Consider the following 53,279-nt stretch of genomic DNA (forward strand, 5'->3'; position numbering starts at 1 on the left):
TATCCGATCAATCGTGTAGCTGATTTGTTGCCTTGGAATGTCGCTGATCGTTTGGCATAAAAAGCAGCCTGAGTCAGACTTCGCGTTAAACAACAAAAGTCAATGACGGTGCTGGTGAGGTGCTTACACCTTCAGGAAGCCGTACACCATTGACGACGAGGGCAGTTCCATCGACGACTAAAGGATAAAACTCTGCTTCGCCATGACCATACAGAGCCTCTTCCATGAGGCTGCGCCCAAACTCGTACAGAGCCTCGCGTGACTTTGCTTTGATAAGTGCATAGTTGCGTTCTGAGTCAATTGTGACTGCCACAGCATGTATAGGGTTTGACTCTACTTCTGGATTTGAATGCTCGCATTCAGGCAAGAAAATTACGGAGGTTTTCATTGGTGGTGGCTAAGCCCTAGTTAACCGGCGCCGGAGCGCGAAGAGGCCATGAGAATGCCGAAGGCATGGCCTGTAGTGGCGTCCGCGTTGAACGTACAGTTAGACTGGGGCGCGTAGGCACGGTGTTGACCGTGCAACTGAAACAGGACTTTGGCAAATCAATCATCTTTATCTGCATGGTACCTGCCGGAGCAGTAGTAACAGCGCATTTCGTACCTACCCTCGTCGTCATCTATGCACCAAGCATCCAATTCGCCCTGCGTCGTTGAAACCCCGCAGATATCGCAGTTTGCAGGCAGGTTGTCGCCATCTTCGTTGTCGCAAAACAGGCACTTGTACCCTGACGAAGATGATTCATCCTGAATCATCGTCTCGTTACCACAGTTGTCGCATGTCAACCTTGACGGGCGAGCATCTGGATCTTTGTGGTCAAAGGGATTGGCTCGTTCATATTCATCTGCTTCGCGAAGTGCGTCGTTGAGCTGGAAGGCGTATTCGTCTGACAACACCTTGAAGGTAGCCAATGCAGGCGCGGGGACGAGAGCCTCAATGTCGAGCTCTGTGTGCTCTTCAAGGAACTCCAAAACTGACCGAAACAGCCGGCCGATGGTGGTGCGAACATCCGGAACTTGCATCGTGAACTTGTGATGTTCAATCTCATTACGTAGTCGCTTGAGCCAGTCAAGATCGGTTCGTAGGCCCGTAGAAATCGTGCCGCTCGATTCGTTGTTAATAAAGTTGATTGCATCCCAGAGCGTGATGGTTTTGTTCTTGTCTACCTTGGGTGAGAAAGGATCTTTGTAGATCAATAGCGGGTGTTTGTCTGCGATATGGTGCTTAAAGATCAATTCAATGAAGTGAGCCATATGCAAAACGGCGAATTTGTACGCCTTTGCATCGCCGTCCTCGCCAGCCTCGTACTTCAGCAGTGCTTCCGCTAGGCTATCAATGGCGTTTTCAAGTAGATCTAGTTGATGCGTGGTCATGAGTTCGATGGAGCCTAGTGAATAGCTGGATGGCGACCGGTTGCCTTTGCGAAAGGCCTAACGCTCTAGTTAACCGGCGCCGGAGCGCGACAGGGCGGAGGGTACCAACACTGGCCAATAAAATGGCGAAGCCATGGCCAGTGTTGGCGTCCGCGTTGAACGACCTGTTAGGCCATGCCGCCAGACGCGGAAACCGATGAGTAGGCCAGGCATTTGCTAATTTGAGCCGAAGTGATTTGCCAGTGCCATGACGCTCTCTAGTGAGTGCCCCAGTTCTTCTATTGGAACGGATAGGTCTCCATCTATGGTTGCTTGATTTGTTGAAAGATTGATCTCAACTACGACTCCGTTCGGTCTGACGCTACCTGGATATTTCCGTAAACCAAGACGAACTACGGTGTCGCTGAGCCACTTGGAATACTCCAGAGACCAGTTGATGTCTTCAGTCTTGAAAAGAACCTTCTTGCTGTGAGAGTCAATTACCTGGGGAGGATAGACCCAGAGAGACATGCGTGGTTCCCATGGTTCCGAAACGACTTGGTACCTACCCGACGGAGACGTTGATTGAATTTCTGTTCCCATGAGCTCAGTTCTTTGTGTGTGGGCCTAACTTGTTTTAAAGTGCAAAATGATACTTTAACAAACCAATATAAACTAAGCAATACGTTTTTATTCTTCGCAAACCCTTGGCAGATAAGGTTCTTCGTCATTATACTGATAATAAATACAGTATAACAGAAGGAACCGTTATGCCTTCCCATCCCCCCAAACTCCTGGATCAAGTTCGAGAAAGTTTACGCTATAAGCATTACAGTCTCGCCACGGAAAAGCTGTATGTGTATTGGGTACGGTTTTTCATTCGTTGGTCGGGATTGCGTCATCCCAGAGACATGGCTGCGCCGGAAGTAGAAGCATTTTTGAGCATGTTGACAACTGAACGCCAAGTGTCTTCCTCTACCCACAGACAGGCACTCAGTGCCATTTTGTATTTGTACAAAGAAGTGCTAAAAATAGAGTTACCTTGGCTCCAGGAAATCGGCAGGCCAAAGGAGCAGCAACGCTTACCAACTGTGCTCACCAAGTCTGAAGTACAGCAAACCTTGAACTTGCTGGATGCGGTGAATCCGGTTTTTGGTCTGTTTGCTAAACTGCTGTATGGCACAGGTATGCGCATCATGGAGGCAGCGCGCTTACGCATCAAAGATCTGGACTTTGAACATAGTGCCATTTTAATCAGGGATGGCAAGGGTGGAAAAGACAGAGTGATGCTGCTGCCACATAGTCTATGCAATGATTTACAGGCGCAGCTCGCGCGCAGCAAAGTCCTGTGGCAAAACGATCGCGATCAAAATCTTCCAGGGGTAGATTTGCCTTGCGCTCTGGCAAAAAAATATCCACGTGCCGATCAGAGTTTAGCTTGGTTTTGGGTATTTCCTCAACAAACACTTGCGCATGATCCGCGTACGAAACTCATGCGTAGGCATCATCTGTATCCACAAACTTTTCGCCGCGCATTTGCGCTAGCCTTGCAACGCGCTGCAATACACAAGCCTGCCAGTCCACACACGCTTCGGCATAGCTTCGCGACACATTTACTGCATAGTGGCTGTGACATCCGTACCGTTCAAGACTTGTTGGGTCATGCTGATGTCAGTACAACAATGGTTTATACACATGTTTTGAAAATCACGGGTGGAGTCAAAAGTCTCTTGGATAGTTTGTTGAAATAAAAATCCCGAACAAAAGTCCGGGATTTTGCATGGTGCGCGTGGCGCACCCTACCAAGTTACAAACTGAAACAAGCACTTGAGTTGCGATTGCTTTTTTTCCTCGGTTGAACGGGCGAGTTCTATCCTCAAGGGGAAACATACGCGCAATCAGAGATGAACTGCACTTTAAACTTGGGCCTGATTTCAACGAGCCAGACTACCTACCCTGTGGTTCATGTTGGCGGCAAAATACTCCTGACTCCAACGGCAGATGAAATTCAAGATGCGCTTAGAATGGAATCGAACAAAACGACCCGTGATTACTCAACATTTTTCCACGGAGCCAATCCGGTTCCTCACTACTGATGTGTAAACGTAGGGGTGAGATAAGAGATAAAAGGTACGAAAATACTTTTATCCGATAAGCTGCACCCGCCTGCCAACCCGGATGCAGCTTGAAATCAACTAATTAGCCACGCTCATTAACCGCGATAACCCAGTGCGCGTGAGATTTCAGTGGCGGTGTCGGTCAGGTTGCTGAGCCAGTCTTCTTGCAAGCGGTCGGCGGGAGCGGAGATGGACAGGCCGGCGATCATTTTGCCGCTGTCGTCGTGGATGCCGGCGGCCATGCAGCGTACGCCGAGTTCCAGTTCTTCATTGTCGCGTGCGAAGCCATGGCTGCGCACTTCGGCCAGTTCGCGTTCCAGCTTGGCGAGATCGGTAATCGAATTTTTATTATGTCCGGCCAGACCGGTGCGCGTCGCATAGGCGCGTATGGCTTTGGGTTCGTCCAGTGACAGGAATAATTTTCCGGTGGAGGTCAGATGCAGCGGTGCGCGGCCACCAATGGCGCGTACCACCTGCATGCCTGAACGTTCTGAGTAAGCACGGTCAATGTAGACGATTTCATCGCCCTGACGCACCGACAGGTTAATGGTCTGATTGGTCTGGCGGTGCAGGGTACGCATGAATTCCAGTGCGGCTTCACGCACATTGAGGCGGCTTTTGACGATATTCCCCAGTTCCAGCAGACGCATACCGAGTTGGTAGTAGCCGGTTTCGGCACGGTCGACAAAGCGGGTGGTGACCAGGTCATTTAAAATCCGGTGCGCGGTGGACGGGTGCAGGCCGGTGACGATGGCGAGTTCTTTGAGGCTGACCGGGTCCTGATAGCGCGAGAGCGCATCAAGCAGAGCAACCATACGTTCTATCACTTGGATAGAAGTCTTTTCTGAAGCAGGAGCGTCGTTTTTCATAGTATTTGTGGTGCAGTGCAATATGCATTGTTATACCACAATGTGAAAAGACCGTCATGCTTCCGTGGTCAAAATGCAGCAGTCTGAGTGTGGATTAAAGTGAATGCTCCAAATACGCTATGGCGGCGCTTGCACGCAAAAAACATGCTGTCTGACATGCAAAAGCCTGAAGGGATGGCAGTTTTGTCAGGTAAAATTCGGCGGGGTTTGAAATGCGTATGGCCAGCCGGCTTAGAATCAAGCCGGTGACCGGGTCTGCAGCAGACTCTTCAGGCCCTGGTGCCTGACCAGTAAACCTTTATGGCACATACAAGGAAGCCTTATGTCAGAGCAGGAACCGGCAGTCAGTGAGTTTAAAAGTAAAAGCGGCTTGCGCCGGATTTTTTCCGCGTTTTTTTATTCGGTCGATGGCTTCCGTGCCGCCTGGCGTAATGAGCATGCGTTTCGTCAGGAGCTGGTGCTGGTCATTATTGGCATCATTGTCGCTTTGATGCTGCCGGTGTCGGCCTTTGAAAAGCTGATGATGATCGCTGTGCTATTGCAGATACTGGTGGTCGAGCTGATTAATTCTGCGATAGAGGCGGTGGTGGACCGGGTTTCGCTGGAACGTCACCGCTTATCCAAAAATGCCAAAGACTTTGGCAGTGCTGCCGTCTTGCTGACACTGATAATGGCCATCGCTACCTGGGCGGTGGTCTTGATTAACCGTTTTTACTACTGAACATGCAAACTTTACCTAGCACGCAGAATGCAGCCCTGGCCGCGCAATTGGAATTCGCCATCAATGATAAAACCAAGCCACCCGGCAGCCTGGGAAGGCTGGAACAACTGGCTTTACAAATCGGTCTGATCCAGCAAACCACCACGCCTGAACTGGTGGCGCCAGCTATGATCATTTTTGCCGGTGACCACGGCGTGGTAGCCGAAGGCGTATCTGCATTTCCGCAGGATGTGACCTGGCAAATGGTAGAGAATTTCCTGGCAGGTGGTGCGGCGATCAATGTGTTTGCGCGTCAGAATGGCATCGCATTGCATATCGCGGATACCGGCGTGAACCACGATTTTGGTGTGCGTCCTGCTTTGTGGAATACCAAGGTCGCCCCCGGCACCCGTAATTTTGCCAAGGTCGCTGCGATGAGTGCGCAACAATGCGAAACCGCGATCCAGAATGGCCGTGCCTTAATCGCTGATATCAGCGGTAATGTGATTGGCTTTGGTGAAATGGGGATAGGCAATACCACCTCAGCCGCCGCCATTATGCATAAGCTGACTGGCATTCCGGTTGCAGATTGCGTCGGTGCCGGTACCGGTTTGTCGGCGCAAGGCATTTCGCATAAACAAAGCGTGATCGAAGCCGCCGTCGCACTGCATGCGCATGTGCAGGACCCGCTGGATGTGCTGGCACATTTTGGTGGCTTTGAGATTGCGACCATGGTCGGTGCGATGCTGGAAGCGGCGCAGCGGCGCATGGTTTTGCTGATCGATGGCTTCATCGTGAGCAGCGCCTTGCTGGTCGCGGCCAGACTGCAACCGACGATACTGGATTACTGCGTGTTCTCTCATCAGTCCGACGAGAGTGGACATGCGCGTATGCTGGCGGCCTTGCAGGTACAGCCGGTATTGAAGCTGGATCTGCGTCTGGGCGAGGGTACCGGTGCCGCACTGGTTTATCCTATGGTGCAGGCGGCGGTGAATTTCCTGAATCAGATGGCGACATTCAGCTCGGCACAGGTCAGTGAAAAGAGTCAGTAAGCCATGACGACTCTGCGCATACAGTTGCTGCATCAGTTGCGTCTGTTTTTTATCGCTCTGCAATTCTTTACCCGCATCCCGATTCCGGCCTGGGTGGGGTTTGACGCAGCATGGCTGCATCAGGCCTCGCGTTATTTTCCGGCGGTGGGGTGGGTAGTCGGTGCGGTGAGCGCGAGCGTGTATATCGCAGCGGCGCAGTGGTGGCCGAATGCGATTGCGATTCTGCTGTCCATGATTGCCGGCATCCTGTTGACCGGTGCCTTTCATGAAGATGGTTTTGCTGATGTCTGCGATGGTTTTGGCGGTGGCATGACGGCGCAGCGTACGCTGGACATCATGAAGGATTCTAGGGTAGGCGCTTATGGTGCGATCGGTATCTTCCTGATGTTGCTGAGTAAATTTGCCCTGCTGTTCAGCCTGCCGCTGGTACTGGTGGTGCCGGCTTTGCTGATCGCCCATCCTTTATCGCGTTTGCTGTCCTGCAGCCTGATCTGGTTGCTTAGTTATGCACGTGATGAAGGTAAAGCCAAGCCGCTGGCGCAGCATATGAGTTCCAATGAATTTGGGCTGGCTTGTCTGACGGTGATCATTCCGGCCGGTGCTATCCTGTTGTGGCAACCGGTCGTGGTGGAGCGCCTGCTGCCCGCTCTGGTCCTGATGCTGATGGCCGCATTCTGGATGGCGCGCCTGTTTGTGCGCAAAGTCGGTGGCTATACCGGTGATTGTCTGGGGGCAGTACAGCAGGTGACTGAAGTGGCATTTTACCTGGGCTTACTCGCGCATCCGGTCGCTTCTGCAGTGGTATGAAGCTGATCGTAATCCGGCATCTGGCACCTTTGCAAGGCGAGGGCCTGTGCTACGGACATACCGATCTGGCAGTGGATGCGCAGGCCAATGCGCAGGCGGCGGCCAGTCTGCGTGCCAGCTTGCCATCTTTTCCTGTTTTTAGCAGTCCTTTGCAACGCTGCCTGTCGCTGGCCAGCTTGCTGGGCCGGACTGTGCAGACCGATGACCGTTTGCGTGAATTGAATTTCGGCGACTGGGAAATGCAGCCCTGGGATCGCATAGACCGCGCCGATATCGATGCCTGGGCTGCTGACACCGTGTATTACCGGCCCGGCGGGGCCGAATCTCTCCTACAAATGACCACCCGCGTCAGCGCGTTTCTGCGTACTTTGCAGGCGCAAAACCTGGAAGGCGTGATACTGATCACTCACGCCGGCGTCTTGAAAATTCTGAGCCAATGGGAAGCAGCCGCCAGCGATGTCGATATTGCACAACGGGTTGCTTCCCGAGACATGCGCTTTTCGTATGGTTCTTGTACGCAACTTGATATCTTGATGTAGTATTAAAAAAACACCGGCAACAGGCATGCACTGTCGATATGTGCGTGTCAGGTACTCACGGAAAGCTTGCTCACCATGGTGGAATTAAGACGTGCTCCGCGTATCAATGTGACCTGGCGCTGCGGCATCAAGCTCAGCGACGGGCGCCTGCTGATGTGCCGCGCCATTAATATCTCGGCTGAGGGTATCTTGCTGATCAGTGAAGAAAACCTGATTCCTTCCCGCAGTTACCCAATGATGGTGGAAATTCCCAGTATCAAAGATCCCAAAGAGATTTTTCGGGTGAGTTGTAAAGGCAATGTAAGGCATGTCGTATTGTCTGAAGGTAATTATCGTGCCGGTATCCATCTGAGTGATATGAGTGATGTGCATAAGGAACTGGTCAATGCCTGGGTCTCTATGGCCGACAAGAAGTTCTCCTGAGGATAAGTTTTGATTTTGGCTTTTCTTCATCAGTAATCTGTGTAATCTGATTCGCCTGAGCGATCTGCGCAATTCGCCTTGCCTCCCCGACACTGGCTTCTTTCCTTGCTGTCGTGACCTGCAACCGATAGAATGGCGGGGTTTTGGTGCTTGCGGACATATTCATGTCTGCAGTTAAACGGGAAACATGATGCGTTTCGTTTGAAACGTGAAAGTGTGCTGCCCCCGCAACGGTGTACAAATTGCAATGTATGTTGATGCATTGCCAGCCATTGTTCTATACCACTGTGCAAAATTTGCATGGGAAGGTCAGATGGTGATATTTGTCAGCCCGGATACCGGCCAGACATTCGTGAAGTGATACGGACGGGGGATTTCGTCAACAATTTGCTGTGCCAGCGCCTGATCGCATGTGCTGCCTTCGTTGTTTCTTGCAGAACTGATCTGCATGCCTCTCATCCTGTCATTTTGTTCTGCGCGGCCCACGGGGACTTAGGTCGCAAAACATTTTTTCCCGGTTCATCATGAAATCTGTACGTCAACCTCTCGCTATGGCATTAGCTATAGCTGCTGCATTCCCTGCAGCGCAAACTTTCGCCCAATCTCAATCCATGACGACCGCTGCCAGCGTGATCGTCACCGCTGGCCGCCTGGAGCAGGCTGCTAAAGACGTGTTGGCTGACAACGTCGTCATTAGCGCGGAAGACATCGCTAAATCCGGCGCAGCGACCATCGTCGACTTATTGCAGCAACAGCGCGGCATAGAAATTTCGCGCAATGGCGGCGCGGGTTCTAACGCTTCTGTATTTATCCGTGGCGGCAATAACAGCCAAAACGTGGTGCTGGTCGATGGCGTGCGTGTTGGTTCTGCGACCACTGGTGGCGCAACCTGGGCCACGATTCCGTTGCAACTGATTGATCACATTGAAATCGTTTACGGTCCACTGTCCAGCTTGTATGGTGCGGATGCGATGGGTGGCGTGATTCAGATTTTCACTAAAAAAACCGCAGGTGCATTGGCACCGACCGCATCGCTGGGTGTAGGCAGCTATGGTGCGCGCCAGCTGCAAACCGGTATTTCCGGCTCTATCAGCGACAAACTGAGCTTCTCGCTGAACGCAGCGCACACCGAGACTGAAGGCTTTTCGGTTACCAAACCGGCAGCAGGTATCTATTCCTACAATGCAGATAAAGACGGTCACAAAATGGACAGTCTGCACGCCAAGGTCAATCTGGAAGTGGCAAAAGGCTATGATGTCGGCGCCAGCGTGATGCAAAGCCGTTTGAACGCGATGTTCGATGCAGGCCCGTCGTATGATGACCGCAATGTGCAAAATCTGGAAACCCTGGCGCTGTATGGTAAAGGCAAAATTTCCGATACCTGGACTTCGTCTCTGCAGATTTCTCAATCCGGCGATCAGGGTTATACCGATGCGTCCTACGGCAAAAGCCAGATCGATACCCGTCAGGAACTGATCAGCTTTCAGAATAATGTGGCGATTGGCAAAGATGTACTGCAAGTGATCGCAGAGCGCCGCGAAGAAAAAGTCTATGCCACGACGAAAGTCCTGAACGGCAAGCGTAAGACTGACTCGCTGGCTGGCTCTTACATTTTTAAACAGGATGCCCATCTGGCCAGTGCCAGCCTGCGTTACGACCATAGCTCCATCTATGGTAATAACACCACTGGCAGCATCGCTTACGGTTACAAAATGAGCGACGCTTTGCGCGTGAATGCCAGCTACGGCACCAGCTTCCGTGCACCAACTTTCAATGAGTTGTATTACCCAGGTTACGGCATCGCCAGCAACAAGCCAGAAAAAGCCAAGAATGCTGAAATCGGTCTGTATTATGAGCAAGGCGATGCCCAGCTGAGCGCTGTGTACTACCGCAATAAGGCAACTGATCTGCTGGTCAGCACCAATGTTTGCCCGGTTGAGCAAAGCACCCATCCTTACGGCTGTGCCTATAACGTGAATCAGGCAACCATGTCTGGACTGACTATTGGTGGCAGCGCCGTCGTGGCAGGCGTGACGCTGCGTGGCTCGGTTGATATTCAAAATCCGAAAGATGACACGACCGGTTTGCAACTGGCACGTCGCGCTAAAAAGCATGGCAGTCTGGCCGCTGAATACAGCATAGAAAAAGCAAAGTTTGGTGTCGAAACGGTGTTGTCCGGTCAGCGTTTTGATGATGTCGCCAACAAAAAAGTCTTGCCAGGTTATGGCTTGCTGAACCTGTATGGCAGCTATCAATTGAGTAAAGACGTGCAAGTGCTGGCACGTTGGAACAATGCCTTAAACAAGGATTACGAACTGGCTAAGAACTATGCGACGGCTGGTTCCAATCTGTTTTTAGGTCTGAATTACGGTTTTAAATAATAAGATCGCCGTTCACAGGACAAGGCAGGCAGCAGACCGATTGCCGCTACAAATGAAGTGGGTATCGTCTGGGGCTGCCAAGTCTTGTAAGCGGCATTCTTAACAAGTTTGAACTAGCCGCATGTGCTGCATGTGCTACCTGAGGGCGGCACACCAGGCACAGGCCTGGGTCGGGCTAAGCTGCCTGACTCCGGTTTGCGTCACCTTATTTCGGGTCGTTTCATGACTACAAGCCTTACTGCCAGCTCTGCCACTTCAACGCGCATCCATCGCTGGTCGCGCCGTCCGGCCTTGCTGCTTCCTGTTTTAATGACGATCGCTGTCTGCAGCATCGTATTCGCTTGTGTGATCGGTTCCGTGTCTTTGAGTTTGTCTGAACTGGGGCAGGCTGTGATAGCGATGGTACAGGGGCAGGACAATACAACGCTGGCCTCCAGCCTGCTGGATCTGCGCCTGAATCGCGCGATGACAGGCTTTGTGACCGGCGCCACGCTGGCCTTATCCGGTGTGATGATGCAGGCCTTATTGCGTAATCCGCTGGCTGACCCCTATGTGCTTGGGATTTCCGGCGGTGCCTCGGTGGCAGCGCTGGCCATGATTTTATTTTACGGCAGCCTGTGGATGATCGATCTGGCTGCCTTTAGCGGCGCACTGGCGGTCGCCTTACTGCTATTCGCGCTGGCTTACCGCGACTTTAAAGGCAATGGCAGCAGTGATGGCAGTGCGCCCTTGTTATTGCTGACCGGCGTGATCGTCGCAGCTGGCTGCGGTGCGCTGATCACACTGATGTTGTCGGTAGCACCGGACAGCCGTCTGCGCGGCATGGTGTTTTGGATGATAGGCGATTTGTCTGCATCGCAATCGCGCTGGATGCCCTGGCTGGTATGGGGCACGGTACTGACATTGGCGATGCGTTACGCACGTTCCATCAATATCGCTGCCATGCATGCGGATACGGCCCATACGCTGGGTGTGAATGTGGGACGTTTGCGTCAGTTCTTATTTCTAGGTGCGGCCTTGCTGACCGCCAGTGCCGTCTCTACCGCAGGCAGTATCGGTTTTGTCGGCCTGATCATGCCGCATGCCTGCCGCTTTGCGCTGGGTCCGGATCACCGTTTGCTGATCCCGGCTGCAACGCTGTCGGGTGGCAGTTTTTTAGTGTTTGCCGATACCATTGCACGTACCGTGGTGGCGCCTCAGCAATTGCCGGTAGGGGTGATTACCGCACTGATCGGTGTACCGGTATTTTTATTGCAGTTGCATCAGTTGCGGAGGCATTGATGGAAGTCCGCTATCTGAACTTACATATAGGGCAGCGTCATCTGGTCGATAAGCTGCACTGGCAGGTACAGCCCGGTGAATGCTGGTGCATCATCGGCCGCAATGGTGCTGGCAAGAGCACGCTGTTACGTACCCTGAGCGGTATGCGTGAGATTGAAGCCGATGGAGAAGTCTTATTTGAAGGCCGTGATATCCGCGACTGGCGGCTGGCCGATCTGGCCAAAATCCGTGCCTATCTGACACAAAGCCGGCATGATGCATTTGGCTATAGCGCATTAGATACCGTACTGAGTGCCAGATACCCGTTCCAGGATGCGCACTACTGGGATGCAGGAGATGATGTCGCGCTCGCCTTGCATGCCTTGCAGGCGCTGGATGTCGCCGATCTGGCTGAACGCGATGTGCGCAGCCTGTCCGGCGGTGAACGCCAACGTGTGGCAATCGCTGCCTTGCTGGCGCAGGATGCGCAATGCATGTTACTGGATGAACCCGCCAATGCACTCGATCTGGCGCATCAGGTCAGCGTCATGCAATTGTTTTCTGAGCTCTGTCAGCAACAACAAAAATCGGTGGTGATGGTCAGCCATGATCTCAATCTGGCGCACCGCGTTGCGACCCATGCGCTGTTACTGATGGGTGACGGGCGCTGGCTCAGTGGCAGCCGCGATCAGATGTTCACCGTTGATCAGCTCAGCGAATGTCTGGGTCATCCTATTCAGCGCTTTCAGCACAATGGACAAACCCTGTTCTTACCTCAAACCTGACATCATGACTAACACTGCAAATGGCGATAGCAGCGCCGACAATATCAATACCCGTCACCAGCGCCGCATGGAGCGCAAAAAAGCCCTGATGGATGAACGCATACAACAGGCCCAGCGTGAGACTGGTGTCTTGCTGGTTCATACCGGTAATGGCAAGGGTAAGAGCTCCAGTGCCTTCGGCATGGTGATGCGTGCGCTGGGGCATGGCATGCGGGTCGGTGTGGTGCAGTTCATCAAGGGTGCGATGTCGACCGGCGAAGAAATTTTCCTGCGCCGTTTCCCGGATGAGGTGCAGTTCCATGCCATGGGCGAGGGCTATACCTGGGAAACCCAGAACCGTGAACGCGATATAGAAAAAGCCCTGCTCGCCTGGGAACAGGCTAAGCGATTTATGCAGGATCCGGCGATAGGCCTGGTGGTGCTGGACGAACTGAATATCGCACTCAAATATCATTATCTGGATGTACAACAGGTGATCGCTGATATCGATGCCCGCCCTGAAATGCAGCACGTAGTGGTGACTGGGCGCGGTGCTTTGCCGGAATTGATCGAAGTGGCTGATACCGTAACTGAAATGCAGATCGTCAAGCACGCATTTAAAGATGGCATCGTGGCGCAGGCAGGTGTGGAATGGTGAGCCATCAGGCCAAGGTGGTGCTGGTGTCGGCCATCGCTTCGGGACAAGGCAAGACCACCACCACCGCGGCGCTGGCACGCAAACTGGTGCGCTCCGGTCAACGCGTCAGGGTGTTTAAAACGGGGCCGGATTTCATCGATCCTATGCTGCTGGAACGCGCCTGCGGTCATGCTGTACTGTCGCTGGATTTGTGGATGGTCGGTCATGCCGCGTCACAGGCTTTGCTGGCGCAGGCGGCGATGGAAGCCGATGTGATCCTGATCGAAGGCGTGATGGGACTGTATGATGGTCAGCCTTCATCAGCGGATTTAGCCCGTGCATTTGGTGTGCCAGTGTTAGCGGTGCTGGATGCATCGGCCATGGCGCAGACCGTGGGGGCGCTGGCATTGGGCTTACGCGATTATGGGCCGGTGCACCTGGCCGGCGTGATTGCGAATCGCATCGCGTCGGCTGGACACGCACAAATGGTGGCAGAAGCGATGCGTGATATTCCCTTGATCGGCACCCTGAGTCGTCAGGAGCAGACTTTGCCGGAGCGCCACCTGGGACTGGTGTTACCGGATGAAGTCAGCCAGCTCGATACGATACTGGATCAACTGGCGGAGCAGTTACAGCTCGATATGCAGGCGTTTGAGGCCTTGCCGCTCACGACTTTTTCCGTACCAGAGACTGCGATTGAAAACACAACGCCACTGGCTGGTAAAACCATCGCGATAGCACGCGATGCCGCCTTTGCGTTTATTTACCCAGCCAATTTACTGTGCCTGCAGCAGGCTGGTGCCAGCCTGGTATTTTTCTCACCACTTGCAGATCAGGCCGTGCCTGATATCGCTGACGCGGTGTATCTGCCTGGCGGTTATCCTGAATTACATGCTGAACGCTTGTCGCAGGCATCGACCTGGAAAACATCGATACTCGCGCATCATGCAGCAGGCAAGCCGGTCTATGCAGAATGCGGTGGCATGATGGCGCTCACAGAAACGGTATGCGATCAGCAGGGGCAGAGCTGGCCCATGGCGGGTCTGTTACCCGGCACCGTTACGATGCAAAAGCGGCTGACTGCGCTGGGGCCGCAATATCTGTCCACCAGTGATGGTGAGTTGCGCGGCCATACGTTTCACTTTTCCAATTTCAGCACCAGTCTGACGGCTGCCACCCATGCAGTAAAGCAGCGTGATACGCAGCAAGGCGAAGCGGTGTACCAGGTTGGTAATTTACGTGCCTCGTATTTTCATGCGTATTTCCCCTCGCATCCGGCAGCGATGGCACGCTTACTGCTGGGCGAGGCGCTATGAGCTGCACGCTGGTTTTCGGTGCTGCGCGTTCCGGTAAAAGCCGCTATGCCGAGCAGCTGGCCGCACGCGCTGAGCAGGCCGGTCAACGCGTCGTGTATGTCGCCACAGCGGGAAGTCAGGATGGCGAAATGCAGCAGCGTATCGCCATGCACCGTGCACAACGCCCAGCACACTGGCTCACGGTGGAACAGCCGCTCGCACTGGCGGAAGTACTTGCTCACTATGCCGCACCGGATTGCGTGATTCTGGTCGATTGCCTCACGGTGTGGCTGTCGAATTGTCTGTTCGCCCAGCAGCAGGCATTCCCTGAAGTCGGGCAAATTACTTTACCAGCGACCTGGCTCACAGAACGCGCTGCACTGCTGGCGCAATTAGAAAGGCAGCCGGGGCAGGTGATCCTGGTATCGAATGAAGTTGGCATGGGCATCGTGCCTATGGGGGCGATTTCGCGTTGCTTCGTCGATGAGTCTGGCCGCTTGAATCAGGCGGTGGCAGCAATCGCAGAACAGGTGGTGTGGGTCGCAGCGGGATTACCTTTGTACCTGAAAGGGAGTCGCCCATGCTGATGCTGACCGGACTCACACTGAGCTGCGCATTGCTGCTGGGCGTGCTGCTCGATGGTCTGCTGGGTGAGACCAGACGCTGGCATCCTTTGATCGGTTTCGGCAAGCTGGCTAACCTGATCGAACGATGGCTCAATCATGCTAAGGCCAGCCGCTACCAAGGTGGCTTGGCCTGGGCTGTCTGTGTATTGCCCATCGTCTTGCTGGTACAGGCAGCCTTGTATGCGGCCGCTTACACCAGTCTCTGGTTGGCACCCTTGCTGCATGCGGCCTTGCTGTATGTGTGTCTGGGTTTGCGCAGTCTGCGTGAGCACAATCTGCCGATACAGCAGGCGCTGGAGGCTGGCGACCTGGATCAGGCCAGACAACTGACCGCACGCATCGTCAGCCGCGATACGGCTGAGGCGGACGCCGCTTATTTATCCAAAGCCAGCGTCGAGTCAGTGCTGGAAAATGGCTGCGATGCGGTGTTTGGCACCTTGTTCTGGTTCCTGTTACTCGGCGGTGCAGGTGCAGTGTTGTACCGCTTGTCGAATACCCTCGATGCGATGTGGGGTTACCGCAGTCCGCGTTTTTTACGTTTTGGTTGTGTGGCGGCACGGGTGGACGATGTGCTCAATCTGATCCCGGCACGTTTGACTGCACTCAGTTACGCTTTACTCGGCAATACCCGGCTGGCCTTGCATTGCTGGCGTACCCAGACTGCGGCCTGGCCCAGTCCGAATGCGGGGCCGGTGATGGCTGCCGGTGCCGGTGCGCTGGGCGTACAACTGGGTGGCAGCGCCCGCTATGACGGTCAGGATGAACAGCGTCCGCCTTTAGGCGCAGGACGCAGTGCCGCGCCATCGGATATTCTGGCCGCATGGCACCTGGTCTGGCACAGCACCTTGCTGTGGCTGGGTATCGCCGTGTTGCTCACGCTAGGCTTGGGACAGGGCGGAATATTCTATGCTTGAACATGGTGGCAATTTGCGCGATGCCGTTGCGCGTTATGGGCGGCCATTGGCGGACTGGATCGATTTATCGACCGGCATTAATCCGGACTTTTATCCTGTCCCTGCGCTCAGCAGTAATGCCTGGCACCGCTTACCGGAAATATCGGATGCGCTGAATGCCGCAGCGGCAGCGTATTATCAGGCTCCGGTTTTACTGGCGGTAGCGGGCAGTCAGGCTGCGATTCAGGCCTTGCCGCGTTTGCGTGCAGCCAGTCGCGTGGTGGTGTCCGCTCCCTCGTATGCAGAGCACGCGCATCAATGGCGGCAAGCTGGCCATCAGGTCAGCGAATGCCCTTTTTCTGAATTGGTACAGCATCTCGATGAGTGTGATGTGATGGTGATCTGCCAGCCTAATAATCCCACCGGCGCCTGGATCGCACCCGCAGAGTTGCTGCAATGGGCGCAGCGCCTGCATCAACGCGGCGGCTGGCTGATTGTGGATGAAGCCTTCGGCGATACCTTACCTGAGATCAGCCTGGCTGCGCATACTGCACATGCGCAGCATGCCGGTCTGATCGTATTGCGCTCGGTCGGAAAATTTTTTGGACTGGCCGGACTGCGCCTGGGTTTTGTGGCAGCGGCACCGGATTTGCTGACACGACTGGCCGACTGGCTGGGCCCCTGGGCTGTCAGTGGTCCGGCGCAGGAGGTGGCGCTGCGTGCACTGAGTGATCTGGACTGGCAACAGCAGACCCGTGCGCGTTTGCAATTGCACGGTCAGCGTTTGCGCGAACTGCTGCAGGCGCAACACTTGCCTAGCAGCGGCACCGACTTATTTCAATGGGTTGCTGCACAGGACTTGCAGGGCAGAACGGAAGCCTTCTGGGAATGGCTGGCGCAGCGCGGTATCTGGACCCGCTATTTTGCGCCGGGGCCGCAACGACCACATGGCATACGCTTTGGCCTGCCGGCCTCCGAGGCGGCCTGGCAGCGCTTAGAACTGGCTTTACAAGAATGGACGATACAAGGATGAATACCTCTTTATGGCGGCAACTCGCGTGGGTTGCGGTATTGGGCAGCGGTTTGCATTTGCCGGTTTATGCGGCGACTGCATCAGCTTCTGCTTCGGCAGCACCAGTGACAGCAGCCGCACAATTGACTGTCACTGATGATCTGGGACGTCAGGTCACGCTGAGCAAACCGGCACAACGTGTCATCAGTCTGGCGCCTCATGTGACGGAATTGATTTTTGCTGCCGGTGCTGGCGATAAGATCGTCGCCACCGTCAGCTATAGCGATTTCCCGGAAGCGGCCAAAGCGATACCGCGCATAGGTGATTTACGTCAGCTGGATATGGAACGCATTCTGGCTGCCAAGCCGGATTTGATTGTGGTCTGGATGCATGGTGCGTTTGATCGTCAGCTGGAATTGCTGAAGCAATCCGGCGTGCCTTTCTTTTTCAGCGAACCACATCAGATGGAGCATATCCCCGAAACCTTGAGTAAGCTGGGGCTGCTGATGGGGACCAACAAAAAAGCGGAACTGGCAGCAACGGATTTTCGGACGCAGTGGCAGCAGATTACCAGCCGCTATGCGCAAAAACCGATAGTGCGTACTTTCTATCAGGTTTGGAATAAGCCGCTTTATACGCTTAACGAAAAACACATCATCAATGACGTATTGCGTAGCTGTGGTGGTGAAAATATTTACGGCAAGCTGGCAGCGACTGCACCGGTGGTCGGCCTGGAATCCGTATTGCAGGAAAATCCGGAACTGATACTCGCCGCAGAAAATAAGAAACATGCAGGGCAAATGCTGGAGCAGTGGAAGAGCTTTCCGACTTTGCTGGCCAATAAAAATCATAATCTGGTCGCGATTGATGGCGATTTGATGAACCGGCCTGGGCCGCGCCTGATTGATGGCGCACGTGCCATGTGCGAAGCACTGGAACTGGCCAGACAGCACCGTCAATCCGGTACACCGTCATCCACAGCAGTAACGAAAGTGAAGTCATGAGTGTTTATCAACGTATCGCCTGCTTATCGACCGAGGCAGTTGAAGTCATGTATGCGATAGGTGCAGAAGATCTGGTGGCCGGGATTTCCGGTTACACGGTCAGACCGGCACGCGCCCGCGACGAAAAGCCCAAAATCAGTGGATTTTCTTCTGCCAAAATCGACAAAATTCTGGCCGTCAGACCGGATCTGGTGGTCGCCTATTCGAATATGCAGGCAGAACTGAGCCGCGAACTGATCAGCGCCGGGGTAGAGGTTCATGCTTTTAATCAGCGTGATGTGGCGGGCATTCTGCATATGATACAGGTGCTGGCTGTGCTGGCGGGTAAAGCAGAAGCAGGTTTAGCGCTGGTGGCTGAGCTGGAGCATCAGATCGCCGACTGTCGACGCGAAACAGCACAGTGGACGCGTCGCCCCAGAGTCTATTTTGAAGAATGGAATGAGCCGCTGATGTCGGGCATAGGCTGGGTCTCAGAATTAATCGAGATCGCTGGCGGCGAGGATGTCTTTGCAGACCGTGCTGTTTATTACAGCGCGAAAGACCGCATTATTGCTGATCCCGACGAAGTGATACGACGTATGCCGGACATCATCATCGCATCCTGGTGTGGAAAAAAATTCCGTGCTGAACAATTGATGGCAAGACCAGGCTGGGAGCAAATTCCCGCCGTCAGACATGGGCGTGTATTTGAGATTAAGTCACCCGATATTTTGTCGCCTGGACCGGCTGCGATCCAGCACGGGCTGCAGCAGATACAGGTGCTGATTGCCGACTGGCAGGCAGCACAGGGCATGCTGTAACTGAACTGCATAGAAAGCAAATAGATGAAACTGACAACATTGATGGTGCAGGGCACGACATCGGATGCCGGAAAAAGTACGGTAGTCGCAGCTTTATGTCGCTTACTGCAGCGCCAGGGTGTGCGCGTGGCGCCGATGAAGCCGCAGAATATGGCGCTCAACAGTGCGGTGACGGTAGATGGCGGCGAAATCGGACGTGCTCAGGCTTTGCAGGCGCAGGCCGCCGGTATATTGCCGCATACCGATATGAATCCTGTTTTGCTGAAACCGTCTTCGGATACCGGCGCACAAATTATTATCCATGGCAAAGTACGTGCTGACATGCAGGCACGTGACTATGACCTATATAAGACCGTTGCCATGGGGGCGGTGCTGGAATCCTATCAGCGTCTGCAACAGCAATATCAGGTGATTGTGGTGGAAGGCGCGGGCAGCCCGGCGGAAGTCAATCTGCGCGAACGCGATATCGCGAATATGGGATTTGCCGAGGCGGTTGATTGTCCTGTGATTCTGGTGGCAGATATCGACCGTGGCGGCGTGTTTGCGCATTTTCTGGGGACGCTGGCTTGTCTTTCTGAATCCGAGCAAAACCGCATAGTCGGATTTGTCATTAACCGCTTTCGCGGCGACATCAGTTTGCTGGAACCGGGGCTGCGCTGGCTGGAAGAAAAAACCGGTAAGCCGGTGCTGGCGGTGCTGCCGTATCTGCATGGGCTGCAGCTTGACGCCGAGGATGCGATTCAATCTAGTCAGCATGGCAGTGGCCGTTTCCGCATTATCGTACCCGCCATCCCGCGCATTTCCAATCACACGGACTTCGATGCCTTGCGTGCGCATCCAGAAGTGGATTTGCAATTTATCGGCCCGGATCAGACCATCCCTGCGGCGGATCTGATCATTTTGCCGGGCAGTAAAAATACCCGGGCAGATCTGGAATTCTTACGCCAGCAGGGCTGGGAAGCTGTGCTGCATCAGCATTTACGCTATGGCGGCAAGCTCATCGGTATTTGTGGTGGCTATCAGATGCTGGGGCAGCAGATCAGCGATACGCATGGTGTGGAAGGCGCGCCAGGTACCACTGCAGGTTTCGGATTGCTCGATACGGTTACCGAATTGACCCTCGAAAAACGGCTGCAGCAAGTCACGGGTCTGTGTGCCTTTACGCCTGAGGCTGAACCGGCGCGGGTCACTGGCTACGAAATCCACATGGGCGTGACGCATGCCCGCAGTTCGCTGGCGGCGGCCTTCAGTCTGGACGGGCAAACCGAAGGTGAAGGCGCAGTTTCAGACGATGGTCAGATATTGGGCAGCTATCTACACGGCATGTTTGATCATCCTGAAGCCTGTCAGGCTTTGCTGCGTTGGGCGGGTTTGCGCAGTGAGCATAAAGTCGATTTGGCTGCATTGCGTGAACAGAGTATAGACCGCATCGCCGATGCGGCCGCCCCTATCCTTGACGCGCTCGCGCGACTGGACTGACATTCACTTGGTATTCACTGTGGGCAGACGCAAAATTGCTCCGGCAAGGTATGGGACTCAGTCAGTAAGCAGTGTGCGACAAGAAACCATCATGCCGCGGGGCGGGTTTGCGTCATTCCTGTCACGTTGATTCATTAGGTGTCAGCGATAGATTCAAAAACGGGGATTTGTCAGAAATTCCCGTTTTTCACGTCATTTGAAAATGATTCACAAATAAAATAATTAAATTAACAATCATTTTCAATTTTCATCATTGGCGGCTTTTCGAGAAAATTTCACGCTAAGTGTGCCTGGTCAACAATGGTTTCTTTGCATAGCCTACCTGAAGGCAAGATTCCTGAAAGCATGATGAACATTGCTTCTCAGCCTGATTGCCTGGATTTTGTGTGACGCATTGAAAACGTATTTCAGCACAATGGCTTTAAGTTAAAAAAATGTGAAAGTAGGCAATTCTTTGCAAGGGAATGAGAGATTTCACCCAAAAGAGTTTTCTTGTGGAAATGTAATTTCTTTGTGGAAATTGTAACTATTGGTAACTGCGATTAGCATAGCGAACTTCTAGAGTTAACTATCGAAATCAGGTGCCGGAATGCGCTATCCATTTTCAGTGATGCCAGTTGTACGGGCTGTGCCAGTAGTCGTTACTGCTACAGTTCTTCCCGTGTTGAGCAGTATCTTGTTATTGTCACTGGCAGCTTGTGGCGGAAATCAGTCTGCGCCACAAGCCAGCACTGAGCAAAGTAGCAGTCTGGGCCTGGCTTTCGATAATCTGCGCGCCGCACCCGTAGCACCTTCTTCGTGGTCGGCACCCATCCCGCTGTCGCTGGTGCCTGCGGCAGCCTCCAATTTGCCGGATGGACATGTCTTGTTTTGGTCTGCGAATGACCGCTTCTCGTTTGGTGCAGGCGGGCAGACTTATTTTTCGAATTTTGATCCGCTTACCAACAAAGCGACAGAAACGCTGATCAGCAGTACCGGGCATGACATGTTTTGTCCCGGCACCGCCTTGCTCAGCGATGGTCGCTTATTGGTCAATGGCGGCATCGATAGCGGTAAAACCAGCATTTACAATCCAGCCAACGCGAGCTGGAGCTCAGCCGCCAACATGAACATCACACGTGGCTACAACGCCTCGGCCACGCTGGCAGATGGCTCGGTATTCACACTGGGTGGTTCCTGGTCTGGCGGTGCAGGAAACAAGCATGGCGAGATCTGGGACAGCGCCAATGGCTGGCGCCGCCTGAGTGGGGTGTCGGTCGCGACGATGCTGACCAATGACGCCGGTGGCGTGTACCGTGGCGACAATCATATGTGGCTGATTCCGACCGGCAATGGCAAAGTTTTGCATGCGGGGCCAAGCCGGAATATGAACTGGATAGATACCCGCGGCAATGGCTCGGTGTCACCGGCGGGGCAACGTGCAGACGACACGGACTCCATGAACGGAAACACCGTCATGTATGACGCTGGCAAAATCCTGAAAGTGGGCGGTGCTAAGGATTATCAGGATGCCGATGCAACGAACTCAGCCTATTTGATCAACACTAATGGCAGCCTGTCAGTACGCAAACTCGCGTCCATGAGTTACGCACGTGCCTATTCCAACCTGGTGGTTCTGCCAGATGGCAAGGTGATGGTGATAGGCGGACAGACCCGTCCTGTACCATTCTCCGATAACACGGCAGTATTGGCACCTGAATTATGGGATCCGGTGACAGAAACTTTCACGACTTTGCCTGCCATGTCGGTACCACGTGTATATCACTCCGTCGCCTTGCTGATGCATGATGGACGCGTGTTGTCCGCTGGCGGTGGTTTGTGCGGCAACGGTTGCGCTGCGAATCATCAGGATATACAAATTTATACCCCGTCTTATTTGTTGAATGCAGATGGTACTGCCGCTAATCGTCCGGTTTTGACGACGGTACCGGCAACGGCAGGCTACGGTAGCAATATCAATGTCAGTGCGACAGATGGTATCGCTGCGTTTGCCTTGATACGCCTGTCAGCCACGACCCATACGGTCAACAACGATCAGCGCCGTATCGCACTCAGCTTCACGCGTAGCGCGGCAGGGCAATACACGTTGAATATCCCGGGTAATCCAGGGATCTTATTGCCTGGTAATTACATGCTGTTTGGTTTAGATGCCAAAGGTGTGCCTTCAATTGCGAAGACGATCAATATCCACGGTAACAATGCGCCTAAACTGCAAGCGCCCGACGACCAGTTTTCCAATACTGGTAGCAATGTTTCCTTAAATGTTAGCGCGACCATAGCTGCACCTGGTGCGGTGAGTTTCCGTGCAACCGGATTGCCGCCAGGCTTGAGCATCAATGCGCAAAGCGGTGTGATTTCTGGTGTGGTGACGCAGGCGGGCAGCTATTCTGTTACTGTGTTTGCGCAGAGCAGTGCTGGTTATGTCAGCAGTGATTTTGTGTGGAATATCGTCGCCGTTGGCAGTACCCGTTTTGTGAAATTGGTGCAGATGTCTGAGGTAGGCGGCAATCCCTGGGCTTCAATGGCGGAATTCAATTTACTGGATCAGGATGGCAATTTGTTGCCGCGTGCAGGCTGGAAGCTTAGCGCAGATAGTGCTGAATCACAGGCCGGGAATTACGGGCCGGCTAATGCGATCGACGGTGATCCGAATACTTTTTGGCATACCGCCTGGACCGCCAATACGACAGCGGCACCGCATTCCTTTGTGGTCGACCTGGGCAAAGCGATGCAGCTTAGTGCATTCCGCTATTTACCCAGACCTGGTGGAGGCAACGGCACTATCGCCAAATTTTATTTTTACACCAGTGCTGACGGCGTGAATTGGGGTAATCCTGTCGCGGAAGGAAATCTGGTCGATTTTCAGAATAACGCCGCAGAGAAAACGATATATTTGAATAATCTGGCGCGTGGGAAAGCGACTTCTCAGTCGTCCACCTATCAGAATTTCGACAGCGCACGTGCTGTTGACGGTCTGACTGATGGCAATCTCGCCAATGGCAGCGTGACCCATACCGCAGGCACTGCTGCCAACGACTGGTGGCAGGTTGATCTCGGCAGTCTGCAAGACTTGAGCCGCGTGCGGATCTGGAATCGTAGCGATTGCTGTGCCGAGCGTCTGGCTAATTTCTATGTGCTGGCTTCGGCGCAGGACATGAGTGGCCGCAGCCTCAGCAGTTTACTGGCCGATACCACCGTTACTAAATCCTATTACGCCGGAGTCACTCCATCCAATTTGCTATTGGATCTGAAAGCCAGCGGTCGTTACGTCAAAGTACAACTGGCTGGCACGAACTTCCTGCAACTCGCTGAAGTGCAGGTATATGGTCGCCCCACAAACCGTGCGCCGACTTTGAATATGCCGACCTTCACCGGTGTGCAGTTGGGACAGACCGTGAATCTGAACCTGCAGGCGAATGATCCTGATGGTGATACGCTGAGTTTTACCGCATCTGGTTTGCCCCCGGGTTTGGCACTCAATGCAGCCAACGGTCTGATCAGCGGGACCACGACCCGCGAAGGCAGCTATATGGTCAGCGCCAGTGTCAGCGATGGCCGTGGTGGCGTCGCCTCACAAAGCTTCGTGATGAATGTGACACTGCCTGCGGCGGTGATTTCACCTGTCATCGTACAACCGCAAACCAGCGGATCGACGGTCAGCTATCAGGTATCAGCGACGGGTACAGGGATGATGTACCAGTGGGATTTCGGCGATGGCAGTGGCCCGAATACTTTTTCTGCCAGTGCGGCCACGACACATCAATATACCCAGCCTGGCCTGTATCAGGTCACTGCAACGGTAAAAAACCTGTCAGGTATTATTTCCACCTATAGTTTTTATCAAGCCATAACAGCTCCCGCGATCGCAGGGCAGGCGCGAGCATCGACGTCAGTGCTGACGGAAAAACGCGCTGCGGGTGACAGGATTTGGGTGGTCAATCCCGATAATGACAGCGTGGCGGTGATCGATGCGCAAAATCTGCAAAAACTGGCGGAGATAGGCGTTGGCAAAGGACCGCGCCAACTGGCACTGACTACAGATGGCAAAGTCTGGGTTAGCAATCGCGATGCGGGCAGTCTGACTGTGATTGACAGTGCGACGCTCAAAGTCAGCAATACCGTGGCTCTGCCTGTGGGGAGCCAGCCGTTCGGTATCGTCGCGGCGGCCAACGAAGCGCGTCTGTATGTCGCGCTGGAAGCGCTGGGCCAGGTGTGGCAAATCGATAGTGCAACTGGTAAACAGATGGCGAGCCTCAGTGTCGGTGCAACGCCGCGTTATCTGAGTTTGCATCAGGATAGTGATCGTCTGCTGGTATCTCGCTTCATCACACCAGCTTTGCCCGGTGAGGGGACAGCCAAGGTGCAAACGACGGTTAATGGCGTCAATTATGGCGGTATCGTGGTGGCAGCAAATACGCATCCACTGCGCCTGCAAAGCTCAGTGATCCTGCAACACAGTGATAAACAGGATGCACAAACTCAGGGACGCGGCATACCAAACTATCTGGCTGCTGCTGCGATTGCACCGGATGGCAGTTCAGCCTGGATACCGTCCAAGCAGGACAATATACTGCGTGGTAGTTTGCGCGATGGAAAGAATCTCGACTTTCAAAATACGGTCAGAGCGATCAGCTCGCGCATTAATCTGATCAGCATGAAAGAGGATTATGCTGCCCGCGTCGATATCAACAACACCGGACTGGTCAGTGCAGCTGCATTTCATCCGGGTGGTGCCTATTTGTTCCTTGCGTTGGAAAACACCCGGCAGATAGCTGTGCTTGATCCGGTTGGCGCACGCGAGATGTTCCGTTTTGATGCCGGCCGTGCACCACAGGGACTGAGCTTTTCCAGCGATGGCAAGGTGCTGTTCGTCAATAATTTCATGGACCGCACGGTCAGTCGTTTCGATTTGACACCGATGCTGCAGCGTGGGCAAATGCAGGTGGGTGCAGTGCAAGTGGTATCCACTATTGCGGCCGAAAAACTCAGTGCGCAGGTATTAGCCGGGAAACAGCATTTCTATGATGCGCGTGATCCGCGTCTGGCGCGTGGTGGCTGGCTTAGCTGTACCGCATGCCACAGCGAGGCGGGAAGCGATGGCCGTACCTGGGACTTTACCGGTTTAGGTGAGGGCTTACGTAATACCATCAGCCTGCGTGGTCGCGCCGGAGGTCAGATGAATCTGCACTGGTCGGGAAATTTTGACGAGTTACAGGATTTTGAATCTCAGATTCGCAACTTTGCCCAAGGAACCGGTTTGATGAAGGATGCGGATTACAATGCCGGCACCCGCAATCAACCCCTAGGTGATAAAAAGACGGGCCTCAGCGCCGATCTGGATGCATTGGCGGCTTACATGGCATCCTTGCGTCAGGTTGATGCCAGTCCTTACCGTAATCCGGATAACTCGCTGACAGCAGATGGCAAGGTGGGGCGCGGTCTGTTCAATACTTACTGTGCATCCTGTCACACCGGCGTGAACTTTACGGTCAGCGGTAGCGCTTTGGGTAAGTTGTATAACATCGGTACGATCAAAGCCAGCAGCGGTCAGCGCCTGGGTGCGGCATTGACGGGTCTGGATGTACCTACCCTACGTGATGTCTGGGCCACCGCGCCGTATTTGCATGATGGCTCTGCTGCGACCGTACAGCAGGCGATTGCAGCACATAACCCTGCAACCATCAATGCGGCCAATCCACCATTATTGGGTACCGGTGCGCAAAAAATGCGCTCCTTTACGGATGCAGAACTCAATCAGTTAGCCGCTTTTGTGAATCAGATCGGTAATGCAGAGTTGGCCGGTGGCGCGGTCCGTTATGTGAAGCTGGAACAGCTGGGCGAGGTCAATAATAATGCCTGGGGTTCGATGGCGGAGTTTAATCTGGTTAATGAGCAGGGGGCTTTGCTGGCGCGTACTAATTGGAAAGCCAGTGCAGACAGCGCAGAACTGCAAGGTGAAAATGGTGCTGCTGCCAATGCCATTGATGGAAACAAAGACACCATCTGGCATACCCAGTGGCAAACGGCCAATCCACGCCCACCGCATTGGTTCCAGGTTGATCTGGGTGGAGCGCAAGAGGTCGCTGGCTTCCGTTATCTGCCACGTGCAGGTGGTGGCAATGGCACCATGAGTCTGGTGAATTTCTATGTCAGCAGCGATGGTGTGAACTGGGGAGATCCAGTCTGGCAGGGCGATTTCCGGCAAATTAATGCAGATAACGCCGCTGAGAAATCCGTACTGTTTGCTAATGTGAGCAATACCTCATCCGGTTTGCAGGCGAAAGCAGCGATGGTGGCGGATAGCCCTGTGGCACAGCTGCAGCAGTTTGCGAGTCAGGCATGGTCCAATGTGCGGCAGCAATGGGGGCGCCTGCTGGATTGGATAGGCGCACGATGAGCCAGCGTATCGATGGGTTCAGAACTAGGCTAGGAAAGCAGCTGTTAGCTTTGCTTAGTATGCCGCTGCTGTTAGGGGCAACCTTGAGCTATGCAAACCAGCGTGACCCTGATCTGGGCAGAAAACTGTACATGGGTGCGATTTCTGTCCCGGCTCAGCTAAGAGGTCAGGATATTGTATTGCCGCCCATGGCCAGCCGCTGTGTCAATTGTCATAGCCGTGCTTCCAGCCAGGCGTCCGGCAAAGCCTATGCGGCTGTAGATAAGCTGGCGCAGAATTTTGGTCCGGTCTTAGAGGCGGGTATGCTGCGCAACAGGCAGTCACGTCGTGGTGGGCCCGCTTCCAGCTACGAGTTGGCTAGTTTTTGTCGGGTACTCAAAACAGGTATTGATCCGGCGCATATACTCATTTCCAGAAATATGCCGGTTTTTCAAATGAACGATGAACAGTGTGAAGCGCTATGGCAATTTTTGAACCAGACGCGATGAAAAGACGGCGTCAGTTTCTCGGGCAGGCTGCAATGCTCAGCCTGCCCGCCTGGGCGCAGGCAGCGCCCCCCTCGCATGATCCATTTGGTTTTATCCGCCCGCCACGTCGCTTACCGGACATCAGTGTGCTGAACAGTGCAAATCAACGTATCGCTTTGCAGCGGCTGATGAAGGGAAAACTCACGGCAGCGCAACTCATGTTTACGGGTTGTAGTGCTATTTGTCCGCTGCAGGGTGCTTTATTTGCCGCAGTCGCGGCGAAGGTGCCCAGTCAGGACAAAGACCTGCAGCTGATTTCGCTGAGCATAGACCCGTTGACGGATACCGCAGCGGCGATGCGGCAATGGCGTGAGCAGTTTGCTGCCCATCCTTTGTGGCAGGTGCTGGCACCGCGTGAACAGGATTTGCCAGCCATACTGGCCTTATTAAAAGGTGAGATCGTGGGGAATGAGCGGCATTCAGGGAATATTTTTTTATTCGACCGGCAGGCGCAGTTCGTCTATAAAACGGCAGAAATGCCACCCGCATCCCATGTGCTGGAGATGTTGCACGGATTTGCCGGCCGGACGGTCTGACAAAGCAATCAGTTGTTTTCTTCCTGGCTGGCTTTCCATTCTTCAGCCAGCGCACTCGCTTTTTCTACATCAGCGGGCACCATGGATTGCTGCGCGAATTCGCGGAAAACGACAGCATCGCTATAGTCGCCAGCGAGCTCCATCCATTTATAGCCTTCGACCTGATTTACTTCCATGCCCTTGCCTTTGAAGTACATCAGTCCCAGCTGATACTGCGCGCTGGCATTCCCTTGATCAGCGGCTTTCTGGAATAAGTCACGGGCTTTGTTATAGTCGAGTGGTACGCCATTGCCAGTCACATACAACACGCCCAGACTGTATTGCGCATCCGGATAATTCTGTTCTGCTGCCTTATTGAACCAGGAGACAGCGGCATCATAGTCGGGACGTACACCTTTGCCTTTGGCATACATGCGCGCCAGATTGGTTTGGGCACGCGGATTATTCTGTTCTGCAGATTTAGAGAACCAGGCAAATGCTTTCTCGTAGTCTTCGTCCACGCCTTCCGCATTCAGATACATCAGGCCCAGGTTGAACTGGGCATCCGCATTGCCTTCTTCCGCCGCTTCCAGAAAGGCTACTGCGGCAGCGGGAAAGTCTTGCTCCTCATACAAAGCAACGCCATCCTCAAAACTATTGGCATGGGCGAGGTGTAGTGAAAAGCCTGCTGCACATAAGGCAGCTGCGAGGAATAAAGGTTTCAATAGGCGCTTGTTCATGATGGGCCCGCCAGAAGTCAACTGAGATAATCTATTGTAGTGCGTAAGGGCAAGATGGAGAAGGAAATATATAGTGATGTACGGCAATATTTTGTTAAATATGTTTATTGAAGGAAATGAGCTTGCTGAGCTTTAATCGTGCAACAAAAGCGATGTCGCTTGTAAAGTGCAAGCAAGCTACAACAGGCCTAGCCTGCACAGAAAAGCATGCAATGCTGTTTTTACGTTAATTGTCTTGTTATTATCAGGACAGAGTGTGTGATGAAATACAGAAAGGCTGCACGAATTGTTAAACATGCGGCCTGATATTGCATGCTATCGTGACCCTACTTAACGTCGCCTGGGAAATTTATGTTTGCTTTATTTATCAGACTCTGGATGGTTCAATACTCAGCAAAGCGGTCAGCGCTGTTGTCAGTTCTGCTATTGTTGAACCTGATGTCGGTCACTTGTTTTGCAGATGATGCGGGTAATAGCCACGTCGCACGAGTGGCTGACGCCAGGTTGCAAATATTTAACCGTCAGATATTGACACTCAGAGCCAGTGTATTGGGTATGGTGCCGGAGGACAGGGTGCAACGTGCCCGCGCACGAATTGAACAGCAGCTGGAAAAACCGGGGCGCCATGAAGTCAGTCTCAGCCACGTGCCGCCTGGCGTTTTAGTGCAGATTGATGGCAGCGGCAGCTTTTATATTGCACCAGAAGATATCGATCCATTTCAGCAGGAAACGCTGGACAGTGTGAGCCGACAAGCACAGCAGGCTTTGCAAATGGCGATCAGCGAATATGAGGAAAGCCGCAACCTGCGCAGTCTGTTGCATGCAGCCTTATATGCGCTGCTCGCGACGCTGGCTTATGCGTGTTTATTGTGGGCAGTCTGGAAGTTGCGCCGTATTGTGATGCGCCGCAGTCTGAAATTTGCCAACGCAAAACTGGCGGAACTGCATGACGTTGGTTCTGCGCTGATTCAACGTGAGCGTTTGCACTGGCTGATACTGAAAGCCAGCCAGATGCTGAGCTGGGGTCTTAGCCTGTTACTCAGTTATCAGTGGCTGGGTGTGATGATGTCACTGTTTCCATTCACGCGCCCATGGGGTGAGCATCTGAATGCCTATCTGTTCGGTTTGGTGCTCACACTGGTTGGTGCAATCCTGAAAGCGATCCCTGACTTATTTGTCGCAGTGCTGATTTTTGGCTTGGCAAAAATGGTCACGCATGGCTTAGGCAGATTTTTCGATTTGGTGAAGGAGCGCCAGATTGAGGTGGACTGGCTGGATGCTGATCTGGTGGGGCCGACGCGCAGGATAGTGACGATTGCGGTCTGGCTGTTTGCGCTGACCATGGCTTATCCGTATCTGCCTGGTTCTGGTACTGAAGCATTTAAAGGGGTGTCGGTTTTGGTTGGCCTGATGATTTCACTGGGTGCGTCCAGTTTGGTCGGTCAGGCGGCCAGCGGATTGATCCTGACCTATTCGCGGGTTTATCGCAAAGGTGAATTTATCCGCGTCGCTGAACATGAAGGCACTATTACTGATCTCGGCATGTTTACCACTCGCATCCGTAATGGCATGGGGGTAGAGCTGACGCTGCCAAATTCTTATGTTCTGAATAATGTGACCAAAAATTATTCACGCGTGGTCAGTGGTGATGGTTTTGTGATTGATACCAAAGTCACGATAGGCTATGACACTCCCTGGCGTCAGGTGGAGGCGATGTTGATTGAGGCTGCCAGCCGCACGCAAGGTGTGCAAACTCATCCGGCCCCAAAAGTGTTTCAGACGGCCTTGTCTGATTTTTACCCTGAATATCTGCTGATTTGTCATGCTATTCCAACCGAACCACGTCCACGGGCCGAGGTGATCAATCTGCTGCATGCCAATATCCAGGATGTTTTCAATAGCTATGGTGTGCAGATTATGTCACCGCATTATCTGGGCGACCCCGCCTGTGAAAAAGTGGTACCTAAGCAGGACTGGTATAAGACGCCGGCGAAGTCAGAATAAACTGGCTTATGTCGGTGGGGTCGAATCAAACAGCTTGCCCCACGTCTTGTGGCAGTATTGCGTCAGCGCTTTGCTCGCCTGGTGAATGAAAACGCTACATCCACTGATCTTTGCGGCCAGGCGCGTCGTTACGCATGCTCAGCCTCCGGTTTCAGTGCTGACCAGGTCCCAGTTGTCTTCATTGTCATAAGCAATCAGCCAGTTAGCCGCCTGATGCCAGGCCAGTACGCTGGCTGCATGCAGTCTGCCCGGTGTCGGCTTATTGGTGATGTGCGCATGCCGCACAGACCAATGTAATCGGTAGAGTAAATCCGCCCAGTCCAGCAGATCCGATTTGCTGCGCACGCGTAGTGATACCTGGGTCGTGTGGCCCTCTGTTGCCAATAAATTGTTCGTCAGGTTCAGATCCGCTAAACGCTCAGCCCGGTCAGGCATACCTGGAGTGGATTGCAATCCTGTCGCCCATTGCAGGAAGTGCAGCGCGTAATGGCAATGCATGGCAAATTCTGGCAGTGCAGATGGACTCAGTCCACCCTCTATCCATGACGCCTCCTGTGCTGACAGGCTGTGCCGCAGTTGACGTGCGGTGATCAGTTGGTGGACCAGTGCCTGCTGCTCAGGCTGGGCCACAAGGCAGCACAGATGAAGTGCCAGCATACGGTCACGTAGTTGTTCCTCGCTGCGCAGCGTAATCTCATCTTCGCTTTCTATCAGTGGCAATTGCAGATTGATGCGTATACCGCGTTTATGCAAAGTGAGTTCTGACAGTTCTTTGCGTAGTTCTGGAGATTTCATGGTCATGCAGGAGAAAATGGGTGCGGAATTGTACCAGTCTCTGCCTGCATGAATAAGGGAAGTACTGCTGATTTTCTTTCCGTGTTACTACAGAAGTCTGCTTGGTTCAGGACACTGCTTTACGACGTGACATGAGCATAATCAGCCCGGCAAGGATCAGGAAGGGCAGCAACAGGGGGGCCAGCGCAAAACAGACTGCCAGGACGACTGCGGCAAATACCAGAACCATGACCGCCGACAGACTGGCAAAAACCAAACCTGTAATTAGCAAGGCAAAAAAACTTGCACCCAAACCTAGCAGAATGCCAAAAAAACCTAAGCTCCAGCCGACGATACCACCGACTTCTTCATCATTCCAGACGATATGGGTTTCCGGTGAAAATTGGAAAATGAATGCGAGGATGGCGGCGCAAGTCAGGATGCCAAATGCAATGTATGTTTTTTTCGTTTTCATGAGTGTGCTCCTCGTACTGAATGTGGATGAACGGGCGTTGTTTTTTGTTGATGCAGGCATCTTAGTTGGCAATATGTGGTTGCTCAATTGCCTTGCGACAGAATGTATAAATGAAGGGATGGACGGAAAAAACATAATTCTTAACAGCAACACCATGTTTCCATGGCAGTTTTTATATTGTTGCTGATTAAAGTGGTAAGCAAAGTTTGCGTATCATTAAAACTGCGTGGTTTTTCTCTCTCAGGTCTGGAAACTGATTTAAATTTCCTATTGGAAATTTCCTCTTGGAAAAACTATTATTCCCGTATGGAAACTAATCTGGCGCTCAACTGGCTGTTGTAAGGCTAAAGCGCAATTTGGTTTTTGTTTATTTTTCATCGGGAATAAAAGGCAAACCATCATGAAAATTCAGACCTTAGCTATTACCGTCGCAACTGCTTTGATCGCGCTGGCAGCAGCCGGACGGGCATCTGCCAATGATGGACGTATCTCTTTCAGTGGCGCGGTGACTACAGCGACATGTCATGTGCAGGCTGCAAATAATAGTCAGGCTGTTTCGTACAATCAGTGTCACTCTTCCATTACGCAAGTGAAGACGACTGCAGAAGTGTTGCCGTTCGAGGGGCAGACTGTGCAAGTTGGCGGGATGAGCAAAATAAGTGATCAGGCAACCCCACCGATGCTGCGTACTCAGGTCTCTTTGCAAGGAGGTCAGGCGCAGTGGCCTCGTGTTGCGGAAATGCTGGATAAATATCCGGGTTCGAAAGCGAATATTTTGGTGACAACAGAGTACCAATAATTTCCGAAGACTTTCTCAAGAATTGATCAATTAATCTTACGAAACTGCAGCCTTTCATGTAGTTGTACAGGTTCTGGCGGATACAGGCCGGTCATGCAAATTTGCTGACCGGCCTTTTTGCTTTGTAATGTGTTAGGAGCACCACGTTCAAAACTTCAGCTTGTTCGCGCCGAGTTCATTGTTGGCTGCATAAGTTTGGTGAAATAAAGAAAATTAAAATTCTTTATGGAAAATATTTAATTTCCATTGTGAAATTTTTAACAACAGCTAACATTTTTAACGCGTAAATTTAACATTTGATGACATACCCTGTTTTCTTGACAACCTATACTTTGTCCGCGGACTTCAAAAGTGTGGTGCAGAAAAATTACCGGCAAGCTTGGGTGTTAGTGGGTAAGGGATATACAGAGTTTTTGTTAATTTACCCTTTGCATATGAATTGAAAAGTATGGCATGTCAGGCTGCAGGTGAGCATGCTGATTGATTGGATTGGCATCCTGTGTTTCACATACTTCTGATTTCGTGACTTTGTTTTTTTGTGACATCCACTGAATGAAAGGTATGACTGATATGAAACTCAAATCTACATTACTGCCAGCTATGACCGCCGCGACGGTCAGTATGCTGGCATTGTTGCCGGGTACCGCTTCCGCGATCGACGGCACAATTAATATCACCGGCAAGGTGACTGCATCGACGTGCAATATTAATGGTGCAACCTCTCCGGTCACGATTAATGTGGCATTGCCTACGGTATCGACTGCTGCTTTGCCGAGTGCAGGCAGTGTCGCAGGGCGTACACCGTTCACCATTGCGCTTACAAACTGCTCTGCATCGATGACAAAAGCACAGACCTATTTTGAGCCTGGTCCCACCGTCAATGCAAGCAGTAATAACCTGATCCTGCAAGGCGCCGGTGTTGCAGCCAATGTCGAACTGCAATTGCTGAACGCAGATGCCAGCAAAATTTTACTGGGCAATCCATTGGCAACACAAAATAGCCAAATCGGAAATGTGACATCGGGCTCAGGTACGCTGAACTACTTTGCCCAATATGTCGCGACGGGTGCATCAGGTGCAGGTTCAGCTAACAGCAGCGTGACTTTCACGATGATTTATCAGTGATTCCACTGATACGGGGAAGGGCTGCTGTCAGAGTCACTGACCTGTGCACGGTAGGCTGCGGCGAAGTGTGTCGCAGCCAGTATTGCAGTTTGATCGCTGAGCTTGTGAATGTGCTCAGCCACACATGTACGCAGATGAGTGCCGTGATTCTGAGGTACATATTTCAGTTTTATCACAGTTAGTCATCATGAAAAATTCATTATTCCGTTCTTCTGTTCAACTGATACTGTTCGTACTGGGTATACAGGTATTGTCTGCAGCGCAAGCCGGTGTCGTGGTCGGTGCTACACGCGTGATTTTTCGTGAGTCAGATCAGGAGGCGACGGTCAGGCTTAGTAATGAGGGTGAGTATCCGGCATTGGTTGAAGCATGGATGGACAACGGAGATGCCAGTGTAACGCCGGATAAGGTGACGACCCCATTTACGCTGACTCCCCCTCTGTTCCGTATGGAGCCACATCGCGGTCAGACGCTGCGTATGCTGTATACGCGCGAACCCTTGCCACAGGATAGGGAATCGGTATTCTGGCTAAATGTATTGGAAATTCCGCCGGCTCCGAAGCAAGCGGAAGGGGAAGTAAAGAATATGTTGCAGTTCGCATTTCGCTCCCGTATTAAAGTTTTTTTTCGTCCTAAATCACTTACTTCCAGCGTCATTAAAGCCCCGGAACAATTGCGCTGGAACTGGGTCGCTGACGGTGCCGGCAGTGTTTGTATGCTGGAGGCGGATAATCCGACTGCATTTCACATCACTATCAATGCGCTGGAAATTAAAACATCCAGTCAGCGCATACAGGCGGATAGCGGCATGGTCGCCCCATTTTCCAAAATGCGTTTTGCAATGAAGGGCTTGACCTCATGTAAGCCAGCGAACGCCGATATCAGCTTTAGCATCATCAACGATTATGGCGGTACAACTGCTTATTCCGGGGTTGTCCATGAATAATTTCATCAGCTACCCGTTCAGAGCACCGCAGCATGTTGGTCGCTCATTGCCTTATTCGTGCAGAGTATTGGCGCTGGGATTGATGCTGGCGCTGATTCAAGGGACGGTGTGGGCTGATACTACAACTGCGACTGATGCGGCTTCCTCAAACGCTAACGCAGAAATAAAGCGAGCAGATCGTCATGCGGGCGAAACCTTTAATCCCGCCTTCTTGAGTGGTAGCAGTGGCATTTTTGATTTGAGCCGCTTTGAGCGTGGTAACGTCGTTCTGCCCGGCACTTATCGGGTCGATGTGTTTATTAATGAGCGCTGGATGGGCATCATGACGGTTATATTTCGCAGTAATGACCCCGGCACGAATGCACACGCCTGCCTGTCCAGAGAATTGTTGTTACGGGGTGACGTCAATTTCGAGAAGCTGCAAACACAAGCCGTCAAAGAGCTGGCCTCGCCGTCTTCCTGTGTCAGTTTGCAAAGCTTGCTGCCTGAGGCCAGCGAACGCTTTGACAGTGCTGATCAGCGCCTTGATCTTACTATCCCTCAGGCTGCGCAAAACAAGGTTCCCAGAGCTTATGTGAATCCCGAGCTCTGGGATCGCGGTGTGACAGCTGCCAGCCTGAACTACACGCTCAATAGCTACCGGACCGAAGTGCAGGGTGTTTCTCAGAATAATCATTTTCTGGGTTTGGAGGCTGGCTTCAATTGGGATCGCTGGCGTTTTCGCCAGAATTCTGCACTGAGCTGGCAGAGTGGTGGTGTCAACGGTTCGCGCCATGCCTGGCAGCATATGGCCAGCTACGTACAGACCAGCTTACCGGACTGGAATGCGCAAGTGACGCTGGGCGACAGTTATACCTCCAATGATTTGTTTGATGCGATATCTATCCGTGGTGTGCAAGTCGGGTCAGATGACCGTATGCTGCCCGGTTCCATGCGCGGTTTTGCACCTGTAGTCAGGGGTGTGGCGGAAAGTAATGCCAAAGTAACAGTGCGCCAGCGCGGCAACCTGATTTATGAAACGACGGTCTCTGCAGGACCATTTGAAATTAAAGATTTGTATGCCACTGGCTATGGCGGTGACCTGCAGGTGACTGTGACGGAAGCCGATGGCAGGCAACGTAACTTCAGTGTGCCGTATGCCAATGTAGCGCAGTTATTACGGCCTGGTGTCAGTCGGTTCAATGTAGCGGCAGGGCGGTTACAGCAAGCTGGCCTGGTGGAATCCGTCAATCTGGTACAGGCGACAGTACAACATGGACTCAGCAATCAATGGACTGCGTATGGTGGGTTTGCTGCGACACCCGCGTATCGGTCCGTATTGGGAGGCGTTGCCGTGAATACCGACGCAGGTGCCTTGGGTGTTGATCTGACTCATTCTGAAGCTGAGCTGCCCGCCACCAGTCGCCAAAGCGGCAGCAGTCTGCGCCTCTCATATAATCTGAGTCTGCCGACGGTAGATACCAATCTCGCGATTGCTGCGTATCGCTACTCTACCAGTGGGTTTCTGAATCTGACCGATGCATCCTTGTTGCGCGATAGTCTCTTGCGTGGCTTGCCCCCCTCACTGGATCGCAGTCGTAACCGTTTTAGTGTCTCGCTGAATCAGCGCCTGGGGAATCAGTTTGGTACCGTGTATGTGATGGGGACGACGCAAAGTTACTGGAATCGTCCTGGTAACGATACACAGTTTCAAATTGGCTATAACAATCATCTCGGTCGATTGAATTACAACCTGTCGGTCACACGTAGTAAAGATGTGTTCTCAAATAAGTATATCAATCAGTTTTATGCAGGCATATCGCTGCCTTTGGATGATGAAGGCGGCCACGCTAAGAATGTAAGCGCCAGTCTGACATCGAGTCAGCCGGGCGGTAGTGCCGCGCTCGCCAGCTTCAATGCAACGGCAGGAGAGCAGAACGAGTTTACCTATAGCGCCAGTCTGTTAAATGACCGCAATGCCGGAAGCGCTGTGAATGCTACCGGCGAATACCGTGGACCGTATGCACGCCTGGCAGTCAGTGCTGGTAAAGGTAGAAATTACTCCCAGCAATCGATGACCATCGCAGGTTCTATGGTTTTGCATGAGGGCGGTTTACTATTGGGGCAAAGTCTGGGAGAGACCATAGGCATCGTTGAGGCTCCGGGCGCTGCGGGTGCCGAAATCAGTTATGCCAATGGCGTTCGTCTGAATCAACAGGGATTTGCGATTGTGCCCTATATGACGCCGTTTGTAAGTAATACTATCGAAGTCAATCCTAAAGGCTTGCCGCTGGATGTGCAGTTCGAGGCAACGACGCAAGAAATAGCACCCTATGCAGGCGCTATCGTCAAAATGCGCTTCAAAACCAGTCATCAGCGCATGGCGATTATCCAATCCGCCTTGCCTGATGGCACGCCTATACCTTTCGGTGCACAGGTCACTGATCAATCGCAACAGTCAGTCGGTATCGTCAGCCAGGGCGGACGCATTTTTGCTCACTTACCCTCAGCACGCGGTCAATTGCAAGTCAGCTGGATCAGAGATGATCTGGAAGATGGTTGTACCCTGCAATACCAGGTGGCAGAACAAAATAAAGTCAGCAGCCCTGGCACCGCCTATGAGCTGATTCGAACTACCTGTTTGCCTAAGGATTTTGCCTACGCAAAAGTAGCAGATAGCAAACCAGCAGGAGTAAGGCCATGAATAGTTGGCTATATCAAGTATTCCCAAGTGATGGAAATGCACAAAACCGGACTTGGCGATCACTGCAGCATACTGATGCGAAGATGTTGCGTATTTGCCGGCAGCTGTTTTTCTTGCTGCTGTTAAGCGGTATTAGTTTGGTGACGCATGCGTCTACAAACTGCTCTATCGTATCCGCACCGTCCAGTTTTACCATGCCAGCTGTTGTGACTGTCCCCAGGGATGCTCCTGTCGGGACGTTGATCGGTACACCGGTCTCTCAAAATTACTCGTTTACCTGCACTACCAATGATAACTTTAATCCTGGCAATCCACGTCAGGCGTATATTCAGTTCAGGACGGCGAATCCCGCGTCCTCGACTGCGCGTAGTGGTGGCGGGATAATTATTCCTACTAATCTTGCCGGGATAGGATTGTTGGTCAATGACACGTTAGGGATCAACGTACCTATGGGCGATGACTTTGCTTTTGTGAAATCATCGGGTGCTGTTGCTACCAACGCAGTAACTTTTCAGTTCATAAAAACAGGAGCTGTGACACCAGGTGTTGTGTCAGCGAAAGCCAATTTATTCCATTTTCAATGGGTGGTATTAGGTTTAAATAACAGCACTAACTTTTCACCGGATGTGTATGTCAGCCTGAATGGTGGAACGAACGTCAACGTGATCGCTTGTAGTGTTTCAGCAGGCTCTGCCAATATGACGGTGAGTATGCCTACTATACCCACGTCCGCCTTGACTGGTCAGGGGTCGGCGACCGGAGGTACTCCATTTTCCTTGAATCTTACTTGTCAGTCAGGTTCTACAGTGAAGATAACGATGAATACGGCGAATGCATCTGGAACTTATCCGGGAGTGGTTCAGCCTACAGTCGGTGCAGGATTTGCCGCCGGGGTCGGAGTGCAAATCCGCGATGGAGGTGGAACTCCGGTAAGTTTTGGATCTAAAACAGTTGTTGGCCTGTCCCCGGATGGCGTGCTGTCCATTCCATACAGTGCCCGTTATTTTCAGACTGGAACAACGATTACTGCCGGGAATGTCGCTGCCACAGTTACATTCACCATGAATTACGAATAGCTAGCTGATTCAGCTTGCGGCTTGTATGCAACTCATTTTAGCTTTGCATGCATGCAAATGAGCAATAAACAAAAACGCCCTTGATTGCTCAAGGGCGTTTTTTTATTCTGGCGGAGAAGGGGGGATTCTTCGCCAACATTTATAAGTCTTTGATTTATATTGAGTTATTTTTTTGATTTTCAGCTTATGAAAGCAAAAAAGAGTGACCCCAATGAGTGACACCTGTCGATTATATTGGATGAGCAGGTGTGCGTCGAGTCAATGCGAATTCGCTTTTCGGATTCGAATTGCCGATTACAACGATTTTGAATGCAGGTAGTAGGCGGAGCATTCACCCCGCCTACATGACCGTGCCTCCCTTACCTATATGCCCGACGCATTCGTGCATGTCCAAGTAGTGCCGTTGAAATCAAACTCGCATAAATCACCGGCTAGCTCACAGTCGCGAGCATATTTTTCGTAATCAATATAAGCACGCACCGATTCAGGCACGTCGTTTAAATAGAACTCGTCAAACAGAGTTTCAGCGACGTCCCTCAGATTTCCTTCGGACAAATTCACTTCGTCCAGCTTGTCCAAAGCATTTTTCAGTTTGTAGCCCAAAACGTTGAGCAAATAAAACAAGGCTGTTTTTTCTTGGTCGCTCAGGTCTGCAATATCGTCAAACCATGTGTGCAAGTTGCCCTGGTTAATTCCACAAGCTGAAAATAACTCGCAGTCGTCACCATCTATAAACTGAATTTCAAACTCTTCCACGGGGTTGCCAAAAGCATCCAGCAGGCTTTCCGATTTCTCGGTGTATGCCTCCAGTGTGTCAAAGTAAAAACCAACTGCATCCAAGCTATAAGGCTGTGCGAAAAATGTGCTCATGGTGTTCTCTGCTTTCGTATCGTTTTTAGGCTGGTTGAGCCTGAAGTTGATTTTGACTTGCTCTGTTTTTGCAGACTTCACAACTCGTTTATCTGCATCATTTTTGAGTCGTTTCGCCTAAGCCACGAATGGCATGGCTGGACAAGAAGCAATGCAAGCAATTTGTCAAAATCGCAGTCGCAACGAAGTGAGAACCGATTGCAGAAAATCCCGAAGGGGAATGCTTGTTTTGATTCGCAGACATGCAAATCTTGGCGTTTTTAGCGAGACGGGGAAAAAGTGTTGCAGATAGATTGACGGGCAAAAACAGAGATGCCGTGGAAGGTGAATTTGCAGTTATGCCGTGGTGTGTTGCGAGGGTATCGTTATGGATTTTATTGCTGAGATTGAAAAATTAAACTAGATTGATCGTCAAGGTAAATTTTCCGTTAACCGATTTCTTTGAGGTGAGCTGCTATGAGTCCGAACGTAGATTGGTCGCTGGCACCGAAAGAAGCCTGCTGGTGGGCGATGGATGCAAATGGTCAGGCAAACTGGTTTCTGAAACCAAATGTGGCTGCATTTACTGATTTCTGGCTTTCGGAGCCAGTACCAGCACCAGACTTTGAATTTAAGGGAAATTGGCGCGAAAGTTTAACGCCGAGACAGTGTTGAAGCCGCTAAACGGGGCTTTTTTTGGGAGGAGGGCTGGAGGCAGTCACGTCTCTATATTTGCACCCAGCCTATTCCGGTTACCGAGTTTCATTTTCACTGTTGTAAAAACTCTTGATAGGATTTTTGCAGGTGCGGATGTGACGAAATAATTTTTTCGCAGAACTCAGGAAACTGTTCCAGAAATCGCATTAATGGATAACTATGTTCCCGTGCATGAAAGCCTTGGATATTGCACTCAATTGAATAGCTCGTCTTACGGTCATAGACTTCTATCTGAGGATAGATCAGTGCAATCCAAACATGGTCAACATTCGTATTAGTGTCGTCGTCAAATGGGGGCTGAATAATGGATTTAAAAAACGCGAGATAGGGTTCCGATATGGCGTTTGTAGAATTCGCAGTCATGGCAATAAGGGGAAGTCACTGGTGATCTGTACACTAGTGGAGTACCGTTTTCTGCGTCAACTGGAATTTAAAAAATGCGTCTATGCTGAACTGAAAAAACGCATGGGCATGCCGAACAATGGCAGTGACTGGACTTTTCTCTAAAAGAGCAGAACCGTAAGAACCAATGCCTGCAACACTCTTAGTACAAAACCCTTACTGGCATTAGCTTTCAGCCGAGTAGAACCATGAAAGCCTTATGTATTAATGGTTTTCAACGAAAAAACAGGTTCTGCTCGAATGACGGAAGTTAGGTACATATAAAAAGCGCAGTAGCCTTTCTGCTCTTTCTTCTTTATATAAATATTTAGAGTAGAACCGCAGAACCTAAGCCAAAAGCCTTATGTATCAAGGCTTTCAGGGTTCTACCCGAAAATTATTCAGGGCAGAACTGCGCAGAACCACTTATTTCAGCTGAGCGGCTGCTTCGGCCCGAGGCTTTGTAAAAACGTAAAAACACGAAAATTTTATGGGTAGGGTGACCATTCCCTATGTCGAGAAAATCGCGTAACGACCATTCTGAGCAGTCGATTTTTTCTCGCGCCGAAATTTTTTTGCGTTTTTACACAGCCTGACCCCAAGGCAGCCATTCGATTTTCTTTATTGATCGGCTGCTTGGTACCCATAAGTTACAGATAGAAATTCCGAAGTGTTCATTAAACTATCACAATAAGGGGGGGCAGGACACGACTTTGCGATCTCAACTAAAAAGAAGTTAAATTGGCTACGCATTTACAATTTAATTGTTTGCATTCTCAGAGAGACATTTTCCCTTTCTCTGCACTGACCTCAGTAAGTTCGTGTCATTCTTTGCAAAGTAAGCGCACATCAAATCTTCGCCATATTGAAGCCATATTTCCTGAGCCTCACGAGATTGCATGATCTTCAGTATCTTCAACGTTGACTGAGAATTAAAAAAACGCTCTGACGTGCGTTTGTCTTCAGGTGGAAAGTTGTTCATTGCACTTGCTAAGGCAACTGGATCCTTATACCTTTTAAATACATTTTCAACCAATTTTCCCGAAGGTGTAGCCATAAACTGAGTTGTCTGACGAACATCTTCCACAGTCAAATACCGATCTAGTAATGTCCCGACCTTAGCTGAAAACACATCGGCATCAAAATAAGTAAGCGATTTGTCTATTGCTTTAGCCTCATCTGGGCGTTGATTTCTTAATTCCTGCACCATTTGATGTGCGCCATATACTGCTCTTCCGGGTGCGTCAAAATATCGTGCAATCCTTGTTGTAGCTTCACTTGCATTTACATGGGCCGATTGTAGGAAGCTGCAAACAGCTAGTACATATAAAAATTTACAAGGCAGTCGCCTTGATAACGAAGAAACACTCCAATTTTTTTCGATCAGTTTCATATTCTTATTTAATATATTAAATAAATTTGACGCCGAGAACAGTACTGTAGGTGCCAATGATTTTTTAAACCAAACTGCCGATTTCAACTGACCCAGCGTAAAATCTTTGGAACTATTGCTACTCAGTCTTGCTGACCACTTACGTGGGGTACTGAAAATCGGCTGCGTGGGTCAATTCGACGTCAGCACCAACAGTATCGCTATAAGGCCGATTTCAACCGAAACATTTCCCCACTTTTTAACTTTATCTTTTAAATTAGTAAGCATGGAACTATTTTTTTGGTGCTGTTCCACGCCATTGATGTTCTGTTTGAGTTAGCTCCTGCTCAATTTTTTCCAGATCTGTAATAATTTTCGCGGACGAGCTTTCCAATTCAATCTCAAGTGAATTATTTTCAATTTCTTTAAGAGATATTCCTAGCGCCTGAATACGTGCTCCAGTTTGAGGGTGAGTATCCGTTGGGTGTGTAACGGCACTAGATAACACTTTATCAAAATGTTCTGGTCGCACCGACGATGAAGCTATTTCTGCATATAAGCGACTGATGTTTGTGTAAATCTGTTCTTGATAGTCTGGATTGGCTTTTCCGATAGTAATGGCATGCCAAATTGAATGCCATACTGGAACGAATGCTCCTATTTTTAGTAAAGCTGTTGACAAACTGTGTGGAGTTGACACCGATGCCCCTAACTTGTCTGCCATAAATTCTCTATCACGGCCAATTGCTCTTTCCGCAAACCCAAATTGCTCCATGAAAAATGACAATATCGCTGATGCAGGAAGCAGTGCAAGTCCATATCCATTACTTCTTGATGACACATGTAGAGCATCAAGAGCCTGTGATGTTCCAGCGTAAATCGGATAAAACTTCAGACTGAATCTCGTGTCGTCTCCACAGAAATGCCCTAACTCATGTCCAATAACAGCAGTTAATTCGTCGAGTGAAAGGATGCGCATTAGGGGTAATGACAAGTAGAGAGTTTCACCAACTTGTCGATCTGCAGATGGATAAGGAGTAACGTCGCTCGAGGTAACAAAAAAATTCGTATCCAGTCCAATGATGATGTTTGATGGGGGGATAGCACCAAGGCGAGTGGCTAGATTATTTACAAGATTCCAAAGTTCCGGTTGCATACTTTGTGAAACGACTTTGCCAAGTACATTTTTTGACACGCGCTTCGAAACTGACATCCCCTCTTTGATCATAAATAAAGAGCCAAGGACAGCCGCTAACAAAATGCCGCCGATTATGACGATATGGACTGTGCCAAGTACCATCGATTCAAAAAGATAGATTGCATATGCTGCAATTGCTCCTTGCAAAAGAATTAGAGCGAATAAGACAACGAGAATGAGTTTTATCGCTGGAGAAAAAGAATACAAAAGCAGGGAGCGATTAAATGATGCAACTCGTCCAAGGAGGAAAATTATTAAAAGAAGACCCAACCCGACACTTAGTGCACTAAGGCTAGCTTTTTGGAGCAGAAGAACATTGGAATCAGTTTCGCATATTGGGTTGATTTTTCCACTAGAGGAATCACAAAACTGATGAAATGACACTTTTCCAGCAGCGATCGCCTCTGTTCCTACGGATCCAAATTTAGTGATTACCGCGTGATTCCATTGATCTTGAAATGTATTATCCGCATACTTTCCTACCGCCCAACCAGTAAATGGAATGGCTGCAACTATCAAAATCAATAAAACTATACGCTTCATGAGTGCCTCATTTTTTAAAGTCCAGGACTTCGAGTTTGAAATTTTCAACAAATTGCAAGTTCAGGATGTGAACCGCCACTCGTCAACTTTGTATTTTTAAAAAACTAAAAATTTTTAAATACCTCGGCATAAAGAGTGTGCAAATTACTAGCATCTTCCATATATCTGTGAGATCAAGCGATGTTAATGAGATTCAGAAATTAAATTTCTAGAAAACCACCAACCGACAAATCCGAGAATGTACCCAAATATAACGGGGTAACCCGACTAGTCGCTCAGCGATCACCTCCGCCTCTGCCAGAGGCGGCGATGGTGTTTTTCCACCAGATACCAGCAGACGGCTGAATATGCCGTCCCGCCAGAGTTCATGCACCACCTCGCAAAACTCAGGTACGTCGTGGCGGGTCCAAAAAAGGAATCCGATATCCGAGGCGCACGCCGGAAATGACGGCATGACGTATTCGGCAATCCTCTGTAAATCGTCGTGTGATATAAATTCAATGACTGCAGTTGGTCGAAAAAAGGTAAACACCAATTGATGCTGCCGATTTGATAAGATAGCATTTTCGAGCACTTCCCAGCAAGGGATTCATGCTCACTGGTTTCAACCATCTGACGCTCTCGCATAGATATTCTGAGCAATGGCAGTGACTGGACTTTTCTCTAAAAGAGCAGAACCGTAAGAACCAATGCCTGCAACACTCTTAGTACAAAACCCTTACTGGCATTAGCTTTCAGCCGAGTAGAACCATGAAAGCCTTATGTATTAATGGTTTTCAGCGAAAAAACAGGTTCTGCGCGAATGACGAAAGTTAGGTACATATAAAAAGCGCCATAGCCTTTCTGCTCTTTCTTCTTTATATAAATATTTAGAGTAGAACCGCAGAACCTTAGCCAAAAGCCTTATGTAGCAAGGCTTTCAGGGTTCTACTCGAAAATTATTCAGTGCAAAACTGCGCAGAACCAATGGGTCTAATACTTAACCGTTGCAGGGAAGTCAAATCTTTGCAAATTTAAGTTGTACTAATTGAACGGAATTTGGAGTTTGTCAAAGAATGCTCGATTACGTTTTTTTGCATCGCCAAGCATTTTGTCGTATGACAAAATTTCAATGTAACAGCCACTATTTTTGTGAAAGAAAAAATACCCTTCATCGTCAGCCGTAGGTGTAAAGTCTCTGTCCGCAGCAATTTGTCGAATTTTCGGTGTAAGGCTACAAATTATATATGCGTAAAAAGGTATCCTCTGGCCATTAATCGTTTTTCCTTTAACACTCTTGGCTTCTCCATCCTTTATTTTCCTTACATAACGAAGAATTTGCTCTACTGGATCTTCGTCTTTGCTTGGATATTCATTTCGCTCCGGTCGCTTAAATTCGACAAGGACAATTGATTGAAATGCTTGCTCTGATTCTGAAAAGGCAGTTGGTGAATTGAATACGACGATATCTGGCTCGTCAGAATCCTCCAAATTTACAACTTTTAGTTTTCTTAATGCTATGTCAGAGCCTAAGTGCATATGGAAGGCAAGTCGTTCGTCAATAACCCAAAGATTCTGCTCTGCGAATGGAACGTCGTCTGAGGTAACACGCATAGGAAAAATTAGTTTATGCACCAATTCTTCTTTTGCATAGCGACCATCTTCTTGAAATTCAAGTGCTTTATCCAACAGTTCAAGAATGGTTCGTCTATGAATGACATATTTAGCTAAAGCAGCTTTCCCTAACTCATTTTCTTCTTGAATATAGCGGTCGTAAAGCTCTCTATACTGATCAGAGTCAGCAACAACATTACTTGAGAGAGTTGAAATTTGCTTCGCCTTTTCTCGATGTTCAACTTCTATTTCTCGTTGCACTTTGAAAAGTGCCAAATCTAGCGCATCATCAGACAAATGAGGTGGTACTAAATCAAGGTGTTCTTCATATCTTTCGTTTAAGATAAAACGATATTCAGGACCTTTATTTGCGACAAATTTTTCTACATTTCGAATTTTTTCAATTTTCAGTGTCGCCAAATATGGCGCGGCTACGCTCCTTATTTGAGCACCTACTGCTTTATAAAGCTCTTGCTTGGAAAGCTCTTCAATTAAATCTGTTTCTTCATCACGCATGAATAAAAAATCTGTGCGTTCGGAATTCACATTTTCATCTAAATATGGACCAGATATGTATGTAAGAAACACGAACGACTCGTCAGTATCGTCCAACAACTTAACGGTCAAATCTGATACTAACGAACTAGCTTTTTGTGTTCGTACTTCCCTTTGGTGAGCGCAATAAGAAACAGAGTGCTGTTTCGCTGAACTGGAGTGATATTTTACGATTCTTGCAATGAATGGCCATTCCTTAATCGTAAACTTTAACTCAGTGACCGATGACCGGATTTCATCGGTAAACATTTCATTCACGCTGAGTGAAGAATTTCCTAAATTATCATGCAACCAAATTTCTGGACAATTTCCTGATACAAAGTAGATCAATAAATGATCAATGATCTTTCGACTAATTGTCTCCAAATTTTTAGGGAAATGCTTTTGATATTCAGTTCGCAATGAATTCAATGCCACAACTGTTTGATTTCTATTTACCTTAGCTTCGGAAATTTTTTCATTTTCAATTCCGTTCGTCGTTTTTAAGAAATCAAAACTACGCTGATGCCATTCAACACCATCAGTATATGTGCTTACAATCGACGCTTTTTCAAACACTTTCAACCAAGTAAAACGACCAATACCTTTGTTTCCATTAGAAACTTTATTTGTGGAGTCGGAAAGAAAAAACGCCTGGAAATTTGCATCGTTAAATCCGACTCCAGTATCGGTAACAGTTATGTTTTGAATAGAAGAGGCGGCGTCTTCTATTCCTTTTAACCCTTGTTGGCGAACGTCGTGTTCTATGTGGACATCAATTCGACGCAGGTTTGAATTTGCCAGATTCGCCATCGCTTCAATTGAATTTACTAGGCATTCAAATAAAGGGATATATGGTTGAGTTCGTGGCAATTGAAGATTGTTAATCCTCCCGACAATATCTACCTGCATCCTGGATCTCCGTATTGTTAGCTGCCGAAAATTTTAATTACATACTATTAAAAATTAACATGAATTTAATGTAATGGCAATTTAAACAATTGCGGAAAATCAAGTAATTTCATTTTTCGGCGTTAATACAAATATCTCCCTCATTTAATTTTATCCAAGTGGCGCGAATGACGGAAGTTAGGTACATATAAAAAGCGCAGTAGCCTTTCTGCTCTTTCTTCTTTATATATATATTTAGAGTAGAACAGCAGAACCTAAGCCAAAAGCCTTATGTATCAAGGCTTTCAGGGTTCTGCTCGCAAATTATTTAGTGCAGAACCGCGCAGAACCAAAGCGAAGTTCTGAATAATGGCGATCAACCGTTTTATCATGTTTTATCAGTCAATCACCCGTGCCACCTCTGCACCGCAGGTTATGCACTGTCCCGTCAAAACGACTACCCCTGACTTGACCGAGCCAGAATAATTTACGATCGTGGTTTCTCCCCCGCATTGTCCGCAATAGACATTCGCAAGCAACTGACTGCGAATATTTTCAGGAATGTCCAACCAGAGTTTTTTAGCATTGGGGGTAAATTGCGGAAGTTGGGTAACGTTGCTCATCTGTTTAACTCCTACAAAATATCCCCAAGAAATTTCTCAACGACCTTCCTGTCTTTCGGATTGAGCTTGCCCATAGCCAGTGCGACCTTGCCGAATAAATCCAGCAAAACTGCCTTCTGACTGTCGCTTAAATCGTCCATGCGATTCAGCAGGGCTAATGCCTGGTCATTTACGTCAGGTGGGCTGATTTTCAGTAAATCGCCGATATCGCAATCCAGCAGTTTTGCTATCTGAGACAGGCGTGCCAGTGACGGGGCAATATGCCCGGTTTCAAGTCTGCTGACCGATTCTTTTTCGATGTCCATGTGCTCAGCGAGTTGTGCCTGAGTCCAGCCCTTGGCTTTTCTGCGAATCGCAATAATGCCGCCTACCTCTACGGCTATTTGCTTATTTGAACTTTTATCTGCTTGCGGCATGACATGCTCCGTCATATGGGAGCTGGAAGCATGATCTTTTTACGTCAACCTTGGAATGACTCAATGCGTTAATGTAAAATAACATAATAAGTTATTTTTAATTGATTTAATACGTCTATTCACCCTCATGGTGGCAAGTGCCGCCTAATCAAGCGAAAGGAAACAGCATGAATTGCCCTTATTGCCACTCGGAGCACACCAAAAAGCTATCGGCTATTTATCAGGCAGGCACCACGGTTTCCAGCGGAACGGGTTTTGCTATCGGTTCTCAGCCTGGTCAGTTCGGTACGGTCAATACGACCATTATTTCCAGAACGATCGATGCGGAAAACGCCAAAGCACCGGAGAAAATGAATTACTCCAATATCTTCGTCGCGCTGATTGTGTGGATCGTCCCCATGATCGGTTTGGGGATGGTAGGCAGCCGCTTTGTGCCTGTTCCATTCCTGCTGGCTATGGCATACGTGATTTATCAATTCCCTGCCATTTATCACCAGCGGAATTCGGTCTATCCGGAGTTAATGCGTTTCTACAGCAGTTCCAGCAAGTGCATGAAATGCCATGCGACCTTTCAGGAAAACTTTGAATGGAATCCTGCCATCTATGACTGGTCATGGAAGAAATTTATTCACGATCATTTTCTGTTCACAAAAACATCCGTTTTGCTCATGGGGATTGGTGCCGCCTTCGCCCTCTATCCCTTCGTCCTGAATTTCGTGCTGGTGCATTCCCTGCCTTACTTGGCAGGGTATTTCTTTGAATTTTCTGTGGCAACCCTGCTGATTACTTCGGGTGTGATTACTGCGAAAAATGCCAAATTAAGAACGATCGTTTAACTCTCTCCGATTTTCCCGTAGCACTTTTCAATCACTTTTTCAATTTAAAGGAAATCATATGAAATTCAATGTCGCAGTAACGGCTTTAATCGTCTGTGCCTTGTCGGCATGTGGTGGCAGTGGAAGTAATACCTCCAGCACAAATTCTGGCAATGGTTCAGGAAGTGGAAATACGGGTGGCGGTTCTGGTGGCGGCACAAAATCCGCTACCGTTACGACCTATCTGGGATTTAATTATTTGCAAAACCTGAATCCCGCAGCAGCCTATACCGCAACTTACACGGACAACGGACTGGGAGTTGCAGGGACTTTGAGCTTTGGCACTCCCGCAGTGAGTGTGACGATGACCCCCAATGCCAATGGTGACGGCGGCATTGCCTACGGTTCGCCTGTGACGGCTGGCGTTGCCGTTGCCAGCAATTCAAAGGATAGCAATTTGCCTGCGGTCGCTATGATTTGCCAAAATATTTCGGGATCAAGTTCAACCAAATCCACCGACGTGCTGGTCACCAGTACTGCCACCCAACTTACCTCGGCAAGCAGTCTTGCGAATCAAACTTTCACTTTCTTCCGTGAAGATTGTTCGCAAGGTGGAACGAATCCGCCAACAACAAGCGGGAATGCTTTGGCATTTGACGCAAACGGCAATGTCACAGTAGCTGGAACCGCGACGATTTCTTCGCCAACAATTTCAGCGAGTACATTTACGTTGGCTTTGAACGGGCAAGCTATCTATGACGCAACAGCAGGTAAATATACCGTGTTTAATGCCTTTAGTTTTGTTAAACCGAACGGTTCAACAGGCTATGCGATTGTTGAGCATGATGCACCGACATTAAGCGGTTTGACTAAGGGTGTTATCTCAGTCTGGTCTCAGCAATAAAATTGATCAGGCTCGGCACATGATATGAGTTTGCGTGTGCATGTGCATGTGCATGTGCAGAGCCTATCCGTAGTGCGATTTATTGTGTGCCGGCATTAAGCCTGACATGAGCAAATGACAGTCTCTACGCCAAGGAGACGACAGAGTTTGCCAATCGCTTTTCATGACCAAACGGAGTGGTGTAAAAACGTTGCTCAATACCATATAACAATAACTTCAATTCATCATCAGTTGATATTTCGAATTTACTATCTTGCTTATTGAATTTCAGCTTTTGCTCGCAATAATTTTCGATGTAGAAATGAACGCCTGTTTTATCCTCGTCGGACATGGTGGCAAGTGTTGCCATAGCAAGTGAGATTCGCTTACGGTTTGGCTTAGAAACCTTGTCAGCGTTGTACTCACCAGCCAACTCAATGAATGGTTCATCCAAAAATTGGGTTACTTCGGCTTTAGTCGCTTCCTTATAGAGTTCGTCAATACCTTCAAAGATACTTGAGATGGTCGCTAAATTTCGAAAAATCAGCGAATCTGAAGCTTTGAAATAGACTGCATCGGGTTGCGAATTTATGACAAGACGATTCACTCCCTCTTCCACTTCTGCAACCTCCCCAAATACGATTGTCTTCCTGCGGATAAACAATGAAGGGCTGATCTTTTGAAAGTAAAAATCATCACCCTGCACAGAAAAAATATACGAAATTTTGTTGAACTGCGCTTTCTGCAAATCATCGTAATCTTTTGAGTCAAAATCATTTTTGAGAAAATCAATGCAATATTTTTTCTGAGAAAATTGCTCAAGCTTAAACCATGAATCCTCATCCAAATTATGATCGGGATTGTATGGAATACAGTTTGGCAAATTCACGATAACCGAATTGAAAAGGCTCTTGTCTGAAAGCAGTTTAAAAAACGGTTTCTTGCGCGGTCCTCTTACTTTTGCCAATACATAGTCCATGTTTACTCTCGTTCGATAAAGGTGTAATTATTGATTCGATATGCCATTGAAATGTCAATTTCATCTGGCTTTTTGTATTGGTGGCGACTAATCAAAAAAATAGCCGTGCCATTCCTGGTCTTGATGTTGTAGAACTCATAGCCAAAAATAAGAAACAGTGGGTTGAAATACAGTGCTTGAGATAAGAAGGTAAAAACAAATAACACGCCATAGACGAAACACAGTGTTTCCCAGTTCCCCACACTCAGCGCAACAAAGAAATAGCCCAAATAGCTGGGCAGAAAACTATTGTTTGCATGCTCTATACTTTCGACAGTGCCTTTTTTGAATTCATCTTTTCCAAGTCTGGAACTCACAAGAATACTTAAACCCGTGAGAAACACAGGAACCAAAAAATAAACTAAATAGGATATTGCATTCGGAAGCTGTACCAACCAAGGTTGACTCTTAAAAAAACAATCCAAGGTAAAGCTTTTTTGCACGAGAAAAATAATCACCAGCAATGATGTGGCATTAAAGGTCAACAACAGCCTGAATGCGATATTCATCATTTCACTGTCACTTTTTCGTTAATTTCAATAGCTGAAAACCAATTTTTTAAGCACATAAATTGTTAATTTTCTTTGATAAACATGGATTTAAGTGCATAGTTAATTTTATACCATCATTGCAATGATACAAACGATTTAAGTGGAATCGTGATAGATTTCTATGGAGTGCACAAGATTTTTGAACAAATTTTAGACAACAATTACACGGAAAGCTGAAATGCCTTCATATACCAAGACAATATTGTGTCTGGCGAATTCTATTAAACACTATCCATTGCGCTGCATTGCCGGCCGGGAGGTAACGCAAAATGGAATCCATGGCTGGGTTCGTCCTGTCAGTCCAATTGCTGGACAGGAGGGTGCGATTCCCCCTCAGTCGAGTTTGATGACCAACGGTCAACAAATTGCGCCGCTTGATTTTGTTACAATATCTTTTACTGGGCATCAGCCGCACGGCTGCCAAACGGAAAACCACCTCATAGATGGCCAGCCTTGGGTAAAAGTAAGCGTACTCACACGTGCCAACATTACACCCTATATCCAAGATGTCCCAGACTTATGGAATTTTGGAAACTCTACTTATAACGGTGTGAACGATAAAATTTCTCCGCAAGAGTTTGCAGTATTCGGTGATTCCCTTCGTCTAATTTTGGCGGCTGATTTCACCTATGCTGTCAATATGGAGGGATACCAAGCTTATCCGCAGAAGCGCAAGTTGCGTGGTACGTTTACCTACAAAGGCATAAAATATACCTTGAAAATAACCGATCCAGTATTATGCGCAAATATTGCTGCCATGGAGATCGGGAAAATTTATGCTCAACCAAATGCTGTTCTCTGCGTGAGTATCACTGACATTTATGCGCCAGCAAATGCTCACTTCAAGCTCATAGCCGCAGTTTTTTAACCAGCTAGATTTTTCAGGATCATTTAATGGACGATATCGGAGTTGTTGCAACAATCGGATTTACCGAGAAGAGTGCGGAAAAATTTTTTTCACTTTTAAAGACTTCGAACGTCAAGAGAGTTCTTGATGTTCGTCTTAACAATACGTCCCAATTATCAGGCTTTGCCAAAAGAGATGATCTTAAATATTTTCTTAAGACCATCGCCAATATTGATTACGTGGAAATTCCGGATTTAATGCCCGATGGTGGCTTGTTGAAGGACTACCGAAATAAAGTCATCGATTGGAACTACTATGAATCGAAATACATTGAACTTCTTGACCGACGGTCAGCGGAAAAAAAACTAGACAAGAGCATTTTTGAGGGCGGGTGTTTGCTTTGCAGCGAACATAAGCCGCACCAGTGCCATCGAAGAATCGCGATCGAGTATCTCAATGCGAAATGGGACACGCCATTACCAATCAAACATTTGCTGTAAACCGACATGGAATCAACCCAAAAAAAATTGCTTATAGGGCTTTCAAAAGGCTTCCGATACAAAGAATTGTTCGGTAAAAAAATAGCCCGGATCACGGCAGTTCTGGATTTAGATAGTCTTCACGTAGACGTTATCCAAGACGACTATTTGATTGCAAAGAACTATTTCGATGCAATGCATATCCCTATAACATCCATCAAGAACTTCCCCCGACCGGCACTTAGCAGAAATTTGCTTGAGTATGACTATGCAATCATTTTCTGGGACGGGGATGATCTGACGAACATGGTACATGCTGCGAATCTTCTAAAAGTCCCGTTGCGACTAGTCCCCGTACAAATTACCAAGGTTAGAAACAAAGATCGGGACGAAGAATTCGACATCTATATAGGGCGAGGCACACCGTGGGGAAATCCATTTCCTATTGGGAAAGGAGGCACCGGTGATGATCGAGCAACGGTTATTGAGAAATACCGACAACATTTTAAGGAAAATGTGCTGACCGATCCAAAAATGGTTAATGCAATATTGGGGCTAAAGGGAACGAGGTTAGGTTGTCATTGTAGCCCTTTGCCGTGCCATGGAGACATAATTGCAGAGTTTCTTAATACTTACGAACATGGTAACTCAAATGAAGACGGTGAGTAATCATCGGAAATAGGTACTGTTCTACATTAAATTTTTAATCGTGGAATGTGTATCTGTTCTGCGCCACCAGCCTCCCCAGTGCCTGTTTTTTCTACGACATAGTTCTTAATTACATTACTGTCATTCGCAATCTTCAACGCAGGTCGGCAATCACGAATGACTTCCAGATTGGCTTTGCTCGGTTTGTAGCCGGTGATTTGTTCAGGGCGAAAAACACCAGATAAAACGGCTTCAAGAAATGCCTGTTCTTTGAAATGTTCACTGCCAGTGAGGTGTAATCCCTCCCAGCCCTTTTCCTTGGCAAGCTTGATCGCTACTTTGATTTCTTCCTCGGTGCCGTTCTCTATTTTGATTTGACTGCCGTAGTCAAATATTTTTCCACCGCCGATCAGATTGAGTTGAAAGCAAATGCCAATATCGGTTTCTACCTGGTCTACGCCAGTGCATTGCCCGTCAAATATCTCCAGCAAGATTGGAATGTAGGTGCGACTAAATAAAGCTTCGCGGTATTTTCTGTGATTCTTATAGTCGGTTGCATTCAAAAATAAATGCTTCGCTTTTTTTGCTTCCACAATCTCAGTTTTTAATTGTAAGCGCGAATTTCCCCGCACATAGCGCAAGAACTTAAAGAAGAGGAACATAGGTGTCCACTTATGGAGGTGGACACCTATGCAAGAGAATTGGAATGAGTCAGCGTTGCACCTGATCGTTACCGGCACCCGACGTGATGGCCGGCGGCGCTATGACCGGCAATCGAAACAAGCTCTGGTCAAGGCGTGCCTGCAGCCTGGCGTATCGTTGGCGGGCATGGCACTCAAACACGGCGTG

47 protein-coding genes and 1 riboswitch are annotated in these 53,279 nt (G+C 49.7%); of the genes, 32 read left to right on the top strand and 15 right to left on the bottom strand.

Features of this window, described 5'->3' with window-relative positions; genetic code table 11:
* Positions 1-85 precede the first annotated feature (85 nt).
* Both H8K47_RS15130 and H8K47_RS15135 read right to left on the bottom strand, forming a co-directional pair.
* On the bottom strand, positions 86-388 hold the full coding sequence (locus H8K47_RS15130; protein ID WP_186882242.1) for a hypothetical protein: 303 nt from the start codon (positions 386-388) through the stop codon (positions 86-88).
* Between the two features lie 158 nt (positions 389-546).
* Entirely contained in the window at positions 547-1,374 is an 828-nt protein-coding gene (locus H8K47_RS15135) for a hypothetical protein (RefSeq protein ID WP_186882243.1), read from the bottom strand.
* 686 nt (positions 1,375-2,060) lie between these two features.
* Here H8K47_RS15135 and H8K47_RS15140 point away from each other — a divergent pair.
* Complete coding sequence (locus tag H8K47_RS15140; RefSeq protein WP_456243334.1) at positions 2,061-3,104, top strand: integron integrase; 1,044 nt, start codon at positions 2,061-2,063, stop codon at positions 3,102-3,104.
* A 461-nt stretch (positions 3,105-3,565) separates the two neighbouring features.
* On the opposite strand, the gene H8K47_RS15145 is transcribed toward H8K47_RS15140, so the two are convergent.
* Positions 3,566-4,339 (bottom strand): IclR family transcriptional regulator, encoded by a 774-nt coding sequence (locus tag H8K47_RS15145; protein ID WP_186882244.1) that lies wholly within the window; start codon positions 4,337-4,339, stop codon positions 3,566-3,568.
* A 322-nt stretch (positions 4,340-4,661) separates the two neighbouring features.
* Here H8K47_RS15145 and H8K47_RS15150 point away from each other — a divergent pair, with 322 nt between their 5' ends.
* The 19 genes from H8K47_RS15150 (at position 4,662) to H8K47_RS15240 (ending at position 27,471) form a co-directional block, all read left to right on the top strand.
* Complete coding sequence (locus tag H8K47_RS15150) at positions 4,662-5,060, top strand: diacylglycerol kinase (protein ID WP_186882245.1); 399 nt, start codon at positions 4,662-4,664, stop codon at positions 5,058-5,060.
* Between the two features lie 2 nt (positions 5,061-5,062).
* Positions 5,063-6,091 carry a nicotinate-nucleotide--dimethylbenzimidazole phosphoribosyltransferase gene (gene cobT, locus H8K47_RS15155; RefSeq protein ID WP_186882246.1) on the top strand — a complete coding sequence of 343 codons (1,029 nt, stop codon included), beginning with the start codon at positions 5,063-5,065 and terminating at the stop codon, positions 6,089-6,091.
* 3 nt (positions 6,092-6,094) lie between these two features.
* Positions 6,095-6,898 (top strand): adenosylcobinamide-GDP ribazoletransferase, encoded by an 804-nt coding sequence (locus H8K47_RS15160; protein ID WP_186882247.1) that lies wholly within the window; start codon positions 6,095-6,097, stop codon positions 6,896-6,898.
* On the top strand, positions 6,895-7,437 hold the full coding sequence (locus tag H8K47_RS15165) for a histidine phosphatase family protein (protein ID WP_186882248.1): 543 nt from the start codon (positions 6,895-6,897) through the stop codon (positions 7,435-7,437). The genes H8K47_RS15160 and H8K47_RS15165 overlap by 4 nt, the downstream gene beginning before the upstream one ends.
* 75 nt (positions 7,438-7,512) lie before the next feature.
* The gene (locus H8K47_RS15170; RefSeq protein ID WP_186882249.1) at positions 7,513-7,860 is read left to right on the top strand and encodes a PilZ domain-containing protein; all 348 of its coding nucleotides are present in this window, start codon (positions 7,513-7,515) and stop codon (positions 7,858-7,860) included.
* Positions 7,861-7,987: 127 nt separating this feature from the next.
* Positions 7,988-8,221, top strand: a riboswitch (cobalamin riboswitch).
* A 190-nt stretch (positions 8,222-8,411) separates the two neighbouring features.
* Positions 8,412-10,241: a TonB-dependent receptor domain-containing protein gene (locus tag H8K47_RS15175; protein ID WP_186882250.1), complete on the top strand. Its 1,830-nt coding sequence runs from the start codon at positions 8,412-8,414 to the stop codon at positions 10,239-10,241.
* Positions 10,242-10,463: 222 nt separating this feature from the next.
* On the top strand, positions 10,464-11,522 hold the full coding sequence (locus H8K47_RS15180) for a FecCD family ABC transporter permease (protein WP_186882251.1): 1,059 nt from the start codon (positions 10,464-10,466) through the stop codon (positions 11,520-11,522).
* Complete coding sequence (locus H8K47_RS15185) at positions 11,522-12,286, top strand: ABC transporter ATP-binding protein (protein WP_186882252.1); 765 nt, start codon at positions 11,522-11,524, stop codon at positions 12,284-12,286. Before H8K47_RS15180 ends, H8K47_RS15185 begins: the two co-directional genes overlap by 1 nt.
* 4 nt (positions 12,287-12,290) lie before the next feature.
* Positions 12,291-12,923, top strand: a complete 633-nt coding sequence (gene cobO / locus H8K47_RS15190; protein WP_186882253.1) for a cob(I)yrinic acid a,c-diamide adenosyltransferase — start codon at positions 12,291-12,293, stop codon at positions 12,921-12,923.
* Positions 12,917-14,218: a cobyrinate a,c-diamide synthase gene (locus H8K47_RS15195; RefSeq protein WP_186882254.1), complete on the top strand. Its 1,302-nt coding sequence runs from the start codon at positions 12,917-12,919 to the stop codon at positions 14,216-14,218. The genes cobO and H8K47_RS15195 overlap by 7 nt, the downstream gene beginning before the upstream one ends.
* Positions 14,215-14,784, top strand: coding sequence for a bifunctional adenosylcobinamide kinase/adenosylcobinamide-phosphate guanylyltransferase (gene cobU, locus H8K47_RS15200; protein ID WP_186882255.1), 570 nt, complete (start codon positions 14,215-14,217; stop codon positions 14,782-14,784). Before H8K47_RS15195 ends, cobU begins: the two co-directional genes overlap by 4 nt.
* Positions 14,784-15,737, top strand: coding sequence for an adenosylcobinamide-phosphate synthase CbiB (gene cbiB / locus H8K47_RS15205; RefSeq protein WP_186882284.1), 954 nt, complete (start codon positions 14,784-14,786; stop codon positions 15,735-15,737). Before cobU ends, cbiB begins: the two co-directional genes overlap by 1 nt.
* Positions 15,730-16,749: a threonine-phosphate decarboxylase CobD gene (gene cobD, locus H8K47_RS15210; RefSeq protein ID WP_186882256.1), complete on the top strand. Its 1,020-nt coding sequence runs from the start codon at positions 15,730-15,732 to the stop codon at positions 16,747-16,749. Before cbiB ends, cobD begins: the two co-directional genes overlap by 8 nt.
* On the top strand, positions 16,746-17,732 hold the full coding sequence (locus H8K47_RS15215) for a cobalamin-binding protein (RefSeq protein ID WP_186882257.1): 987 nt from the start codon (positions 16,746-16,748) through the stop codon (positions 17,730-17,732). Before cobD ends, H8K47_RS15215 begins: the two co-directional genes overlap by 4 nt.
* Positions 17,729-18,532: a cobalamin-binding protein gene (locus H8K47_RS15220; RefSeq protein WP_186882258.1), complete on the top strand. Its 804-nt coding sequence runs from the start codon at positions 17,729-17,731 to the stop codon at positions 18,530-18,532. The genes H8K47_RS15215 and H8K47_RS15220 overlap by 4 nt, the downstream gene beginning before the upstream one ends.
* A gap of 42 nt (positions 18,533-18,574) precedes the next feature.
* Positions 18,575-20,011, top strand: a complete 1,437-nt coding sequence (locus H8K47_RS15225; RefSeq protein WP_186882285.1) for a cobyric acid synthase — start codon at positions 18,575-18,577, stop codon at positions 20,009-20,011.
* A 589-nt stretch (positions 20,012-20,600) separates the two neighbouring features.
* Positions 20,601-26,408 carry a discoidin domain-containing protein gene (locus H8K47_RS15230; RefSeq protein ID WP_186882259.1) on the top strand — a complete coding sequence of 1,936 codons (5,808 nt, stop codon included), beginning with the start codon at positions 20,601-20,603 and terminating at the stop codon, positions 26,406-26,408.
* Positions 26,409-26,491: 83 nt separating this feature from the next.
* Positions 26,492-26,896, top strand: a complete 405-nt coding sequence (locus tag H8K47_RS15235) for a hypothetical protein (protein ID WP_186882260.1) — start codon at positions 26,492-26,494, stop codon at positions 26,894-26,896.
* Positions 26,869-27,471, top strand: coding sequence for an SCO family protein (locus H8K47_RS15240; protein ID WP_186882261.1), 603 nt, complete (start codon positions 26,869-26,871; stop codon positions 27,469-27,471). Before H8K47_RS15235 ends, H8K47_RS15240 begins: the two co-directional genes overlap by 28 nt.
* 8 nt (positions 27,472-27,479) lie before the next feature.
* Here H8K47_RS15240 and H8K47_RS15245 read toward each other — a convergent pair whose 3' ends face one another.
* On the bottom strand, positions 27,480-28,190 hold the full coding sequence (locus tag H8K47_RS15245) for a tetratricopeptide repeat protein (protein WP_186882262.1): 711 nt from the start codon (positions 28,188-28,190) through the stop codon (positions 27,480-27,482).
* A 411-nt stretch (positions 28,191-28,601) separates the two neighbouring features.
* Here H8K47_RS15245 and H8K47_RS15250 point away from each other — a divergent pair, with 411 nt between their 5' ends.
* Positions 28,602-30,194 (top strand): mechanosensitive ion channel family protein, encoded by a 1,593-nt coding sequence (locus tag H8K47_RS15250; RefSeq protein WP_222612810.1) that lies wholly within the window; start codon positions 28,602-28,604, stop codon positions 30,192-30,194.
* A 138-nt stretch (positions 30,195-30,332) separates the two neighbouring features.
* Here the strand turns inward: H8K47_RS15250 and H8K47_RS15255 are convergent, their stop codons facing one another.
* Together H8K47_RS15255 and H8K47_RS15260 are read right to left on the bottom strand one after the other, a co-directional pair.
* A complete protein-coding gene (locus H8K47_RS15255) occupies positions 30,333-30,989 on the bottom strand; it encodes a DUF4272 domain-containing protein (RefSeq protein ID WP_186882263.1) in 657 nt (218 codons plus the stop codon).
* A 106-nt stretch (positions 30,990-31,095) separates the two neighbouring features.
* Complete coding sequence (locus H8K47_RS15260) at positions 31,096-31,443, bottom strand: hypothetical protein (protein WP_186882264.1); 348 nt, start codon at positions 31,441-31,443, stop codon at positions 31,096-31,098.
* A gap of 400 nt (positions 31,444-31,843) precedes the next feature.
* Between H8K47_RS15260 and H8K47_RS15265 the strand changes: the two genes are divergently transcribed.
* From H8K47_RS15265 to H8K47_RS15285, 5 genes are all read left to right on the top strand, one after another.
* Positions 31,844-32,242 carry a hypothetical protein gene (locus H8K47_RS15265; RefSeq protein WP_186882265.1) on the top strand — a complete coding sequence of 133 codons (399 nt, stop codon included), beginning with the start codon at positions 31,844-31,846 and terminating at the stop codon, positions 32,240-32,242.
* Between the two features lie 570 nt (positions 32,243-32,812).
* Positions 32,813-33,367, top strand: a complete 555-nt coding sequence (locus tag H8K47_RS15270) for a fimbrial protein (protein ID WP_186882266.1) — start codon at positions 32,813-32,815, stop codon at positions 33,365-33,367.
* A 187-nt stretch (positions 33,368-33,554) separates the two neighbouring features.
* Positions 33,555-34,313 carry a fimbrial biogenesis chaperone gene (locus H8K47_RS15275; RefSeq protein ID WP_186882267.1) on the top strand — a complete coding sequence of 253 codons (759 nt, stop codon included), beginning with the start codon at positions 33,555-33,557 and terminating at the stop codon, positions 34,311-34,313.
* Complete coding sequence (locus tag H8K47_RS15280; RefSeq protein ID WP_186882268.1) at positions 34,306-36,996, top strand: fimbria/pilus outer membrane usher protein; 2,691 nt, start codon at positions 34,306-34,308, stop codon at positions 36,994-36,996. The genes H8K47_RS15275 and H8K47_RS15280 overlap by 8 nt, the downstream gene beginning before the upstream one ends.
* Positions 36,993-38,072: a fimbrial protein gene (locus tag H8K47_RS15285; protein WP_186882269.1), complete on the top strand. Its 1,080-nt coding sequence runs from the start codon at positions 36,993-36,995 to the stop codon at positions 38,070-38,072. Before H8K47_RS15280 ends, H8K47_RS15285 begins: the two co-directional genes overlap by 4 nt.
* A gap of 363 nt (positions 38,073-38,435) precedes the next feature.
* On the opposite strand, the gene H8K47_RS15290 is transcribed toward H8K47_RS15285, so the two are convergent.
* Entirely contained in the window at positions 38,436-39,023 is a 588-nt protein-coding gene (locus H8K47_RS15290) for an antirestriction protein ArdA (protein WP_186882270.1), read from the bottom strand.
* 375 nt (positions 39,024-39,398) lie between these two features.
* On the opposite strand from H8K47_RS15290, the gene H8K47_RS15295 reads away from it, so the two are divergent.
* Positions 39,399-39,596 carry a hypothetical protein gene (locus H8K47_RS15295; protein WP_186882271.1) on the top strand — a complete coding sequence of 66 codons (198 nt, stop codon included), beginning with the start codon at positions 39,399-39,401 and terminating at the stop codon, positions 39,594-39,596.
* Positions 39,597-40,779: 1,183 nt separating this feature from the next.
* Here the strand turns inward: H8K47_RS15295 and H8K47_RS15300 are convergent.
* The 5 genes from H8K47_RS15300 to H8K47_RS15320 all read right to left on the bottom strand — a co-directional run bounded on the left by H8K47_RS15300 (position 40,780) and on the right by H8K47_RS15320 (position 47,189).
* On the bottom strand, positions 40,780-41,412 hold the full coding sequence (locus tag H8K47_RS15300; protein WP_186882272.1) for a hypothetical protein: 633 nt from the start codon (positions 41,410-41,412) through the stop codon (positions 40,780-40,782).
* A 271-nt stretch (positions 41,413-41,683) separates the two neighbouring features.
* A complete protein-coding gene (locus H8K47_RS15305) occupies positions 41,684-43,132 on the bottom strand; it encodes a M48 family metallopeptidase (RefSeq protein WP_186882273.1) in 1,449 nt (482 codons plus the stop codon).
* A 1,023-nt stretch (positions 43,133-44,155) separates the two neighbouring features.
* Complete coding sequence (locus tag H8K47_RS15310) at positions 44,156-46,171, bottom strand: Shedu immune nuclease family protein (RefSeq protein ID WP_186882274.1); 2,016 nt, start codon at positions 46,169-46,171, stop codon at positions 44,156-44,158.
* A 377-nt stretch (positions 46,172-46,548) separates the two neighbouring features.
* A complete protein-coding gene (locus tag H8K47_RS15315) occupies positions 46,549-46,773 on the bottom strand; it encodes a hypothetical protein (RefSeq protein WP_186882275.1) in 225 nt (74 codons plus the stop codon).
* Between the two features lie 11 nt (positions 46,774-46,784).
* On the bottom strand, positions 46,785-47,189 hold the full coding sequence (locus tag H8K47_RS15320) for a helix-turn-helix domain-containing protein (protein WP_186882276.1): 405 nt from the start codon (positions 47,187-47,189) through the stop codon (positions 46,785-46,787).
* A 167-nt stretch (positions 47,190-47,356) separates the two neighbouring features.
* Here H8K47_RS15320 and H8K47_RS15325 point away from each other — a divergent pair, with 167 nt between their 5' ends.
* Both H8K47_RS15325 and H8K47_RS15330 read left to right on the top strand, forming a co-directional pair.
* On the top strand, positions 47,357-48,025 hold the full coding sequence (locus tag H8K47_RS15325) for a hypothetical protein (RefSeq protein WP_186882277.1): 669 nt from the start codon (positions 47,357-47,359) through the stop codon (positions 48,023-48,025).
* A 58-nt stretch (positions 48,026-48,083) separates the two neighbouring features.
* Complete coding sequence (locus H8K47_RS15330; RefSeq protein WP_186882278.1) at positions 48,084-48,908, top strand: hypothetical protein; 825 nt, start codon at positions 48,084-48,086, stop codon at positions 48,906-48,908.
* Between the two features lie 124 nt (positions 48,909-49,032).
* Here H8K47_RS15330 and H8K47_RS15335 read toward each other — a convergent pair whose 3' ends face one another.
* Complete coding sequence (locus tag H8K47_RS15335; RefSeq protein ID WP_186882279.1) at positions 49,033-49,866, bottom strand: ATP F0F1 synthase synthase; 834 nt, start codon at positions 49,864-49,866, stop codon at positions 49,033-49,035.
* A 2-nt stretch (positions 49,867-49,868) separates the two neighbouring features.
* Positions 49,869-50,417, bottom strand: a complete 549-nt coding sequence (locus H8K47_RS15340) for a hypothetical protein (protein ID WP_222612811.1) — start codon at positions 50,415-50,417, stop codon at positions 49,869-49,871.
* Between the two features lie 217 nt (positions 50,418-50,634).
* Between H8K47_RS15340 and H8K47_RS15345 the strand changes: the two genes are divergently transcribed.
* From H8K47_RS15345 to H8K47_RS18190, 3 genes are read left to right on the top strand one after another with little or no spacing between them, the layout of a single operon-like run.
* Positions 50,635-51,324, top strand: coding sequence for a dual OB domain-containing protein (locus H8K47_RS15345; protein ID WP_186882280.1), 690 nt, complete (start codon positions 50,635-50,637; stop codon positions 51,322-51,324).
* 26 nt (positions 51,325-51,350) lie between these two features.
* Entirely contained in the window at positions 51,351-51,803 is a 453-nt protein-coding gene (locus tag H8K47_RS15350; RefSeq protein ID WP_186882281.1) for a DUF488 domain-containing protein, read from the top strand.
* A 6-nt stretch (positions 51,804-51,809) separates the two neighbouring features.
* Positions 51,810-52,451: a DUF4326 domain-containing protein gene (locus tag H8K47_RS18190; protein ID WP_222612812.1), complete on the top strand. Its 642-nt coding sequence runs from the start codon at positions 51,810-51,812 to the stop codon at positions 52,449-52,451.
* A gap of 26 nt (positions 52,452-52,477) precedes the next feature.
* On the opposite strand, the gene H8K47_RS15360 is transcribed toward H8K47_RS18190, so the two are convergent.
* A complete protein-coding gene (locus H8K47_RS15360; RefSeq protein ID WP_186882282.1) occupies positions 52,478-53,092 on the bottom strand; it encodes an LPD7 domain-containing protein in 615 nt (204 codons plus the stop codon).
* Between the last annotated feature and the right edge of the window lie 187 nt (positions 53,093-53,279).

Source organism: Cognatundibacterium rugosum, from assembly GCF_014284365.1.
In the GTDB taxonomy this organism is placed as follows: Bacteria; Pseudomonadota; Gammaproteobacteria; order Burkholderiales; family Burkholderiaceae_D; genus Undibacterium; species Undibacterium rugosum.

Coding starts and splice junctions, on each gene's coding strand:
- H8K47_RS15130 (WP_186882242.1), bottom strand. CDS start 388: ATGAAAACCTCCGTAATTTTCTTGCCTGAATGCGAGCATTCAAATCCA.
- H8K47_RS15135 (WP_186882243.1), bottom strand. CDS start 1,374: ATGACCACGCATCAACTAGATCTACTTGAAAACGCCATTGATAGCCTA.
- H8K47_RS15145 (WP_186882244.1), bottom strand. CDS start 4,339: ATGAAAAACGACGCTCCTGCTTCAGAAAAGACTTCTATCCAAGTGATA.
- H8K47_RS15150 (WP_186882245.1), top strand. CDS start 4,662: ATGTCAGAGCAGGAACCGGCAGTCAGTGAGTTTAAAAGTAAAAGCGGC.
- cobT (WP_186882246.1), top strand. CDS start 5,063: ATGCAAACTTTACCTAGCACGCAGAATGCAGCCCTGGCCGCGCAATTG.
- H8K47_RS15160 (WP_186882247.1), top strand. CDS start 6,095: ATGACGACTCTGCGCATACAGTTGCTGCATCAGTTGCGTCTGTTTTTT.
- H8K47_RS15165 (WP_186882248.1), top strand. CDS start 6,895: ATGAAGCTGATCGTAATCCGGCATCTGGCACCTTTGCAAGGCGAGGGC.
- H8K47_RS15170 (WP_186882249.1), top strand. CDS start 7,513: ATGGTGGAATTAAGACGTGCTCCGCGTATCAATGTGACCTGGCGCTGC.
- H8K47_RS15175 (WP_186882250.1), top strand. CDS start 8,412: ATGGCATTAGCTATAGCTGCTGCATTCCCTGCAGCGCAAACTTTCGCC.
- H8K47_RS15180 (WP_186882251.1), top strand. CDS start 10,464: ATGACTACAAGCCTTACTGCCAGCTCTGCCACTTCAACGCGCATCCAT.
- H8K47_RS15185 (WP_186882252.1), top strand. CDS start 11,522: ATGGAAGTCCGCTATCTGAACTTACATATAGGGCAGCGTCATCTGGTC.
- cobO (WP_186882253.1), top strand. CDS start 12,291: ATGACTAACACTGCAAATGGCGATAGCAGCGCCGACAATATCAATACC.
- H8K47_RS15195 (WP_186882254.1), top strand. CDS start 12,917: ATGGTGAGCCATCAGGCCAAGGTGGTGCTGGTGTCGGCCATCGCTTCG.
- cobU (WP_186882255.1), top strand. CDS start 14,215: ATGAGCTGCACGCTGGTTTTCGGTGCTGCGCGTTCCGGTAAAAGCCGC.
- cbiB (WP_186882284.1), top strand. CDS start 14,784: ATGCTGACCGGACTCACACTGAGCTGCGCATTGCTGCTGGGCGTGCTG.
- cobD (WP_186882256.1), top strand. CDS start 15,730: ATGCTTGAACATGGTGGCAATTTGCGCGATGCCGTTGCGCGTTATGGG.
- H8K47_RS15215 (WP_186882257.1), top strand. CDS start 16,746: ATGAATACCTCTTTATGGCGGCAACTCGCGTGGGTTGCGGTATTGGGC.
- H8K47_RS15220 (WP_186882258.1), top strand. CDS start 17,729: ATGAGTGTTTATCAACGTATCGCCTGCTTATCGACCGAGGCAGTTGAA.
- H8K47_RS15225 (WP_186882285.1), top strand. CDS start 18,575: ATGGTGCAGGGCACGACATCGGATGCCGGAAAAAGTACGGTAGTCGCA.
- H8K47_RS15230 (WP_186882259.1), top strand. CDS start 20,601: ATGCGCTATCCATTTTCAGTGATGCCAGTTGTACGGGCTGTGCCAGTA.
- H8K47_RS15240 (WP_186882261.1), top strand. CDS start 26,869: ATGGCAATTTTTGAACCAGACGCGATGAAAAGACGGCGTCAGTTTCTC.
- H8K47_RS15245 (WP_186882262.1), bottom strand. CDS start 28,190: ATGAACAAGCGCCTATTGAAACCTTTATTCCTCGCAGCTGCCTTATGT.
- H8K47_RS15255 (WP_186882263.1), bottom strand. CDS start 30,989: ATGAAATCTCCAGAACTACGCAAAGAACTGTCAGAACTCACTTTGCAT.
- H8K47_RS15260 (WP_186882264.1), bottom strand. CDS start 31,443: ATGAAAACGAAAAAAACATACATTGCATTTGGCATCCTGACTTGCGCC.
- H8K47_RS15265 (WP_186882265.1), top strand. CDS start 31,844: ATGAAAATTCAGACCTTAGCTATTACCGTCGCAACTGCTTTGATCGCG.
- H8K47_RS15270 (WP_186882266.1), top strand. CDS start 32,813: ATGAAACTCAAATCTACATTACTGCCAGCTATGACCGCCGCGACGGTC.
- H8K47_RS15275 (WP_186882267.1), top strand. CDS start 33,555: ATGAAAAATTCATTATTCCGTTCTTCTGTTCAACTGATACTGTTCGTA.
- H8K47_RS15280 (WP_186882268.1), top strand. CDS start 34,306: ATGAATAATTTCATCAGCTACCCGTTCAGAGCACCGCAGCATGTTGGT.
- H8K47_RS15285 (WP_186882269.1), top strand. CDS start 36,993: ATGAATAGTTGGCTATATCAAGTATTCCCAAGTGATGGAAATGCACAA.
- H8K47_RS15295 (WP_186882271.1), top strand. CDS start 39,399: ATGAGTCCGAACGTAGATTGGTCGCTGGCACCGAAAGAAGCCTGCTGG.
- H8K47_RS15300 (WP_186882272.1), bottom strand. CDS start 41,412: ATGAAACTGATCGAAAAAAATTGGAGTGTTTCTTCGTTATCAAGGCGA.
- H8K47_RS15305 (WP_186882273.1), bottom strand. CDS start 43,132: ATGAAGCGTATAGTTTTATTGATTTTGATAGTTGCAGCCATTCCATTT.
- H8K47_RS15310 (WP_186882274.1), bottom strand. CDS start 46,171: ATGCAGGTAGATATTGTCGGGAGGATTAACAATCTTCAATTGCCACGA.
- H8K47_RS15315 (WP_186882275.1), bottom strand. CDS start 46,773: ATGAGCAACGTTACCCAACTTCCGCAATTTACCCCCAATGCTAAAAAA.
- H8K47_RS15320 (WP_186882276.1), bottom strand. CDS start 47,189: ATGCCGCAAGCAGATAAAAGTTCAAATAAGCAAATAGCCGTAGAGGTA.
- H8K47_RS15325 (WP_186882277.1), top strand. CDS start 47,357: ATGAATTGCCCTTATTGCCACTCGGAGCACACCAAAAAGCTATCGGCT.
- H8K47_RS15330 (WP_186882278.1), top strand. CDS start 48,084: ATGAAATTCAATGTCGCAGTAACGGCTTTAATCGTCTGTGCCTTGTCG.
- H8K47_RS15335 (WP_186882279.1), bottom strand. CDS start 49,866: ATGGACTATGTATTGGCAAAAGTAAGAGGACCGCGCAAGAAACCGTTT.
- H8K47_RS15340 (WP_222612811.1), bottom strand. CDS start 50,417: ATGATGAATATCGCATTCAGGCTGTTGTTGACCTTTAATGCCACATCA.
- H8K47_RS15345 (WP_186882280.1), top strand. CDS start 50,635: ATGCCTTCATATACCAAGACAATATTGTGTCTGGCGAATTCTATTAAA.
- H8K47_RS15350 (WP_186882281.1), top strand. CDS start 51,351: ATGGACGATATCGGAGTTGTTGCAACAATCGGATTTACCGAGAAGAGT.
- H8K47_RS18190 (WP_222612812.1), top strand. CDS start 51,810: ATGGAATCAACCCAAAAAAAATTGCTTATAGGGCTTTCAAAAGGCTTC.
- H8K47_RS15360 (WP_186882282.1), bottom strand. CDS start 53,092: ATGTTCCTCTTCTTTAAGTTCTTGCGCTATGTGCGGGGAAATTCGCGC.